Source organism: Bacillus sp. JJ1764, assembly GCF_036962145.1.
Classification (GTDB): domain Bacteria; phylum Bacillota; class Bacilli; order Bacillales; family Cytobacillaceae; genus Neobacillus.
The window spans coordinates 1-46,519 of the sequence record NZ_JBALNY010000053.1 but is presented as its reverse complement, the minus strand read 5'-3'; the positions used below and the strand labels follow the sequence as shown (position 1 = coordinate 46,519).

The following is a 46,519-nucleotide window of genomic DNA, read 5'->3' as shown; positions in this document are numbered from 1 at the left end:
TCTTTAGATTAAACTATTTTCTCTAAAAAAGACACTAATCCAACCAGATTACATGATTTTAACAAAAGGAAAAACAGTGTCGCTTTCGAAGTGCTTTGAAACACTCCTCTTTATGTAAAAACAGGCGAATTTATCCTAATGCCTAGCCCTACCATTCTCCCGCCTAAACAGCGGAATAACAGGAGTTGGTTCCAGTTGAAAATCAAAAAAATCCTTAACAACAATGCTGTTGTCATTATTGATCAAAACGAAGAAAAAATTGCTGTTGGTGCTGGCATTGCCTATCAAAAAAAGAAAAATGATATCATTAATCCTACTAAAATTGAAAAGCTCTTTGTAATGAAGGAAAAAGAGAGGTTTCAGCAGCTTCTTCAACAAATCCCCGAGGAACATTTCGAGCTATCAGAAGAGATTATTTCCTATGCTGAAGAAATACTGCAGACTAAATTAAACGAGCACATTCATATCGCGCTTACTGACCACTTGTCTTTCGCGATTGAACGGGTCAGCGATGGAATCCATGTTAAAAATAAGCTGTTCCACGAAATCAAAATGCTTTATAAGAAGGAGTTTGACATTGGGCTGTGGGCCATACAGCATATTGAACAAAAAACAAAGCTCAAATTGCCAGTCGACGAGGCTGCCTATATTGCCCTGCATCTTCATACAGCTAAGCTTCAAGGCGGTGATATTAAGCAAACACTGCGGCAAACAGCCATTCTTCGGGACATGATTCAAACTATTAAAGACTTCCTGGGGACTGATATTGACGAGAATGATCTGTCCTACCAACGCCTTATTAGCCATCTTCGCTTTACTTTAACAAGAGCCTACAATCACACGGCACCAACCATGGATGATGAAATGCTAAAAATGATCGTAGAAAAATTTCCAAATTCGTACAGTTGTGCCAAACGGATATCAATGAATCTTTCCAGTCAGCATAATATTCACCTTCCAGAATTTGAACTCGGGTTCGTTACCCTCCATATCGAAAGGCTACGAACGGCCTCTTAATTAAAAAAGCTTGGATGGTGGTGTACCGGCCAATCCAAGCTTTTTATTTAAATTTATTTCCTGCGGATTTTCTCTATTTCATCGGCTACAAATTGGACATTGGTACCAACAATGACTTGAATGCTATTGGGTCCAACCACTTTAATCCCCGGCACCCCAGTTGCTTTTATCTTCTTTTGATCTACAGCATTCATATCCTTAACTTCTATTCTTAAACGTGTGACGCAATTATCAACAGACATGACATTAGTATCCCCGCCCAAGCCTGCATAAATTTGTGCTGCCAATGCAGCAAATCTACCATCTCCTGATGTGCTAGCTTCAACAGTCTCCTCATCATCCTCTTCCCGTCCCGGAGTAGCTAAGTTAAATTTCACAATGATAAAGCGGAACAAGAAGTAGTAAATGACAGCAAACACCAAACCTTGAACCAGCAGCATATATGGCTGATGTGCCAGCGGCAATCTTGAACTTAAAATAAAGTCGACAAGTCCTGCACTGAACCCAAACCCAGCAGTCCAGTGGAAAGCTGCCGCAATCATCAAGGAAATACCGGTTAAAATGGCATGAACCAAATAAAGCATGGGTGCCAAGAACATGAAAGCAAATTCAATGGGCTCAGTTACACCGGTAAAGAAGGAAGCGAATCCAGCTGCCAACATTAAGGACGCCACCTGCTTTTTCTTTTTTGTCTTAGCAGTGTGGTACATGGCAAGACCTGCCGCTGGTAAACCAAACATCATAATCGGGAAGAAGCCGGCTTGATATCTGCCTGTAATACCAAGAGTTCCTTTACCGGACCAAAAGTTACCGATATCATTAATGCCTGCCACATCAAACCAGAATACGGAGTTCAAGGCATGGTGCAATCCAGTTGGTATCAATAACCGGTTAAAGAAACCATACAAGCCTGCACCTAATGCACCTAATTTTGCAATGGCTTCACCAAATGATACTAAACCTGTAAAAATCCATGGCCATACAAAAAATAATACTAACGAAACAACCAACATCGATACAGCCGTCATGATAGGAACCAGACGTTTTCCACTGAAGAACGCCAAGGCATCCGGCAATTTCACATGACTGAAGCGGTTATACATCATCGATGCAACAATACCAGAAAGAATTCCGACGAAAGCATTTCCGATTTTTGCAAAAGCAGGGTCAACCTTTGCCGCATCTATTCCCTGCAGCATGGCGACAGTTTCAGTTTTCAGCAAGGTGGTGACGACTAGGAAAGCTACCAAACCGCTCAGGGCAGCCGAACCATCCTTTTCTTTCGCCATCCCTAGCGCAACGCCGACTGCAAAAAGAATCGGGATATTGTCAATAATAGAGCCCCCTGCTTTAATCAAAAACGCAGCAATAGGACTTCCTGCCCCCCAGCCTGTCGGGTCAATCCAATATCCAATCCCCATTAAAATAGCAGCTGCAGGTAAAACAGCAACAGGCAACATCAACGAACGGCCAATTCTTTGTAAATACCCTTTCATTTCATTTCCCCCCAAAAAGTAATAATAAATAATTCCGGCAAATGATGCAGGTATTCAATAAACTGTCTGTCTGAAAGCTACCACCTCCTTTCCTGTTGAACTAGTATAATAACTGTTTTTCCGGCAATGGCTGTTTTTTCATTTGTTCTATTTATTTGTTTGTCACTACCATTGGTCATGACAATTGGTGTTACCGTGCTATCAGCATGCTCTTTGATAAATTCCCAATCCACTTCCATCAGTGGCTGGCCGACTGAAACTTGGTCTCCTTCCGCTACTAGAGCAGTAAAGCCCTCCCCCTTTAGAGACACCGTTTCCAAACCAATATGAATAAGGATCTCTGAACCATCCTCGGCAAGAATCCCTAGGGCGTGTTTCGACGGGGCCACCTGAATGATCTTCCCCTCAACAGGAGCTAGAATCTTTCCACCACTTGGATATATAGCAGCCCCTTCCCCAATCATTTTTTGACTGAAAACCGGATCCGGCACTTCCTCAAGAGGAATGATTTCTCCATCGACCGGTGCATAAATGCTTATTGGACTCACTTTTTTGAATAAGTTAAACTTCATATCCACACACACCCCTTAGGTTTTTGAAAAAACAAAAAAGGCATGGGGGTATAACAAAAGGACACAAAAATCCTTTTATTTTACCACCATGCCTGATCGAATCAGTAACATGTGATCACTATGTAATTAGCTTTTATTATAAAGTAGTTTTCAAGCATTGTAAACGGTTTCATACTAAAAATTTAACTCAATAAACTCCGGTCCACCGCAGCCCCTTAGGGTAATGGTTTTTCAAAAAGTGATCAGAACATTTCCCCCATCCGAGTGAATAGCCATCTACTTCAACCAGATACCAACCTTTTTCACCTTCTGCTTGGAGGGACTCCCCCCTTAAATAAGCCTGAATTTCCCGTGAATCCACGGCAAGATTCCATTTGTGCTTAACCTGATCCCCCTTTAATGAAAGGGCTAAGGCATGAGATGGTTCAAAGCGATTTCTCTTGATTGTGCCCAAATGCCAGCCGGGCCGAAGAACTTTAAGGTTGTCCAGTGATAGCATTTCCTGTGGCAAAATATATAATTGTTCGCCAAATAACAGGTAGTCACCTGTTGGTTTTTCGGTTAGCGATGTGTCCGCAAATTCCAAATAGCTCTTTAGAACTTTACGATCATTCAAGGTTTTAGCATATTGCCGCTTTGCTGGCTCTTCACCGTCTTTTTTTCGTAAAACAGCCATAAAATGTCCTTCACCACGGACTTGGTGTGGCCAGATCCTTATCGACTTATCCAGATGTGGTGCAGGATCGGATACCCAGTCGGCACGACCGTGAGCAAATCCTTCAAAAAAAATACTTTCTTCCAATTCGAAGTTAGGTTCCTTCTTTAAAAATTCACTGATCGTTCCTTCATTCTCCTCTGGTGAGAACGTGCAAGTGGAGTACACCAGCCTGCCACCTGGGCGAAGCATGGTTGCAGCATGACCTAGAATTTCCTGCTGCCTTCCCGCACATACCGCAACATTCTCGGGACTCCATTCGGCGCATGCGTCTGGATCTTTACGGAACATTCCTTCTCCAGAGCACGGAGCATCTACTAAAATTCGATCGAAATAAGCCGGAAATCTCTGGGCTAGTCGAGCAGGTGTTTCATTTGTGACCACCGCATTTGTAATCCCCATGCGCTCCACGTTTTGTGAAAGGATTTTAGCCCGAGCCGGGTGAATTTCGTTCGTCAGCAAAAAGCCTTGTTGTTTCATTTTAGAAGCTAGATGAGTGGTTTTACCACCCGGAGCAGCACAAAGATCTAGGACCCGTTCACCTGGTTTCGGGTCCAACAACTCACCTACAGCCATCGCACTTGGTTCCTGAATATAATATAATCCCGCCTCGTGGTAAGGATGCTTTCCGGGACGGTCCTCCTCTGAATAATAAAAGCCCTCCGTGACCCACGGAACCTTCTCCAAAGCAAACGGACTTACTGCCTTGAATTCCTCAATAGGAATTTTTAATGTATTCACTCGCAATCCCTGCGACCGGTGTAACTCATAACTATGTAAAAATTCCTCATATTCCTCTTGTAATAGTTCCTGCATTTTGAAAAGAAACTCTTTCGGTAACTCCATTTTCAACACCTCAAACAAACATCAAATTGTCCTCAATGTATAACGAAATTTGACGGTAGTCAAGTTATTGATTGGTGCCGGCTTTTTGATTACGGGACTTTTTTGCTATTTTGTTGAATTCAGCCACTTTGTTGTTGAATTTACGCCTATTTTTGTTGAATTCATTCCCTATTTTGTTGAATCCCAGCCTATTTTTGTTGAATCCCCATTCTTCATTTCTTTCGGACAGACAAAAAAACCAGCTCTACAGAACTGGTCTTTATTTTAAGCCCCGATTCAAAAACGCCTTCGTCCGTTGGTTGCTTGGGTTGGTAAATAGCTCACTCGGGTGACCTGTTTCAATGATTTCGCCATTGTCCATAAAAATGGCTTTGTTGGCAACCTCTTTGGCGAAACCCATTTCGTGTGTGACAACAATCATCGTCATGTGCTCTTCGGCAAGGTCTTTCATAACCTGAAGAACTTCACCTGTCAACTCAGGATCCAAAGCTGAAGTTGGTTCGTCAAATAACAAAATTTCAGGATTCATCATCAAGGCACGAGCGATGGCCACCCTTTGTTTTTGCCCGCCGGAAAGATTCGCCGGATAGGCCTCAGCTCGATCAGTCAACCCAATTTTCGCCAAAATTTCCTTACTTCGCTGCTGCACAGAACTCTTCGGCTCCTTTTTTACCATTTTCGGGGCGAGCTCCAGGTTCTCCTTTACGGTTAAATGTGGGAATAGATTAAAGTGCTGGAACACCATCCCCATTCTTGATGTAACCCGTTTAATCTCTTGTGGTGAGGAATAAATGCCGTCCTTTACCAGATAATCACCTGATACATTAATGCTTCCGCCCTCAATTTTTTCAAGATGCACGAGGCTACGGAGCATGGTGCTTTTTCCAGATCCAGATGGACCAATCACAGCAACGACGTCATTCTTATTTACATCAAAGGTAATTTGCTTCAGAACATCCAGATTTCCATACGACTTTTTGAGGTTGGTTACTTCGATGATAGCCACTTCCACCACTCCTTTCTATTCAAATTTGAATCGTCTTTCAATCCATTTAAAAAATACAGTTAAGATCAGCGTCATCAATAAGTAAATCAAACCAGCCACGACAAATGGGGCAATCGTAAAGTCCCTGTTTACGGCTGTTTCAGCAAAGTGCAATAACTCCGGTACAGCGACTGCATATAACAAAGCAGTGTCTTTTACCAACGTTACCGATTCATTGGCAACTGCCGGTAAAGCAATCCTGAACATTTGCGGTAAAATAATCCGAGTCGTCATTTGCCATTTGTTAAAACCAAGCACTTGCGCTGCTTCATATTGTCCTTTATCAATCGCCAGCAGCCCGCCGCGGAAAATCTCAGCAAAATAAGCTGCATAGTTTAATATAAACCCTAAGCATGCTGCCACAAAACGGTCAAGCACCAGATATTGTCCAATTCCAGGAATCATCGGCAATCCAAAACAAATAAATAACAGCTGCAGTAACAGCGGCGTCCCCCGCATCATATAAACATATCCCTGCGCCAGCCAAGACAGTGGTTTAAAGTTGCTTCTTACTGCCAATGTCAAAAAAAATCCAAGTGGAATGGACACAGCAATACACACGATAAATAACAGCACTGTCATTTGTGCGCCATCAAGCATCGGACCAAGGATCGAAATGAAATAATCTAACGACATAGTAGGCTTCCTCCAAAAACAAAACAGGGTTTCCCTTGGAAATCCTGCTTTGTACTAAATTCTTACTTTAATACTTTATCTTCTCCAAACCATTTTGTTGAAATATCAGCAGCAGTGCCGTCTTCGTTCATTTTATCAAGTGCATTTTGCAGCTTCTTCAGCAATGCATCATTGCCTTTTTTTACACCTACACCATATTCCTCAGGGGCAAGTGACTCATCAAGAACTTTAAACGCACCCTTTTCTTTTGTCATGTAATAATCAATGACCACTTCATCAATAACAACGGCATCTAAGCGGCCGCTCTTTAAGTCATTCAATGCCATAACATTATCGCCAAACTCGGTAACAGTCTTAATTTTAGACTTGATTGGGTTGGCATATAATGCATCTGATGCCGAAGAAAGAGATTGTAGACCGACAACCTTACCTTCCAAATCAGACAGCTTTGATAGTTTTGAATTAGAGAGTGTCACAACGACTTGAGCATTTTTCAAATAAGGTTTTGTAAATAGAACCTTCTTCTTACGATCATCCGTAATAGTATAACCGTTCCAAATTAGGTCAATCCGGCCACTGCTTAACTCAGACTCTTTTGTTTTCCAATCGATTGGCTGAAATTCAACTTTCATACCCATTTTTTTGGCGGCTGCCTTCGCATAGTCAATATCGAAGCCGACAATATTATTCTTCTCATCACGGAAGCCCATTGGCGCAAATTTATCGTCAATTCCAATTACCAATGTTTTATCATCGCTTTTAGAATCCGTTGAAGAACCAGAACACGCTGTTAGTACAGTGAACAATGCACCTATTAATAAAAATAAAGCTGCTAAACGCTTCATAATCTGTTAACCACCTTTAATAGAATATCAAAATCCTTTAGTACGTTACCATATTATCATACTACCACATTATAACACTATAATATTCCGAAATACAACACAAAAATGTCTATTTCAATTAGCAAAATAAGCTTTTCCAAGAAGTACCTGAATTTTTCCAACCGTATTTTGACTGTAACGGTTTAGACTCCATTGCTTTACTCCTCTAATAGCATAAATTCAATACATAATGCTTGTATCCATTTTGAAAAAAACTTCCATAAAAATACAGACATTTTTTCAAATTTTCCCTCGCTTTTTATAAATATAAGAAAAACGGGTTTCTTCTTTTTTAAAACATGGGTAAAATATCTTGTAGATTGAATAATTTTCTGGAGGAACCGGATGCTCAAGGAATTTATTGGCATAACATCACCAAAAACCAAAAGTTTAAAGCTTTTATATAGTTTAATTCGTAAACTGGGACCTGTAAGAATTAATACTCTTTCCGAGCTTACCGGGTATAAGCATTCAACTTGCGCACGGTTGCTGGATGAACTGGTTCAAGAGGGATTAATTTATGATAGTGGGATTGGGGAATCGAGCGGCGGTCGGAAGCCGTTAATGTATGTGATACATCCTCATAAGAACTATGTGATCGGTGTGGAACTTACTAGTTTATATACTACCATATTATTGCTTAATCTTAATTTAGAAATCGTAGGCATTGAAAAATTAAAGATGAGCTCAGAATGTACTGGCGAATATACACTGGACTATATCACTTCATGTATTGATTCATTACTGGCAAAACACCAAATTGCAAAAGAGCAATTATTAGGAATCGGCATTGGAGTTATTGATCCTATCGACCGTGAGCAGGGAACCCTTAAGAATCCCCATTTATTTACTGCTGGGGGATGGGAAAATCTTAATATTATTGAATACTTGCAGAAAAAAAACGAGATCTTGGTGTTGCTTGATAATGGAATTAACCTTGCTGCCTTAGCCGAATATCGAAAAAATCATTGGAAGGAGACTGATAATCTCACTTTTGTCTCTAATGATTTAGGTATTCGTTATGGAGCCATCTTTCAAGGCAGAATGGTCAGTTATAAAAATGATATTGATGATGCATTCGGGCATATGACTGTTGATATTCATGGTCGCCGCTGTACCTGCGGGTCTTTTGGCTGTCTGCAAGCCTACTCTAGTATACCGGCAATCCGAGATGAAGTCGTCCGAAAAATCAAAAGAGGAAAATATTCTATCTTGCAAGAAAGGGTAACAGATCCTGGAGAGATTGACTTCCATCATATCTTAGAAGCGATTGAGGAAAAGGATCCGCTTAGTCTCGAGGTTGTCCAAGATGCGGCCTATTATTATGGTGTTGGTCTTAGCAACCTGATTTTGCTACTGCGGCCTGATGTTGTGATTTGTGGTGGGGCCTTAATACCAAAACCGCTCTTTTTCGATGTAGTCTCACAAACGGCGCAAAAGCGATTACGTCACAATACCCAAATTCAAACTAGGATCATTAAATCCACTACCGCTTATGAAATCGTGGCACAAGGAGCCGGCTGCATGATCCTTGATTATTTTACTGAAGAATATTAAAAAGGAATTTGCCTTATAGCGGCAAATTCCTTTTTCAATTTATTTAATTACTGCATCCAATGCAATCTCAATCATATCATTAAAAGTGGTTTGACGTTCTTCTGCCGTCGTTTCCTCGCCGGTTAACAGGTGGTCACTTACTGTTAATACGCCAAGAGCATTGACTCCATAACGGGCCGCAATCGTGTACAGCGCGTTTGTTTCCATTTCAACCGCAAGCACTCCATGTTCGCCCAATTTTTTATAAAGATCCATGCTTTCCCGATAGAATACATCTGATGAGAAAACATTACCCACCCGAAGGTTTAAGCCTTTTTCAACACCCGCATCGTAGGTTTTCTTAAGAAGATCCCAGCTTGCACATGGTGCGAAATCAATTCCGGAAAACTCCAAGCGGTTAATTTGTGAATCAGTGCTCGAAGTCATGGCAATAATCACATCGCGAATTTTAACATCTTTATTTAAAGCTCCACAGGTTCCAACGCGAACTAAGTTCTTAACACCATAGAAGCGAATCAACTCATTTACATAAATCGAAATAGATGGATGCCCCATACCTGTTCCTTGAACCGATACTCGCTTGCCCTTATAGGTTCCAGTAAAACCAAGCATCCCACGGACGTTATTATAGCATTCCGCCCCTTCCAAAAATGTTTCGGCAATATATTTTGCACGTAAAGGATCTCCTGGAAGCAGAATGGATTCAGCAATATCTCCTTCTTTAGCACCAATATGAGTACTCAACAACAATTCCTCCTTATGTAAAAACAAAATTAGTAAATCTCTACTTTAATACTTTGTCGTTTAAAGTGTAATTTATTCCATTCGGAATGTAAATAGATAAAACCATAAGTGATAAAAAGTGGGCAACCTTTCTTATTTACACGTGATTCATTCCTTTGTATTTTTTGTACTTTTTATATTTATTAAAAAAAGAGCACAAAAAAAACCTACCTATCCTCTTGGCAGGTGGGAATTTTTATTCTGTATTCTTTGCAATAACCGTCTGATTTTTTCCATTGTGTTTGGCTTCATATAAACAGTCATCCGTCATCTTAAAAAAGTTTTCTTTCCCAAGCCCCCTATCATAAGAGGACAATCCAATACTTACTGTAACTGCCTTATGATCTAATTCCTCATGAATCATCTGGCTCACACTTTTCCGCAATTGTTCCGTCAATGCAAATGACTCAGCAATACTTTTTTCGGTAAAAATAACCGAAAATTCTTCACCGCCATATCTTGAGGCAAAATCGTTCAGTGTAATATGAGCCTTAATTTGGTCGCTTACGCGTTTTAAAACAATATCCCCCACCCAGTGTCCATAATTATCATTGACCTTTTTAAAATTATCAATATCAATAATGGCCAATTGGAGGGGCAATTGATTGTTTTCACTTTGTTCAATTAACCCTTCAAGATATTCATGAAACGTTTTATGATTATATAAATCGGTTAGAGGATCTATCTTACTGGCCCTGTCCATCAAAATATTTTTCACTAGCAATTCTTCTTGTTCTTTATTTGACTTTTCCAAGTGAATAAAAAATTGTTTCCCTCTACTAATAATACCTAATGAGATAATTGTAAAACAAATGTAGACACCAATATATAATAATAGGTCAGGTGCCGTTAAATCACGTGAGAAAGGTTTATGAAAGAAGAACATCCCTACAATGGAAATTAAGCATAATGCACTTGTAAAATAAACTTTTTCATATTCAAGGTATAATGCCGAAATAACGATTGCAATAAATAGAATAAAATGAATACCATTCACATATGGATAAAGCCAAATGTAAACCAATAATGATAATAATAATCCCAATAAACCGAAATATTCATTCCACCGTTTAAATAAACGGCATAAAATTTCGATCACAATCAACAAGGAGGTAATCATCATTGACTGCAGAAAAAGCAACTGCTTTACGTTCCTTATATAATTTTCAGTCCCTGAAGTCGTCAATAAGCCTATACATGTTAGAATCGATCCAACTAAAATTGACCACCAACTTATTTTCCGGATCAATTTATTTAACTTGGGTATCTCCATTAACGTATCTTTTTCGTTCATAATGGTTCCTCTCTATTTCTTGATAAAAGCGCGAAACTGTTTACCCTGCTGCATGATCCCATTGCGCACCCTTCACGACCATATCATGAAGCAATATCCCAAAGCTAAAAGAATCCAGAGGTTTTGAAAATAAATAGCCTTGTCCGTAGCTACAATTAAGCGCTGTTAATATTCTTGCCTGATGCTCGTGTTCAATTCCTTCTGCAACGACCTTTAAATTTAAGTTTACTCCTAAGTCAATGATTGTTTTCACCAATGATTCTCGCTCGGAATCAGCCATTACATCAATAAACGATTTATCAATTTTTAGCGTATTTATCGGTAATTCGCGTAAAATATATAAAGATGAATAGCCTGTCCCAAAATCATCAATCGCCGTTTTTACTCCCATGGTTTTTAACTCATTTAGGATCTCTGTCGATTCTTTTACGTTTTGCATGATGCTTTCGGTAATTTCCAATTCTAGATATTCCGGTTGTAGACCTGTATCACGTAGGATATTTTGTACGGTTTTGATAAACTCATAATGTTGAAATTGTCGAACAGAAACATTTACCGATAGATACACAGGCGATAATCCCGCATCTTGCCAAGCCTTATTCTGTTGGCAGGCATTTTTCAGTACCCACTCGCCAATCATGACAATTTGCCCAGTTTCCTCAGCAATCGGGATAAACTCGGCCGGTGAAATCCATCCCAAGTCTGGGTGCTTCCAACGTAATAGGGCTTCTACACCTTTTATTTTTCTCGATTTCATTTCAATAATTGGCTGATAATACACCTCAAGCTGTTTTTTATCAATGGCTTTTCTTAGTCCATTCTCAAGCTGTATTTTGCGGGAATTCTTTTGATTCAATTCTTCATTAATAAATTTATAATTGTTTCGCCCTCTTCCTTTTGCCAAATACATGGCTACATCAGCGTTTTTATGAATCTCTTCTGCAGTATTTCCATCTTCGGGATATAAACTAATCCCAATACTTGGAGTTATAGCTACCTCATGTTCACCTATAACAAAAGGCTCGGAAAATTGCCGAATAATGGTTTTAGCCTTATATTCACATTTATTCCTGTCCGCATCAGGAAGAATAATAATAAATTCATCCCCGCCCAACCGATAAATATGATCACGCTCTCCTAAAGTACCTTTTAGCTTTTCGGCAGATTTTTTTAAGACTTGATCTCCAAATAGATGCCCCAGGGAATCATTTATATTTTTAAAACGGTCCAAATCAATTAATAGAAATCCAACAATACGATTGTTTTCACTTGCCATCTCCATTATTTGGTCCAGATCCTCATTAAAGCTTGCCCGATTATTTAAGCCGGTTAATTGATCGAAATAGGCCAAAATTTGGTATTCACTCATGATGGTTTCACTTCTTTTAATAATAAAAATCTGCCTGGTCAGAATGATGGGAAAGATAATGGATAACCCAAAACTTAATAGGTTGACATGCCATTGATAGCTTTGAAGCTCCAAAATAATTAGAAATAGAACACTGACCATTGGAAAAAGAGACTCTTTGGCTTCAGGAGGTTTTTCAAGCTCCCATTTAAGTTCGGAGGATTGATCCTCCGCATATAGTCCAACCAGACCGATGACCATTATTGCTAGTAAATATAAAACATCAACCACGTTTCCTGGAATATATGTATGGTGTGATAATTGAAATACATAAATGGTATCGGCAATAATTTGAATAAAAAATCCAATCGTAAGTGGGAAGATGGGAAATTTCTCATTATGATGCTGCGATAGTTGAAATAGTAATATGGTAATAAACAAAATCGTTAAATCAGTTAACGGTAAAGCCACAGCGAGAAAAGTCGCTAGGAAAGATTGACTAACAGCCCCCAATATAGGCTTAATTAAGTAATGAATACTAATCACCGTGGCACTTATCATGAAAATAAAAATATTAAATAAATGTGGATTTTTCAAAAAAGGGCCACTCCACAATTTCGTTTTATACATTAATGCAATGGAGTAAAAGATATAGCCCGCTTGCCATATAAACGAAGTGAATAAAGGAAAGTCGGTTTTTCCGGTAGTTACCTGGACAAAGAGGTAAACAAAATTGGACACTACAATCAGGAAGGATCCGATACAAAGTAGCATCCAAAAATATTTGCTTTTATCTGATATTTTCCGATAGGCTTTAAAGAGCCAAATACCGCTTAGGATTCCTCCAAATATAGGAAAAACTGCTACACCTATCGCCCTCAACGATTCAATATCTTTAAAAATCAGCGTCCAGCAAAAGTATAAAAAATTGGTCAGTAATAAGGCGATTAATGCTGCTCGTCCAGATGTAATCATCGTAATCCCTCACGTTATAAGTATGTACGTACGTTCACAATCATTTTTTCAAAAACAAAAAGAGCTATTTCCACTTTGGAAATATCTCTTCGGTTTGCAAAAGTTAACCCTTCGGTAACTCAGCCACCATAGGTTATCCCGTAGGTCTGCAGTTTTGCGTCCTCATCTTTCAATGAGTTTGCCCTGATCAAATATATTTTATTTTAACATTGATATATAGAATAATATAGTGTTTTTTAGTATACAAGTATGGTATTTATTAGTTCATAATACCTAATTTCCGCCACATGTACTAATGGTAAATACAACCATATAACCTTTGAAGTTTATATTAAAAAAACTTGTCACCCGCTTCTTTACGAGCAGGTGACAAGCCTTTATTTCTAATCATTTTGTTGCTGTTTCACTTTATTCCTCTTCAAAGGAATCACAATTCTAGTCAGCAGTTCGCTTTCTTCTACTTCGCCGGGAGAATTATAATAATATTCATAGTAGACATCGCTTCTTTCATATCCATGGTCTGCAATCCAATTGATGATTTCCTGATAGGCGGACTCCATTTCGGAATAGGGCCCCTTATACATGTAGGAAGCTACCTTACCGGGAGGAATCAGACCTGCCCTTATTTTGTCACGGTCTGGGAACAAACCAGCTACCGGGAAACCTACCTCTACCTCAACATTCTGGATATCCATGTTATAGTATGCTGCATAAGGAGCACCAATCGGACCTTCTCCAAGCTCATTCAAATATGAGGTAATTTGCATGAAGCTTTCACCAATCAATTTTGGCAGCAGATCCATTGTCGTTTTTACCCTAATCGTTAATACAGGCTGAATCATTTGTTCAAGCAGCTCAATATTGGCCATTATTATTTCCCCCTTTTTCAAAAAACTTTGCTCATTTCTGAACAAGTTGGATTACCAAAATCTACTTTTTTGAAAAATCTATGGGAGCAAGGGATAAAAATACTTTTTGCGAGTAATATTTTACCAGTCACTTATATTTATAGTATAAAACAAAAAAAGGCACATGAAAAGGGCAACACCTAATCTTGGTAGTTGCCCCCTTCCTAATGCTCTTGTACCTGTACATCGATCCATTTCCGTACACTATTAATAAAACACACCCGCGTGCATTTTTTCAAATCGGCTTTGGTGAGAATTTTTTCATGGATTTTCCCAGATTTAATTAGCCTATTCCGATAGGTTCCTGCAAGAAGGCCACTCTCCACTGGAGGTGTCCAATACTGACCATCCATTTCTATGACAATATTCCCATTAGTGAATTCAGTCAGCTCCCCGCTCTCATTCCACAGCAACACATCAAAAACATCTTTCGGCTTATTCTGCTGAAAGTCAGAATAAATCATTCGGTTCGTTGTTTTATGATATAAAAAAGGAGAATTTTTATCGATAGGGTGTTTAGCCACCATTACCTGCAACGGTTCATCCATTGGCATAATAGACTGGCCTTCCATTATTAGTGAACCGTCACGTGATAAAAGCAAGCGAACCTTATAGCAGCCTAGTTGATTTTGCATGGCAAACTGCTGCAAAGATTCTTCCACGTTCCCTTTTTTATAAATGAAACCGAAATACTGTGCAGAATCTTCCAATCGTTTCAGATGTTCTGCCAGTAAAAAATACGTTCCATTCTCTAGTAAAATGCTTTCCAGCAATTGAAATGGCGGACGATTCTCACTCAACAATTTCGCTTTTGCCAAGATTTCTTGGTACTCTCCTTCGGCAGTAGAATCCCAAGTAACACCTCCGCCCACCCCATAGGTGGCTTCGCCGGAGTGCTGATCAATGATGACCGTTCTGATTGGAACATTAAAAACAGCTTCCTTCTGAGGAGTAATAAAACCTATTGCACCGCAATACACTTCACGTGGTGCTGTTTCTAACTCAGCAATAATGTTCATCGTACTAACCTTGGGAGCACCGGTAATGGAGCCACACGGAAACAGTGCCTTAAAGACATCAAAAATGGTGACCTGCTCGGAAACCTGCGCTGAAATGGTCGAAGTCATTTGATGCACCGTTGGGTATTGTTCAATATCAAAAAGGCTTTCCACTTCAACCGTTCCCGGTTCGGCGATCATCCCTAGATCATTGCGCAATAAATCGACAATCATTACATTTTCAGCACGGTTTTTTTCGGAGTGATAGAGCCAATTGGCATTGGTGATATCCTCATTTAAGGTCTTTCCCCGTTTTACCGTTCCTTTCATTGGCCTGGTGACGATTTTGTCCCCTTTCAAATGAAAAAATAATTCAGGTGAAGCGGATAAAATGCTGTGGTCCCCTGCATGCAGATAGGCACAATAGTTTGAGGTTTGCCCCCTTTTTAGATTTTCAAAAAAGGCCATTTCATCTCCCTGAAATTGCGAGGTTAACCGGATTGTATAGTTAATTTGATAAGTGACGCCATCCTCAATCGATTGTTTTATCGAATCAATAGCAGCGTTATACTCTTCTATTTCGATAGAAGGCTTCCATTCTGACAAAGTGTACGTACCTGAACTGTTTAACGGCAGATGGTCGGGTTCTTGAAAAATGCCAAACCAAAGTAATGGCAATTTGTTCCCTTTGTGGACCATGTACGCAGGATCAAAGGCAGGGGCACTTTCATAAGAAAGAAACCCAGCAGCATAGAATCCCTGTTCAACAGCGTCCTCCACCAACCGAAGGCAAGGCTCAACCTCTTCAATCGTGTAGGCTGTAATCACACGATGAGGATTTTGAAACGTATAGGGTATTATTTTTCCATCAGAATGCGAGAATTCAAATGAGAGAATAGGTTCTGTTTTCATCAGTTTCTTCCTTATATTGCTTTGTATGTTTAAAGAAATTCTTTAGCATCTCTAAGCCATATTCTGTGAGAATAGCCTCTGGGTGAAATTGAACGGCTTCGATTGGGTATTGGTGATGGCGAATTGCCATGATCTCGTCATCCTCACTTCGGGCGGAAATTTCCAAGCACGATGGCAATACGTCCTCGTCCACGACTAATGAATGATAACGGGTGACCCGCATGGGAGATGGCAGGCCGTTGAATAACCCTTTTTTGTCATGGATGATGCTTGAGGTTTTTCCATGCATAGGCTTGCTTGATTTTTTCACCAACCCTCCAAAGGCCTGAGCAATAATTTGCTGACCCAGGCATACACCCAATATTGGAATCTCTTGATAAAAGGTTCTGACTACCTCTAAGCAAATTCCTGAAGAATCCGGGTTGCCTGGTCCTGGTGAAATGAGGATCTGGTCTGGTTTCAACTGACGGATTTCCTCCAGTGTAATGGCGTCATTCCGTTTGACAATCACCTGTTCACCAATTTTTCGAATATATTGCACTAAATTAAATGTAAATGAATCATAATTATCAATCACGAGTATCATAAGATATTTCTGTCTCCATTTCTCGTAGTATTGGAGTTATTATAATGCAGTAAGCTTATGAATCGTTTCTGGGTCTTTGATAAATTGGGATGGATACTCATATACTAATGGATTTCGTTCGCATAACCTCTCCCATGCCATCACACACTGTGGATCAAAATGAGTGCCACTATTTTCTTTAATGTATTCCATGGCTTTTTGGTGCGGCCATGGTTTCCGGTATGCTCGCTCAGAAGTTAAAGCATCATAAACATCTGCCACTGCAACAATTCTTGCAAAGTATGGAATCTTTTGACCTTTTAATTGGTCGGGATATCCAGTCCCATCCCATTTTTCATGATGGAATCGGATGATTTCCAATTCATCCTTCATGAATCCAAGATCTCTACACATATCATACCCATCAATCGGATGTCTTTCAATTCTAACCCGTTCCTCTGCAGTTAATTTGCCTGGTTTATTTAAAATCGTATCCGGGACTCTTATTTTTCCAACATCATGGACGAGCCCTCCCTGAACAATAATTCGAAGCTGTTCCGGCTTTAAGTGAAGTTCTTCTGCCAGTTTAAGAGCATACATGGTTACACGCAATGTATGCCCTGCTGTGTAGGTATCTTTCTTTTCTGTAGCTGTAACAAGAGCTTTAACACTTGGAATAATACTATGGGTAACCCGTTCAAACGGATCATTTGTAAAAAGGGAGCGAACGGAATTGACAAGCGTCCCCTTTACCGAATATTGCTTATACAAACCTATTATCATCACAATCATCGATGCTAGTAATAAAAAGTGATAAATCCACCAACTAGAGGCCCATAAAACCCCTCTTACCATGATAATTTGAGAGACAGTAATCCAGCCGGAACTGTACACTATGGCAATTTGCAATGGAAAGCGCGAATAACGATATGAATAATAATAGCGATAAATCGTAAAACCATTTAATAGAAAAACCACTGCTGTAATGAGGATATTAAGTGGTTTTACATTTAATGGGATCAAATTTGCCAAGTTTGGATACATCATTCCTACTGTTCCAAATATACACAACATAACAGTCCAAACCGAATGAAGGTAACGCTGATGCTTTGAGAAAAATTCAATAACACGATTGTCAGAAGGCAGAGCCGATAAGGACATCCAACTAGCAGCCAATAACATGCTTAATTGCGCCGATATACCTGGCAAGCGGGTACTTCCAAGTAAAAAATGCGGCGTAGATAATCCATGAATCGAAAATAGGATAGCTAAGGATAAAAAGGATAGAGATAGAAAGCTGACCTTAATATTCCGAATTCTGACTCCGACAACCCCGATGGCAATTGAAATCATACTCGCTAAAATCGATACCACGCTGACAATATAAAAATGCCCATTGGGAAACATATACATCGTGTCTTTTAGAACACCAGAATACAAAACTTCAAATACAAGATAGGGAATGATCACTGCTGCTAATGGCCCAAGATAGCTGTGTCTTTTCATAAAAACCCTCCATAAAACCTAGTCCATTAGTCTATAGTAGCATAGCGTGTTAGTAGTGAATAGAAAACTTTATCTTGAAATAGTTTTTTCCAACATTTATAGAAGGGAGCTAATTATTCACCCATTTAATACCTGATCATTTAGATCGTATATCTTAGCCATTTTTGCGCGTTTTAAGGGGCTGATTGGATGGAATCAAATCGGTATTTGATTCGGTATCGACAAGAATATTCGATATATCAACATAAATTCACCTGTTATCAACAAAAATTACCAGGTATTCAACACAAATGACCAACCTATCAACAACTGCCAATTTCTAGACACAACTTGTCCACCCACCGTGGACAAATACCCCTCATTTGTCCACGAGCGGTGCCTGTCACCAACTGGCCCTTTTCCACATACTCTAGTGAGCTTGCTCATAGTATTAAAATAATAGTCAAAATTTTTAAAAAATATTATAGAATAGAAGTATATGATTATGTGGGGGGAATTTATTTGAGGAAGAAGATAGTATGGATTTTGCTTGGTCTCATCCTTCTATTCATCATTGTAACGGGATACAACACCATTACCATTAAATCAAAACAACCATCGCCTCATCCTACTAATACCACTCTTAATCAAGAAGAAGCGGTAGAGCATTTATCGAAAGCTATTACCTTTAAGACCGTTTCCTACCAGGACCACAGTCAGTTTGATTTCAAGGAATTTGACAAGTTTATCGCATTTTTGCATACAAGTTATCCGACTGTTTTTCAGAAGCTTGATTTTGAAAAGATAAATGGCTACGGCTTAGTTTTCAAATGGAAAGGGTCGGATTCTAGTAAAAATCCAGTCGGCCTGACAAGCCATTATGATGTGGTTCCCGTGTTAAAAGATACGGAATCGAAGTGGGATCAGGATCCATTTAGCGGAGCAGTGGTTGACGGAAAGATCTGGGGTCGAGGAACGCTTGATGATAAAATCGGGGTAATCGGTATTCTCCAAGCTGTGGATTACTTATTGGCAAATGACTTTACACCCAATCGGGATCTTTATTTCATGTTTGGTTTTGACGAAGAAATCGGGGGAAATGAAGGGGCGAACAAAATCGTTTCTACCTTAAAAAAGCGGAGGATCATGTTTGATTACGTCTTAGATGAAGGCGGAGCAATCGTGGAAAATATGGTTCCGGGCGTGAAGCAACCGGTCGGTGTTGTCGGCATTTCTGAAAAAGGCTCGGCAACTGCCGAATTGACCATTGAAGGCAGTGGTGGCCATTCCTCCCAGCCAAAGGATCACACCAATATTGGCCGTATAGCAAGTGCCATTGCCAAACTTGAAGATACCCAATTCAAAGGTGAGCTCCGAGGACCGGGAAAAGATCTATTTGAATATGTGGCTCCTGAAATGAGCTTCGGTATGAAATATGTGTTTGCCAATAAAATGATTTTCAAGCCGATCATTGAAAAAATCTTATTGCAAAAACCTGCGTCAGCAGCATTAATTCGTACTACAATTGCTCCGACTATTTTTCAAGCCGGAGAACAATATAATGCCTTACCTGAAAAGGCAACGGCTATTATTAATCTGCGCTTAATGCCTGGGGATTCTTTGCAGGATGTTAAAAAATTTATTGTCGACACGATCGATGATGATGATATTAAGGTGACAGTCACCGGCAGTGAAGCCTCAAAAGTTTCCTCCATTGACGGCTGGCCATTTAAATCGATCCAGCAGGCTGCCCGAAATGTTTATACAGATGCGGTCGTAGCCCCTTACCTCATGTTTGCCGGTTCTGATGCCAAACATTATGACCAGATTGCCAAAAATACGTATCGCTTCCTGCCGGTTCAGATTACCTCCGAAGACCTGAATCGAATGCATGGAACCAATGAACATATCAGTATAGAAAACTATTTAAACGCCATTAAATTTTATGTCGAAATACTGAAGGAAGCCAGTAGGATGGAAACGGTTGATTAATTTATGTAGCTTGCAAATATACAAATAGGCTGTTACTACTGCAGAGTAATTCAAATTTGAATTAGCTCTGCTTTTTAATGTGTAAACTGTACGAAGACTCCCTACTGAAGAAGCTATCTACATTTTTTTAACAAATTTTTGCATATAGCAATCAACTTTTCTATAAAAAGATTAATACTTTCGTGATATACTATCAATGTTTATAAAGATACCCTTCCTTGTTGAAAGGGAAGAAGCTATATTTAGATTGAAAAAGATCCTAATCTATGAATTTAAATATTTTCAACTATAAACAACGATTTATTCTGTAGAGAAAAAGTAGGTGTTAAATTGCGTTTAGTATCTATAGGGAACTGCCACCCCGGAATGGTAGTCGGAAAGCCCATTTATACAGAACGTGGAAATGTTCTTATCGCAGCAGGCGTTACCCTGACAAATAGGATCATCCATCGTTTACAACAAAGAAATGTATCAGTTTTATATATTCATGATGGCTTAACCGATGATTTAGAAATTGAAGATGGTATACCAATTGAACTTCGGGCAGAAGCGAATATTCGAATTAAAGAAACATTTGATGAACTAGTTAAAGGAAATAGTCGTGATGGAAAGAAAATCAAACATTTCAACGTTGATAGATTGCTGAATGTTCTTGACAGTTTGCTTAATGAAGTGCAAAGAACGAAAAAGGTGTCTAAATTATTGTCTGATGTGTACATTCACGATGATTATACCTTTGCTCATTGTACGAATGTTACCATTTACACATTTGCGATGGCAATGGAATTAAAATTGACGAGAGGAGAAATGAAGGCCATCGGCATGGGAGCCATGTTGCACGACATTGGAAAATTACATGTTCCTCGAGAAATTCTTAATAAAAAAGGGAGATTGACAGCAGAAGAATTTGATTTGATTAAAAAACATACTGACTTTGGTTGGGAAATTCTCCGCAATGAGCCATCTATTTTTACTTCATCTGCTATTTGTGCCTATCAGCATCACGAGAAATTAGACGGAACAGGATATCCAAAAGGATTGAAAGGGGAAGAAATCTCCCGTTTCGCTAGACATTTAGCCGTAGCAGATGTATTCGATGCATTAACTTCAAATCGAAGTTACCGAAAAGCGATGCTCCCACATGAAGCGATGGAAATCCTTTATGCAGGAACACACTCCCAATTTGATCCCTTTTATCTTAAAGCATTCCAAAAAGCTGTGGCTACCTATCCTGTTGGTGTAACTGTCACCTTGAGTACTGGAGAAACGGCTGTTGTATCGGAATATAAATTTAACGTTCCTGATCGTCCAACTGTTCGTGTGATTAAAGATCCTTACGGAAACATATTGGATCAACCATATGAGATCGCTTTATCGGATCAATTGAATATTACAATTACAGGGTGCGATGCCATTCTCTAATAAATAAAAGGTTCCTTTTTTCAAGGAACCTTTTATTTATGAAAACGGTAGAGCCAATAAAAAAGCCGTTCAACAACTTTTTCTAGGCTCTGGAGTTTATTACAATCTCAACACGAACTTTAGGCGTTGACCGCATCGTAAACAGCAGAAACATAATCCCACCTACAATTGGAATAATGTAGGCAGAAAAGTGGTTTAAGAGCAAGCCTGCGGTGATCATCGCTAAAGGTAACATCGTTTTCGCTATGCTAATGCCGATACTAAGCACTCGCCCCCTAAATTCATCAGGAATTTCCTTTTGCATAAAATAAGCCAACGGTACATCGATCAAGGCAATAACGGCACCTATCAGTAACATCACGATGCAGTAATAGATGACATAAAAGACCGGATGTAATAAATAACTTTCCAGTAATACCGGAAATCCTATTAGGATCATACATACTGCCAATGTAATACTCAAATACTTTAGAAAAATCCCATAAGAAATCTTGTTGGTTAATTTTTTTACCATTAACGCCCCAAGGATGATCCCCACGGGCAAAGCGCCCTCGATGATGCCAAATTCTTTTGGACTCAGTCCCAGCACCGTATTCAAAATATAAGGCAAAGGTACCATAACCGCAAAGCCCATAAAGAAATTAAGCGAAATGAGCAAAATAAAAAGGTTGATTAGATTCTTTTTTTCCTTCAAATATTGAAACCCTTCTTTGATATCTTTGATAAATTGGACCTTTTCCGTAGCCTGCTCACCCACTTGAAAAAGTTTAAAATTAATCAACATCAACGATAATCCTGAAAGAATGAAGGAGATTCCATTAAAGATAATAAAGGTTCTTATATCAAAAAGGGCAAACACAATTCCTCCAATCATTGGCCCCATGATGGAAGAGACGGAATCAATGATTTTACTGATCGAATTAATACTCATCAGCTTTTGTTCAGATACCATATTCGGCTTTGCTGCCTCCATTCCCACCCCAAAAAATGTTGTGAACACCGTCAACAAAAAGGTTGTTACATAAATGGTGATCAGATTTAAACCAACTATACTACTAAACCAAAACACCGCTACTAATAGGAGCCCATTTAACAAATCCATTGAAACAACCAGCCGTTTTTTGTTCCATTTATCGGCAATCACACCCGCAAATGGATTGATTAACACCATCGGAATAATTCCCAAAATCAAGGTGACTGCAAAGCTTAAAGCAGATCCTGTTAATTTTAAAACATATAAACCCAATGCAAATTGGTAAATCGATGTGCCAAATAAGGAAATCGTCTTCGCTGACGAATAAATGTAAAGATTTTTCCATTCTGTTCGATTTATGAAATTCATAACATCCACCTCACCTTTTCTTTAATAAAAGTGTAAGATGTCGGGTAAACCCAGCCGCAATAGGTGGATTTCATACTTTTTTAGCTAAAAAACAAAAAAAGATAGGGTTAACCCCACCTTTTTCCGAAAAATAAATAAGAATAGATTTCTTCTCCCTGGACAAAAAAGTCTTCGAATCGTCCGCCACGGTCAATCGGTTCAGAAAGCCTTTCATCCAGTGTTTCATATCCCAATTCAGCAATTTTTTTTCTGATTTTGTTCACCATGAAATGATCCCGGTATTCGGAAGCAATTTTACTTTTTGGACTGAAATTTTTAAAAGTCAAATACGATCCTAATAGATACCCCTCCCGCTTGATGAGGTGATCTACCTCCCGAAGCAGAAACGCTTCATGTTTAAAGCTGTAATTGCTCGTTCCCGAGGAATCAATCAAAATATCGACGGTTTGGTTGGGGATAGGAATTTCCAGAAAGTCTGCACAAATAAAAAGGATTTTTCGCTTGAAATCACTTCTCTCCAGCAGGCTTTTTAAAAACTGATGCCGCTCCAGATTATGATCCACAGCAATGTAGAGACAATCCTCCGGTAATTCCTGAAGAATATTTCGAAGGAAAAAACCAACCCCTGTTCCCAGCTCAAGCAAGACCTTCTTGTGCAAATCAATTTGATGAAGCTTCCGTTTCGATACATGCAAGCTAATATTGAGATTTTCCAGAAATGTCGGGTCCGTTTCCTGAATATATTCATGGACACTGTTTGCTAGTGCACTTTCACTTTCGGGCCTTACCGGATTTCCTACTATTAATATCCCGGATTCTATGAGGTAGACCTCGCCACACTCACAGGAAAGCTTGCCATCCATGATCTGATTTCGACTAATGGTCCCGTCCAGAAGTGTGAGAGGCTCATGGCATTTATGACAGCAAAGCAGATTTAAAACACTTAGATCAATGCCCGTTGAATGGCGTTCCCTTAAAGATTTAGCGGCAAGCTGATCTATTTTTCCCTTTAGCTTATGGCTAATATTTTGTAGATCCTTAATTTCCTGTTCCACTTTTTCTACTTTATTTAAAAACAACGATTGGTAGTAAAGCTCCGTTTCATAATCTGTCAGGTTTCCAAAGCTTTTATAATGAAATATTGTTTTGATTTCATTTAGACTAAATCCCATCCCCTTAAATTCCAAAATAAGCTCCAGGTCCTTTTGACAGTTCTCGTCAAATTCGTATTGGCCGCCCTTCTTTTCTGGAACAATTAACCCCAAATCCATGTAATGCCGGATTGTATCGATACTCAAGTTATTTTCCTTACCAAATTTCCCGATTCTCATCATTCATCACCAGTGATTTTTTATTCTTACCATACAATTCTCGGTAAATCTTGAAAAGTCCTACCATTTTTATCTTGAAATTTTAGAATTATGTGTATACTCTAGTAACACAAAGGGGGAGTTGACATGATTAGAAAACTTACTGAGCAGGATCATCAACAGATAATGGCTTTTTTAAGTGAGGAGCCTTCTATTAATCTTTTTATCATCGGTGATATTGAAGCCTTCGGTTATTCTTCAGAATTTCAGGAGCTTTGGGCAGAGTTGGATGCTGAAAACAATATAAAAGCGGTGATGCTCAGATTTCATCAATCCTTTATTCCTTATGCTAAGGGGGAATTCGATATCAACGGGTTTGCTGCCATTATGAAACAATACAGCCAACCTATTTCACTTTCAGGCAAGTCCGATATCGTGGAAAAATTTGAAGGCTACGAAGGTTTGAAATTGGGTGCAAAAAGGATTACTTTCTTTGCTGAATGCCGTTCCGACGAAAATCTTAGTACTACTGATGTCGAGGTAAAAAAGGCTACCATTGCGGACGTTGATCAAATCATTGAGCTTCGCAGTTTAATAGAAGAATTCCATATAAATAAAGATGCACGCAAAATGTTAGTTCAGGTGATGGAGTCTAACTCTGGCAGAACCTATTATACGGAGGACAAAGGCATGATGTCTGCATGCGTTTCTACAACTGCGGAAAATTCCATGTCAGCGATGATTGTCGGAGTTTGTACCCGGAAGGAATATCGCCGTAAGGGCTTGGCAACGGCTATCATGCAAAAGTTATTTAAGGAAGTCTTGAGTGAAGGAAAAATCCTGTGCCTTTTTTATGATAATCCCGAAGCAGGGCGCATTTACAAAAGACTTGGCTTTAAAGATATTGGGATGTGGACGATGCATCAGTAAAAATTTAAGGGATACCGTTTTTTACGTTATCCCTTGATTTTGATTAATATGATTAAAATTGAATTGGACACCGTATTCAAAGAATTGATTGTCCAAACTCCGTTTTCTAATAACCTTTCCGTAAAAAACTAACTCTCTGCCATTTAAGGTTAGCAAGATTTTATACATATTTAAGTAATTCACCGGGAATTCCACTTGGCTGGCACATCTCATTCCACCCGCACTCAAATCAATAACATAAACGACTTCCTCGTTTTCTGATATCATTTTTTGATCAAACGAAGTACTGACAAGTTCGATCGAGGCTTTCATGGGAATGTTGAATTTTACTCGGTCATATACTCTTCGACTTATCTTAGTTTTCATCGAATCACCTGGTGAGTTTTTTGTAGAAATTACATATATGGAATTATAATCTATTTCTCTCTAAAAAAATAGGTTTGCATTTTAATCTGTTCTTCTTATTTGTGAAAAAGGGAAAAAGACAAATTCTGATTGCCCAATAATTTCTGCTTTTTGGATAAAGCCTAAACCGTTCCTGCTATCCATGCTGTATAGTCTGTTGTCCCCCATCACGAAATATTGGTCCTTTGGAACTTTAATTGGTCCAAAGTCACCTGTTAATAGATTGCTCACTCTCTTTGCTAATTTCCGATTTTCCGATAGATATGGTTCGTCAAATAATACCCCATTTATAACTAATTGATCGTTTTCCATTTCAATGGTATCTCCAGGTAGACCGATTAGTCTTTTTACGTAGTTTTCATCTTCCCCCTTTATAATAATGATTTCCCCTCTTTTGAGGTCACCCCATTTATTCACAAAAACCCTTTCTTGGTTATGTAGTGTTGGTTCCATTGATGCCCCTTCCACTTCATAGGGGGAGAATAAGAATGTCCTCACTACAGCAGCGATTCCAATCGCAATGATCATCGATTTCCCCCAGCTTTTCAACTCACGTTTTGTATGTGATTTCACCAGTAATCGCCTCCTTTCATGAATAAATGTCTGCTTTAAGAAGTCCGTAAAGCTCTATATCAACAATTCCTTTACCTGACCACAATGTTGCTTGCCTTAGTAGTCCTTCTTTACTAAAACCATTTTTTAAAAGGACTCTTTTTGAATTCTCATTTTGCGGCATGACTTCAGCCTGAATTCGGTTAATATCTGCTTTTTCGAATAAAAATTGTATTAATACTCTTACGGCTTCCGTGGCAATCCCCTTGCCCCAATAGGATTCATTAACTAGATAGCCTACCGTGACCATATTGACTTTTTGATTGAAATCAAGCGCCTCAATGATCCCAACCAACTCATGTTGCTGAAAGATTCCCCATTTGACCCTAGTTCTTTTTAGGAAATCCCGCTCAAAATGGCCAATCATCTTTCTAACAGTTTCTTTATTGTGCTTAGGAATGATGCCGCAAAAATCAAATATCCGTTCATTGTCGTAAATGGAAAATACTGCATCGAGGTCCTGTTCAGTGATTTTTTTGAGAGTGAGAGATTCAGAGGATAAGGTCGGCATCTCTTGAAAAATAGCTTCCATGTTCATTTTAATTGGTTCACCTCATTGATATGTATGTCGTCATTTCCAGTATAAACCAATTTTGTAATTTGCTCTACTTTTTGTTGCGGGAAGGTAGCTATCGGAATTCTCTCATCACTTTTTACGGCTACCTCCCCTTGAGAGTCCTGCTACCAAACCACTTTTTCCGCTTTCTGCCAAAACAGGTACGTAAGCCCTCTCTTCATACCACTACCTCATCAATTTAAGTATCCGGCAAACATTTTCTACAGCAAATGCCAAATTAGCTTCCCCAAACTTTAAAGCTTCATCTAAAGAAGTTACTCCTTTTAAAATTCCAAAAATCCCGGTGATCCCATGTTCATATAGAGCCTCAGCACCGTCGCCCACCTTGCCGGCAAAGGCAATGACAGGGACAGAATGTTTTTTCGCAATGGCGGCTACCCCTGATGGTGTCTTGCCGAACAGGGTTTGACTATCCATGCTACCTTCTCCAGTAAAAACATAGTCTGATCCTATGATTCGCTCCTCTAGCCTGCTATACTCAATGACCAGGTCAATTCCTTTTTTCAATTTTGCATGTAAGAACGCCATAAGACCAGCTCCAAGTCCGCCAGCGGCCCCTGCTCCTGGCATCCACGCAATATCATGATTTAATTGTTGCTTTATCATGTTGGCATAGTGGGTGAGATTTTGATCCAACTCCTTCACCATCTCAGGAGTTGCACCTTTTTGCGGTCCAAAAATGACTGAGGCCCCGGTTTCACCGATCAGGGGACTAGTGACATCGCAGGCGACATCGATTTGAGCGTTTTTTAACCTCTCATCCAAGCCGCTTATATCAATCGTATGTAAGCGGTGTAGGGCCCCGCCGCCAAACTCTAATTCACCACCATTTTCATCCTTAAAGGAAACACCTAAAGCCTGGAGCATTCCGACTCCTCCATCATTGGTCGCACTGCCGCCGATTCCTATTAAAAATCGACGGACTCCTTGATCCAGGGCATGTTTGATTAGTTCTCCGGTACCATAACTAGTCGTGATAAGCGGATTTCGCTCCTCCGATGTCAGTAATTCCAAACCACTTGCTCTGGCCATTTCAATGACAGCCGTTTGCCCCTCTGACAAAAGACCATATTCCGCAAATATCTGTTTTCCTAGTGGACCGATTACTTCTGTTTGAATAAGTTCCCCATTAAACAGGTTTACTAGAGATTCCAACGTCCCTTCTCCACCATCAGCCATCGGAACCAACACACATTCCGCATCAGGAAAGACCTTTTTTATACCTTTTTCCATAGCAAGAGCAGCCTTTTTCGCTGTCATACTTTCTTTAAATGAATCAGGTGCCAGCACAAACTTCATAACCATCTATCCTTTACTTACCATTTTAAGACTAATAGAATTGTTCCAGCAGTGATGACAATTCCGCCAATAATCGTATGCTTTTGCGGCTTTTCTTTTAAAAAAATAAAACTTAACAGCATGGTAAGAACAACACTAAATTTATCAATCGGAGCCACAATAGAGACTTTTCCGATCGCAATAGCGGCAAAATAACATAACCAGGATAGCCCTGTTCCAACTCCCGAGAGGATTAGAAACAAATAACCTTTTTTCGAAATTTCTTTCATTTCCTTATGAGTTCCTTGGAAAAAGACAATCGCCCAGGCAAACACCAAAATCACAATGGTCCGTAGAAAGGTCGCCACATTGGAATCTACCTCAATCATCCCCAGCTTTGCTAATATAGACGTTAGAGCCGCAAATAAAGCAGATATAATCGCGTACACAATATAGATTTGTGAACCGGTAAATCGTCTCTTTTCTTCATTTTTTCCAATCAAAATAAATGTTCCTACGGCAATGATTGCCCCTCCTGCCATTACAAGGGGGTTGGCCGGCTCTCTTAAAACAAGAACGGAGAAAGCAATGGTTAGGACAACGCTGGATTTATCAATAGGAACAACTTTAGAGACATCCCCTATTGCCAATGCCTTAAAGAAAAATAGCCAGGAGAACCCCGTTGCCAAGCCAGACATGACTATAAACCCAAGTTCTTTTCTGGAGATCAGCACGATCTCTCCAAAATGGCCGGTAACCATCACGACCAGGAAAGACATCAGTAAAACAACAATGGTCCGGATTGCGGTGGCTAAGTTAGAGTTCACATTCTCTATTCCAATTTTAGCTAGAATTGCTGTAAGCGCCGCAAATATGGCTGCTAATAATGCTAAAAAAATACTCATTGTTTTCTCCTTTTTCTTGTTCCGTTATAGAGTTTAACAAAAAAAGGCCAGGTTATTTGGCCAAAAACGAAGAGCAATTCTTTATTTCAAAAACCGTCGTACTAATTTTAAATTCTTATCATTGTATGGCGGGAATAACAAGGGTAAATCAATTTTCGTGCTTTTCTTGAGAATGCTTTTGGCATGTGAAAAGGTCGTAAAGCTATAATGCCCGTGGTAGGCTCCAATCCCAGAGTTGCCTACACCGCCAAAAGGCAATTCAGGGTTTGCCAGGTGTGTGACTGTTTCATTAATGCTTACCCCGCCAGAAGATACTTCCGTCAACACCTTTTCTTCAACTTGTCTATCCGATGTAAAAAGATATAAGGCCAATGGTTTCGGAAGTTGGTTAATAGAGATTATGGCATCATCTAATTCCTTGTACGGTAAAATGGGCAGCAGCGGCCCAAATATTTCATCCTCCATTGATGGTGAATTCCAAGTGGCTTCAATCAAAGTTGGTTCAAAAAAGCGGGTTTCGGAATTGGTAGCTCCTCCAAAAATGATGTGATCCCTTTCTTTTTCAAGAATGTTTTTTAATCGGGCAAAATGTTTATCACTAACAATTCTCCCAAAATCGGGACTCTTTTCAATATTGGTTCCGTAAAACTTAGTAAGCGCTCGCTTCATTTCATCAATCAATGCATCTTTAACACTTTCGTGTACCAATAGATAATCCGGAGCAACACAGGTTTGCCCTGAGTTTAACGTTTTTCCCCAAACGATTCGATTAGCCGCCACTTTAATATCAGCACTTTGATCAACAATAACAGGACTCTTCCCGCCCAATTCAAGGGTGACAGGCACCAATTTTTTCGCAGCTGCTTCCATGACGATTCTTCCAACAGGAACACTTCCGGTAAAGAAAATATAATCAAAGGATGCATGGATTAATGATGTGGTCGTTTCGACTCCGCCTTGGATAGAACGTATATAGGCTCTATCAAAAATGGTATCAACCATTTCCGTTATGACAGCTGAAACATTAGGAACAACTTCTGAAGGCTTTAAAACAACACAGTTTCCGGCTGCAATCGCACCAATAAGGGGTTCAATCAACAGCTGAAAGGGGTAATTGAAGGGTCCAATAATAAGAACTGTCCCATAAGGCTCGTACCTGATCATGCTTTTTGATGGAAATAAAGCAACCGGTGTCTTCACCTTTTTAGGTTTTGCCCATTTTTTTAATCTCTTCATGGTATGGGTAATGCTATTTAACACAAATCCGACCTCGGAAGCGTACGACTCGAAAGGATGCTTTCCAAGATCTTTCCTTAGCGCTTCGTTAATTTTGGACTCGTACTGAATAATCCCCTTTTTTAATCTCTCTAGCTGCTGCAAACGAAAATCAATATTTTTTGTTTCTTGGGAATGGAAGTATTGATGATGCTCTTGAAGAATATCACTTACATTTTCTGGGGTTAATTCAGGGAAAATCATGACATTCACCACCTTCATTACTATTTTTGGCGAATCTTTACCATTTATTATAAACGTTAGAACTTCGTCTATCTATGTTTTGGTCACCTTTTAAGATAAAAAAAAGACACATTAAGTGCCTCCTTATAACTGAAAACCATTTATTCTATTTTTCCGTCACCGCAAAGTAATTCTCTTCATAATCAGCAAAATTAAATACTCTGCCTGTAGGCATGGTTACAATATCGCCGACTTTAATATTTTTACTAGACAAATCACTATGGAACTGATCAAGATTTTGTGTAAAGAACATTAAAGATGGAGTGCCAAGGTTTAATTCAGGTGCCATTTTGGCAACGAATTCCTTATTGTGCAGAATGAGCGTAGTTTCTGCGTTCTCTGTTGGGGCAATTTCAATCCATCTCATCTGACCATTATCCACCTCAGAAATCACCTTGAAGCCAACTGCTTCGGTCCAAAACTTCACTGCTTCATCTTGATTGTTCACATACAACATAATCTGTCCAACTTGATTAATCAAATCCTTCACTCCCTTTTTTATATTCCCTATTTATTGGCTAAACCAACCAAATATAAACCCCTAGTGCCAGTAAAGCCAAAAAAATAAATACGACATAGATCAAAGTTAAGTTAGTAGTATTCTGCTTGGACGATCCACTGTAATTTTCATCCGGCTTTTTCGTAACTACCAGGGTTAAAATCAATGAAATAATTAGGATTAGCACAACTAAGCCCATTATAAGTTTCATGGCTACACCTCTTATTCATTCCTCTGATTGCTAACATCCTATAAAAAGTCAAGGCAACCAGTAAAAGCCCTATACCAAAAAGGATACCTCCAGCCACTAAAAAGCTATGAATACAGGTATTTACGATAATTTGGTAATAACCAATATCCGCCCCACCCTGATCTACTAACAAAACTTCTGCAACTGATGTTCCAAAATGAACATTTAAAAAATCAGGATTAGTCCTCTCAAGACCTTTAAGGAACCTATGGACATTAAAATCGTAATATTTTGCTTTGTTACTCTATCCCCTCCCTTTATATGGCTTTCCTCCTTGCTGTATTCCAAAAAAATTTCACCATTTACACAGAGCCAATAGTTTATAATTCGCCAATAGACCGGAAATCCCCTCCAGAAAGATTCATAGTTTAAATTCGTTTCCATTCAGAAGACAAGCTTAATTCCAATGGAAAGCTGTATGAATCCAAGCTTTAATCTTGAATCCTCTGCCTAATATGATATGTTATAAATAAACTTAACTGGAACATTTTTCAAAAAGGGGGATTTCTTTTGAGAAAAATAACTATTATTTACATACTATTAATAGTTTTATTATTATCGGCATGTGGTTCAGCAAAAGTACCCATGCACACAAATGGACATCAAATGATGGATATGAAACCGGCTAGCGGAGAGGATACGTTATCAGAATGGATCACACCCGAGAGTATGAATCCCAATCAACCAGTACCTATTTCGATCCTTATAAAAGACAAAAATAACAAGCTGATAAAAAATTTTGAAACGGTTAGTACGAAGAAAATGCACTTAGTGGTCGTAAGTAAAGACCTTTCTTACTTCGCTCATATCCACCCAGCTTTAAAGGAAGATGGAAGGTTCGAAATCACGACGAAATTCCCATCAAGCGGGGATTACAAGCTTATTGCAGAAATGACACCGGTCGGGGCTAGTGATTACAGTATTGAAAATCATTGGGTAACGGTACAGGGAACTCCGCCAGAGCCAGTAACACTGGAACCAGACAAAACGCTAACAAAAGTGATCGACGGAACCAAGGTTACACTATCTTTTGATGAGAAACTTACGGCAAAAAAAAATATCGATATGAACTTTACTTTACATGATGCCGCATCAAATAAACCAATAAATAATTTACAACCCTATCTAGGAACGGTCGGTCATGCAGTAGCTATTGATCAGGAGGTAAAACAGTTCATGCACATTCACCCCTTATATCCAAAAGGTAAAGGCCCTAAAGTGGTCTTCATGACCTATTTCCCGACCAAGGGTGTTTATAAAGTCTGGGGGCAATTTAATGTAAATGGCCATATTTTGACTGTTCCATTTGTCATCAACGTAGAATAGCTAAGGAGGCGGCCATCCAATCAAATCGGAAGTGGCCCCTTTTTTTTACAACATAACAGCAGACAAACACCCACTCTTTAAATAAAGAGGTTTACGACTTTTTCATTCTCTTAAATAATTTAACTAGAAAAAAACCGATTGCCACAATACAAAGTAATATAAAAAAAGGAATAATTATATTATTAATCATGAAGAATCCTTCCTTTCTCATCTTTTCATCTCAACATTTTTATACAATTTTAACTTAAACTATCATTTACCAAAAATGATAAAAGGGCATGTGATTACCCACATTAATGAAAAAACGGCGCAATAACCAGCATTATTACTGACAAGGAGACCAAGGTTACGCTAACCTTTCTCGGCAGCTTTTTTCTTCCTCCACCATTGTAAAAACCGGAAAACTGCAGCTTATTTCGATAAAAAACCAAAAGTAAAATCAGGATAGATATACCGACTAGCCACCCCCCACTTGTTTGATCTACATGTAATCCTAGGCTCTTATAGATTAACTCAGCGATTCCCCCCATTACTCCACCAAGAATGACAAGGATTATTGTTACCCGGATTAACTCCAAAATGACTCTCAACAGGATTCATTCCTTTCAAAACACATAAAAACTTCCTTACTAGTATTTAGTATACTACATTTCCAATTTTATCCTGTATAATTTATTCAGGCATACATTGATATAGTTTTATTATTAAAGGGGTTGTTCATTTGACGAATACGAATCAACACGGGGGTAAGAAAACTTTCCTTGGGGTAATAAGTACAATCGCAGTGTTATTACTTGGTAAATTAAAATTTGTGTTAGCTATCCTTAAATTTCTAAAACTTCATACGCTTATCAGCCTGGTTATTTCTCTAGGAACCTATGCACTTTTTTTTGGTTGGAAATTTGCAGCAGCTCTGATTTATCTGTTGTTTGTACATGAAATGGGCCATGCCTATGCTGCTAGAAAAATTAAGTTACCAGTTAGTCCTGCCATATTTATTCCATTTATGGGTGCGGTCATCGGCCTAAAGGAAATGCCGAAAAACGCAAAAGATGAGGGATTCGTTGCCTATATGGGACCTTTATTTGGATTATTGTCCTTTTTGCCGGCCTTTCTGTTATATGATCTTACACACGAACCTTTCTGGGCTTTATTGATTATTTTGGGCGGGACAATTAATCTATTTAATTTAATTCCGATAACCCCATTAGATGGCGGGAGAATTGCTGCCGGGATCAGTACTAAGCTGTGGGCACTAGGTATCATCTTATTGTTGGCCTATTCGATAAAGACTCTAAGTGTCTTAGGTTTTTTTATTGCCTTTTTGGGAGCCTCCGAATGGTACAAAATTTATAAAAAACAAAAAAGCCTGCAAAATGATAAAAAGGAAGTTCAAGAGCTGGATCTTATGCTCATTATGTTAAAGCAGCAATCAATTGATTTGGATTCAATTCAAGGAGCGATTGATCAAGCAAAAGGAAGACTGTTCAACAAGGAAATGATTGAACAAATAAATATACTAGATTCAGAAATTAAAAAAATGAAAAGAGAACTTTTGCTTCAACATTTATCAGGCATCCATATATTAAGTGATGAAGAAGAAAATAACAACCAGCAAACGATTGAAACAATCCGTAGAACTCTGGAGGAAAAAATCTCTGCTTATAAACAAGAAGTTGAAATTACGGAAAACTATTATCAAACCAGTAAAAAAACAAAATGGCAGTTGTTTTCCATTTATATAGGTTTAGTTCTTGCTCTGACGTTTAGTTATTATTATGGGAATAACCTTCTCTTGAACCATCCAGAGATTCAAGAAGCTATGAATAGATAAACACTAAATATACTCTTATAAACGTTGTACTTTTGCTGTACAAACATTAAAACATAGGAATTAAAGAAACAGGGTAATCACATATGAATTTACCCTGTTTTTCTTTTAGGGATACCATCATAATTTTTGAAAGTTGATAAAACGATTTGATTATCAATAGTTTTACTTAAGGATAAATGTAAAAACAATTTGACATTTGGATACACAATAATTAAAATTTAAATGTAAAAAGTTTTTTACATTTATTCGATTTTAGGTGATTTGATTGAAAAATAGCATTAGAAATGTACGAAAAGAATTAAGACTCTCGCAAGAAGAACTAGCCAATAAGTGTGGAGTTACAAGACAAACCATAAATGCCATTGAAAATAATAAATACGACCCCACTTTAACATTAGCATTTAAGCTATCTATGAATTTAAATACAAAAATTGAAAAATTATTCCACTTTGAGGAGGAGAAAAAATGAGATTACGCAAAGCAGATGAAATGGAAAAATATCAAAGTGATCAATCCGCAAAATATGGATTTATTTTTTATACCCTATCCCTATTGATTTGGTCTTTATATGAACTATTTAGCAAAGGAAATTCTGGATGGCAATTTACCATTTTATTGATAGGTTCTGCAGTTTATTTTTGGTCAAGAGTGGTTTATAGCAAAAAAATGAATTCATAACGAAAAATAATTCCAAGAAAATAGGGTAAGAATTCATTAAGATTTCTCACCCTATTAACCATCATTTGCTTTTTTCATTCTGAAAGGAACAAGTTAAAGAAAAAATAAATATAATAGAAGGTTTAGGGATTGATTATCTGTTTATTGTTCATTTTACAGAGGAATTTGCCGGTTTGCTGCCTCAGGAGTTTATTGATCAATTTATTATCAGTCTTCATGTAAGACATGTGGTGGCGGGGTTTGATTTTACCTATGGGAGAATGGGGAAGGGGAATATGGAAACCTTACCCTTTCATTCAAGAGATCAATTTACTTTTACAATTGTACCAAAACTGACCGAAGCTCATGAAAAAGTAAGTTCCACCAGAATACGCAATCTGTTAATGGAAGGAAAAACTAATGAGCTCCCCGCATTACTTGGTAGATTTTATACCACGACTGGTGTTGTAGTCCACGGGGATAAACGTGGCAGAACGATAGGCTTCCCTACAGCAAATGTGGATTTAAAGGATCTTTATCTCCTTCCACCGCTGGGTGTTTATGCAGTTAGAATGAAGGTTAGAAATTGCTGGTACAATGGAGTTTGCAACGTGGGCTACAAACCAACCTTTAATAAAGAAGCAGTAAAGCTTTCTATTGAAGTTCATCTTTTTGATTTAAACGAGGATATTTACGGAGAAGTAGTAATAATTGAATGGCACTTATATATAAGAAATGAAAAAAAATTCTCCGGTATCGAAGAACTCGTAAAACAAATTGAATCAGATAAAGAAACAGCCATTGAATACTTTGCAGGTAATCGACAAAATACTAAAAGTTCATGGTAAATATAAGTTTTTCCTACAATATAATCTGTTTTTAACTTGCTTTTTATAAAAAAACATTGTATTCTTAATTACGTATTAAAAATAACCTTTGCTTGGCAAGTCGAGTCACCGACGCTTGCTCGGTAACAGGGGATTGTATATTAGGAGGTGAATATGGATGGCAATCACTCAAGAACGTAAAAACGAACTAATCAATGAGTATAAAACTCATGAGAGCGACACTGGATCTGCAGAAGTTCAAATCGCTGTCCTTACTGAACAAATCAACAACTTGAACGATCACTTACGCGTTCACAAGAAGGACCACCACTCACGTCGCGGTCTTTTGAAAATGGTTGGTAAACGTCGTAATCTTTTGACTTACCTACGTAACAAAGATGTTCAACGTTACCGCGTGTTAATCAATAAGCTTGGTCTACGTCGTTAGTTTACGGAAGCGGGAATTTTCCCGCTTTTTTATTAGCTTTTAAAAAGAAAAAAGAATATTTTATACATATTTTTTAATACAAGATTTTTTGTCCATACTATAAGTATTATGGATATCTATAAATTTCTATGTGATATCATCCTACACTTTTTTATAGCTAAAGTGAAATTTTAAATTGTTTGGAAAGATCCTCCTAAGGGATTTAGATAGAGAGGGGTAAAAGTATGGAACAATTGAAACATGAATACTCCATGGATTGGGCTGGCCGCAAATTAACGGTTGAAATCGGCCAATTAGCCAAACAGGCTAGCGGAGCGGCATTGGTACGCTATGGAGATACGGCAGTCCTAAGTACTGCAACAGCATCAAAGGAACCTAAAAACTTAGACTTTTTTCCATTGACAGTCAACTATGAAGAACGTTTATATGCTGTAGGTAAAATACCGGGCGGTTTTATTAAACGTGAAGGCCGACCAAGTGAAAAAGCTATTTTGGCTAGCCGTTTAATTGACCGTCCCATCCGTCCGTTATTTGCAGATGGATTCCGTAATGACGTACAAGTTATTAGTATTGTCATGAGTGTGGATCAGGATTGTTCTACCGAAATGGCTGCGATGTTTGGCTCATCTTTAGCTTTGTGTGTTTCAGATATCCCATTTGAGGGTCCAATCGCTGGGGTAGTTGTTGGCCGTATTAATGGAGAGTTTGTTATTAACCCAACGGTTGAACAGGCTGAAATGAGTGATATTCATTTAACGGTTGCCGGTACGAAAGACGCGATCAACATGGTTGAAGCTGGAGCTAATGAGGTTCCGGAAGAAGTAATGCTTGAAGCCATTATGTTTGGTCATGAAGAGATTAAACGTTTGATTGAGTTCCAAGAGAAAATTGCTTCTGAAATTGGCAAAGAAAAAAGACAGATTGCTTTATATGAAATTGACAAAGAGCTTGAAGCTGAAGTTAGAGAAATGTGTGAAGCAGATATGGTGAAAGCCATTCAAGTTCAAGAAAAGCATGCCCGTGAGGATGCCATTTCTCAAGTGAAAGAGCAGGTATTGGCAAAATATACTGAGCAAGAAGCTACAGATGAAGATTTAAAACAAGTTAAACAAATTTTAGATAAAATGGTTAAAGGTGAAGTTCGCCGCTTAATCACGGTTGAAAAGATTCGCCCGGATGGACGTAAAATTGATGAAATCCGTCCTTTATCGTCTCAAGTAGGAATTTTACCACGGACCCATGGATCAGGATTATTTACCCGTGGACAAACTCAGGCTTTAAGCATTTGTACACTTGGTGCAATGGGTGATGTTCAAATTCTTGATGGATTAGGCATTGAAGAAGAAAAACGTTTCATGCACCATTATAACTTCCCATCCTTTAGTGTGGGTGAAACGGGCCCAATCAGAGGACCAGGCCGTCGTGAAATTGGACATGGAGCACTAGGTGAGCGTGCCTTAGAACCGGTAGTTCCTTCTGAGGTTGATTTCCCTTATACCATCCGTCTGGTATCTGAGGTTTTGGAATCAAATGGTTCTACTTCACAAGCCAGCATTTGTGCCAGCACTTTGGCGATGATGGATGCGGGTGTACCAATTAAAGCTCCAGTTGCCGGTATTGCCATGGGATTGGTAAAATCTGGTGAACACTATACTGTCTTAACAGATATTCAAGGCATGGAAGACCACCTTGGGGATATGGACTTTAAGGTTGCCGGAACATCCAAAGGGGTAACAGCCTTGCAAATGGATATCAAAATTGAAGGTCTTTCCCGTGACATTTTAGAAGAAGCCCTACAACAGGCAAAAGTAGGCAGAATGCAAATTTTGAATTCGATGTTAGCTACATTGGCGCAGCCAAGGGAAGAGCTGTCTCCATTTGCACCGAAGATTCTAACCATGAACATTAATCCGGATAAGATCCGCGACGTAATTGGACCGAGCGGAAAACAAATTAATAAAATCATCGAAGAAACCGGCGTTAAGATTGATATTGAACAAGACGGTACCATTTTTATTGCCTCGGCAGATCAGGAAATGAACCAAAAAGCGAAGAGAATTATCGAAGATATTGTTCGTGAAGTAGAAGTAGGACAAATGTATCTTGGTAAGGTTAAACGGATTGAGAAATTTGGAGCTTTTGTAGAAATCTTTGCTGGCAAAGATGGATTGGTTCACATTTCCGAGCTTGCTGAAGAACGTGTAGGAAAAGTGGAAGATGTTGTTAAAATCGGTGATGAATTATTAGTAAAAGTTACCGAAATTGATAAGCAAGGCCGCGTTAATTTATCACGCAAAGCAGTCTTAAAAGAAGAGCGTGAAAAAGCAGAGCAAAATCAATAATATAAACCAACACCATTGTAGTCAGGGTTTTCCCTGACTTTTTGCATGGTTTAGGCCATACATACACGTTCTACCTTGTCCGCATTTTACATACTCTTTATAGAAGAGGGGGAAAGGTAGAATGAAAAAGGCGTCCATTATTTTTATGATTTTATTTGCTTGGCTAGTAGTAAATAACCCGGTGGTTAATAAATATGTCGGTTCGATAAAGAATCAAGCAATTCCTACCATTAAAAATTCAGACCCACTTTATCAAAGTATTGTAAAAAATGCTTCTACATATGAAATACCGCCTTCGGATGCAAAAATTGATCCAGTATGGAAGGCGATCCCTGGCTATAATGGTCTTAAAGTGGATCTTGCTGCTTCTTATAAAAATATGAAACATAAGGGTACCTTCGATGAAAAGAAATTAGTACTAAAACAGGTAAAACCTAAAGTGCAATTGGATGATTTACCACCTTCACCAATATATAAAGGACATCCAGACAAACCGATGGTTACGTTCATCATTAATGTTGCTTGGGGAAATGAATTCTTATCTGACATGCTGTCGACATTGAAAAAACATCATGTATCGGTTAGTTTTTTTCTAGAAGGAAATTGGGTAAAAAAGAATCCTGAATTGGCAAAAATGATTGTAAGCGCCGGACATGAAGTGGGGAACCATTCCTATTCGCATCCAGATATGGCTAAATTAACAGCAGAACAGGCAAGAGAACAGATTAAACGAACCAATGAAATCATCGAGGCTGCAACTGGGGTCAAGTGTTCTTGGTTTGCACCCCCAAGCGGAAGCTATCGAGATGAAACAGTCCGTGTAGCTAATGAATTTAACATGAAAACCGTCATGTGGACGGTAGATACTGTTGATTGGAAAAAGCCGGCACCCGATGTGTTAATCAATCGAGTTATTTCAAAAATCGATAATGGTTCAATGGTCCTGATGCATCCAACAGAATCAACCGCAAAATCGCTTGACCGTCTAATCACTTTAATTGAAAAAAAGAATCTAAAAATCGGTACCGTCTCTGAATTAATGGAAGAAGAACGTATAATGAAATAATCGGAGTAAAAAATACCTAAAAGTTGGAGAAATTAGCCATAATAGGTATAATGGACAATGGAATACTAGCATCTGCTGTTTAAAGACAGGAGGAAGTCGATGATAAATAAATACACTTGCCAAAATGGAGTAAGAATCGTTTTAGAACAAATTCCTACCGTCAGGTCTGTAGCAATTGGGATCTGGATTGGAACAGGATCAAGAAACGAAGATCCACAAACAAATGGAATATCTCATTTTCTTGAACATATGTTTTTTAAAGGAACCACGACTAAAACAGCAAAAGAAATTGCGGAATCCTTTGACAGTATTGGTGGTCAAGTAAATGCGTTTACCTCAAAGGAATATACTTGCTATTATGCGAAGGTTCTTGATACACATTCTAAATTTGCTTTGGATGTTCTAGCTGATATGTTTTTTAATTCAACTTTTGTTGAAGAGGAATTAAAGAAGGAAAAAAATGTTGTCTTAGAAGAAATAAAAATGTATGAAGATACACCTGATGATATTGTCCATGATTTACTAAGTAGGGCAGTCTATGGTGAACATCCACTTGGATATCCAATCCTTGGAACAGAAGATACCTTAAATACATTTACAGGTGATTCGCTAAAAGAATACATCCACGAGCGTTACACCCCAGAAAATGTCGTCATTTCCATTGCGGGCAATATATCAGAGTCCTTTATTTCAGAAGTGGAACAATATTTTGGGTCTTATCAAGGCGGAAATAACGAGCCTACTGAGAACATTCCAGAATTTCATTCGAATCGAATTTCTCGTAAAAAAGAAACGGAGCAGGCCCATTTATGCATCGGGTTTAATGGATTAAAAGTTGGCCACGATGATATATACAGTTTAATTACTTTAAATAATATTTTAGGCGGAAGCATGAGCTCAAGATTATTCCAAGAGGTACGTGAGCAGCGGGGTTTAGCTTATTCTGTCTTTTCCTATCATTCCGCATACCAGGATAGCGGGATTGTTACTGTTTACGGGGGGACTGGAGCAAAGCAGCTTAATGTGCTTTATGAAACCATCCAGGATACGCTTGAAAAATTAAAACAAAATGGAATTACGGAAAAAGAATTAACTAATAGCAAAGAACAATTAAAAGGTGGCCTAATGCTCAGTTTAGAAAGCACCAATAGCCGGATGAGCCGAAATGGCAAAAACGAACTATTGTTGAAGCGTCACCGTACCCTAGATGAAATTATTACTGAAATTGACTTGGTAACAAAGAAGAGTGTAGACGACATGGCAAGATCGATCTTTACAGACGAATTTTCTGTATCCTTGATCAGTCCAGACGGTGAATTTCCAGCAAATTTATAAAAAGAAATGAGGTAGTCATATATCTGGCTGCCTCTTTTTCTTTAGTCTATTTTTGTCCGTCTCATTATACACTAATAAAAAAGGTAGAGGAGTGTCAAAGGGAATGCGACTTAGTGAATTAAGCGGAAAAGAAATAGTTGACGTTAAAAAAGCAGAACGACTGGGTGTTCTCGGACAGACGGATTTAGAAATTAATGAAAATACCGGACAAATTCAGGCATTGCTAATCCCATCATTAAAATGGTTTGGTTTTAGAAAGCAAGGGGAAGAATTGCGAGTACCTTGGACCCACATTAAAAAAATTGGATCCGATATGATCATTATCGATGTACCGGAAGAAGAATAATGGTAAAAAGCTCAAGCAATTTAATAGTTGCTTGGGCTTTTTTTATATATATGCGTATGGAAAACTCACAGATTGAATCCATCATACATAAGATGTTGAAGTGATAATAAGCAAAGGATTCTTCTTAGGATTTTTAAATAAAGAAGGTGAATGTTTTCATGCTGACAGGGTTACAAATAGCCGTTATTGGTGGAGATGCCAGACAGCTGGAAATTATCCGGAAGTTAACTGAATTAGATGCGAGACTTTCGCTCATTGGTTTCGAACAACTTGACCACGCCTTCACGGGTGCTGTTAAGGAAAAATTAGATGAAGTTGACTTCACGAATATAGATGCCATTATTTTACCGGTAGCGGGAACAAATTTAGAAGGCCAAGTAGAAACAATTTTTTCAAATGAAAAAGTAGTATTAACGACAGATATACTTTCCAAGACACCAGAGCATTGCCGGATTTATTCCGGGATTACAAATCCCTATCTAAATGAGATTGTCAAGGAGTCTAACAGACCGCTGGTTCAGTTATTTTCAAGGGATGATGTAGCTATTTACAATTCCATTCCTACAGTGGAAGGGACTATTATGATGGCCATCCAGCACACTGACTTTACAATCCATGGTTCAAATGTGACCGTTCTTGGTCTCGGGAGATGTGGCATGAGCATTGCAAGAGCTTTCCATGCTCTTGGTGCTAAAGTCAAAGTCGGAGCAAGGAAAAGCGAACATCTCGCTAGGATAACGGAAATGGGAGTTACTCCTTTTCATTTAAATCAAATCGAAAATGAGGTATCCGACACTGATATATTAATTAATACTATACCATTGCAAATTGTAAGTGCAGCCGTGATATCCAAACTACCGACCCATACGCTTGTAATCGATATTGCTTCGAAACCGGGGGGCACTGATTTCCGTTACGCCGAGAAACGGGGAATAAAAGCTCTACTGGCACCCAGTTTACCTGGGATTGTGGCACCCAAAACAGCCGGCCAAATTCTTGCAGATGTACTCTCACAGCTGTTGCAGGATGACCTCAATAATCGAAAGGGGAAAGGATAATGAATTTACAAGGTAAAAGAATTGGTTTTGGGCTCACTGGCTCACATTGTACTTATGATGCCGTGTTTCCTGAAATAGAGAAGCTCGTTCAAGCTGGAGTTGAGGTAATTCCCGTGGTGTCCTTTACTGTGAAAAATACCGATACACGATTTGGTAAAGGCGATGATTGGGTTGAAAGAATTGAAGATTTAACAGGTAATAAAGTGATTGATTCAATTGTGAAGGCAGAGCCTTTGGGACCCAAACTGCCGCTTGATTGCATGGTCATTGCCCCATTAACAGGTGTATCAATGAGTAAATTTGCCAATGCGATTAATGACAGTCCAGTATTAATGGCTGCTAAGGCAACATTAAGAAATTTAAAACCGGTAGTCTTAGGGATATCTACTAATGATGCCCTAGGGTTAAATGGAGTAAACTTAATGAGATTAATGGCCACCAAAAATATTTATTTTATTCCCTATGGGCAGGATGATCCGATTAAAAAACCGAACTCGATGGTTGCTAGAATGCCATTGTTAGTTGATACAGTAGTTGCAGCTCTTGAAGGCACACAAATTCAGCCAGTATTAGTAGAGAGATACAAAGATACGGATTAATTTTCGACCCTTTCCTCAAAAAAGGTTATTTCTTTTCGAGAATATGATAAAATAAATTAATCATTCATCAGTGGGCTATATCTTTAGCCCCCTGATAAGATTTACAATAAACATATAAGTAGAATACTGGCAGCAAAATGAGTAAAATAACCAGCCAGTGATTGATGAAAGGGGAACAAAAATGAGTCAGCAAAATGGATTTAATGTAGCCGTTGTTGGGGCAACGGGTGCAGTTGGACAGCAGATGATAGAAACATTAGTAAAACAAAATTTTCCAATTAAAAACTTATTATTGCTTTCTTCAGCGCGTTCCGCTGGAAAGAAAATAAATGTTAGTGGTCAAGAATACACTGTACAAGAAGCCAAGCCTGAAAGCTTTGAAGGAATTGACATTGCCCTTTTCAGTGCTGGCGGAAGTGTTTCAAAAGAATTAGCACCAGAGGCTGTAAAGCGAGGGGCAATTGTAGTGGACAACACTAGTGCCTTCCGAATGGACCAAAATACACCTTTAGTTGTGCCTGAAGTAAATGAGGCAGACCTGCATAACCATAATGGAATCATTGCTAATCCTAACTGTTCCACTATCCAAATGGTTGTGGCGTTACAACCAATTAGAGAAAAGTTTGGATTAAAGAAAGTCATCGTTTCCACTTATCAAGCAGTTTCCGGGGCAGGTGCTGCAGCCATTTCTGAATTAATAGATCAAACAAAGGCGATTTTGAATAATGAATCCTATGAACCAAAGATTTTACCAGTAAAATCTGATAATAATCATTATCAAATAGCTTTTAATGCCATTCCGCAAATTGACAAATTTCAAGATAATGGCTATACATTTGAAGAAATGAAAATGATTAACGAAACAAAGAAAATCATGAATTTATCAGATCTTCCTGTTTCAGCGACATGTGTTCGCTTACCGGTTGCTGTTGGGCATTCAGAATCTGTTTATTTTGAAATTGAAGCAGAAGGCGTAACTGCCAATGATATTAAGGCGTTATTACAAGATGCACCGGGTGTTGTCCTCCAGGATGATCCTGAGAATCAAATTTACCCAATGCCAGCAAACTGTGTAGGGAAAAATGATGTATTTGTAGGAAGAATTCGTAAAGATATTGATGAATCCCGCGGTTTCCATATGTGGGTTGTTTCGGATAATCTTCTAAAGGGTGCTGCATGGAACTCAGTGCAAATAGCAGAAAGCTTAATAAAATTAGGGCTAGTAAAATAAGAAAAGTTCCATCTAAAAGGTAGGTTTTTGTGTCATTATGAAAATTATTGTGCAGAAATTCGGCGGAACATCTGTTAAGGATGAAGAGAGCAGAAAACATGCTCAAGGACATATTGAGAAAGCTATAGCCGAAGGATATAAAGTGGTTGTTGTTGTTTCAGCAATGGGAAGAAAAGGAGACCCATATGCAACGGATACGTTACTATCTTTAATCGGTGGAAGTGTTAGTAAGCTTTCTAAGCGTGAAAATGATTTATTAATGTCATGTGGTGAAACCATTTCAAGTATTGTGTTTACTAATATGCTAGTCGAAAGCGGCATTAATGCGGTTGCTTTAACAGGGGCACAAGCCGGTTTTAGAACGAATAGTGATTTTACAAATGCAAAAATAATCGAAATGAAATGTGACCGACTGTTAAGAGAGTTGGAAGAGAATGATGTGGTGGTAGTTGCCGGATTCCAAGGTGCTGCCAAAAATGGCGATATTACCACGATTGGACGTGGCGGCAGTGATACATCTGCGGCCGCACTAGGATCTGCCCTCAATGCAGAGTGGATTGATATTTTTACAGATGTAGAAGGTATTATGACAGCTGATCCACGAATCGCTGAGAATGCCCGTCCACTTTCAGTTGTTACTTATACAGAGGTATGTAATATGGCTTATCAAGGGGCAAAAGTAATTCATCCTAGAGCTGTTGAAATTGCCATGCAAGCAAAAGTGCCGATTCGAATTCGTTCAACTTATTCTGATAACCTAGGAACATTGGTTACCTCCATTAATAAAAATAATCGTGGCAGTGACATTAGAGAGCGACTTGTTACCGGGATCGCTCATGTTTCGAATGTCACCCAAATTAAGGTTTATGCCAAAAAAGACCAATATTATTTGCAAGCTGAAGTTTTCAAGGCAATGGCCAATGAAAAAATCAGTGTCGATTTTATCAATATTTCTCCTAATGGTGTTGTCTATACCGTAACAGATGAAATGACTGACAAAGCGATAAATGTCTTGAAGGAATTAGGCCACGACCCAGAGATTGAGCGTCATTGTGCAAAAGTATCTGTTGTTGGTGCGGGAATTGCCGGAGTTCCGGGAGTCACCTCTAAAATTGTTACAGCACTTTCAAATCAGGGAATTCGTATTTTACAATCTGCAGACAGCCACACTACAATTTGGGTACTTGTGAAACAAGATGATTTGGTGAAATCTGTGAATGCTTTGCATGATGCATTTCAACTAGAGGAAGAATCTCTTGAGTTTAATGGTTTAGAATTTTAGAGTGGCTTATCTAAAATATTAGGAATATGTATTCTTGCGAGAAGGATTTGAAAGGAGCAGGAACATGGTTTATTTAGGTCGAATATCCACGGCTATGGTTACCCCTTTCGATAATAAAGGACATATTGATTTTGCCAAAACAACGAAATTAGTGAATTATTTAATTGAAAGTGGAACAGAGTCTTTAGTGATCGCCGGAACAACAGGTGAATCTCCAACATTATCAAAGGAAGAAAAACTGGCGTTATTTGATCATGTGGTCAAAGTGGTAAATAAAAGAATTCCAGTCATTGCTGGTACTGGGGGCAACAACACCTATGCATCAATCGAACTGACGAAAAAAGCTGAACAGTTGGATGTTGACGGTATAATGGTTGTTGGTCCCTATTACAATAAACCTAATCAAGAAGGCCTTTATCAACATTTCAAAGCAATTGCTGAGTCAACAACGCTTCCGGTAATGGTTTATAATATTCCTGGGAGATCAGCAGTTAATATTCATCCCGATACGATTATTCGTTTAGCTAAAATACCGAATATTTTTGCCGTAAAAGAGGCTAGCGGTGACCTGAATGCAATGGCAAAGATTATTGCTAATACAGATGATGACTTTAAGCTGTATAGTGGTGATGATAGCATGACAATTCCAGTGCTGGCCATTGGGGGTACTGGGGTTATATCAGTCTCTTCTCATGTCATTGGGAAAGAAATGCAGGAAATGGTTTATTCATTTTTTGAAGGGGATATTAAGAAAGCAGCTAAGTTACACCAGCATTTGCTTCCGCTAATGCAAGGATTGTTTGCTGCACCGAGCCCAGCACCGGTTAAAACTGCATTGCAACTAAAAGGTCTTGATGTTGGATCTGTTAGGTTACCACTTGTAGGTCTATCTGAGCAAGAACGAAAAATTTTAACTTCATTGTTGGAACAATACGAGTAGCACAAAAAAGTCAACCGACTCTCGGTTGACTTTTTTGCTTTAATATGAGATTTGTCACTTTTTTCATTTTTTGTTGTAATTATTTTTATATTTCAAGTATAATAATCATAACTGAATTTCTGTCGATTTAAAAATATGGCTATGTTAAAGAA

General features: G+C 38.6%; 43 protein-coding genes, 1 pseudogene and 1 riboswitch. Of the genes and pseudogenes, 20 read left to right on the top strand and 24 right to left on the bottom strand.

Annotation, left to right across the window (positions count from 1 at the left end; translation table 11 throughout):
- The first annotated feature begins 195 nt into the window (after positions 1-195).
- Positions 196-1,017 (top strand): PRD domain-containing protein, encoded by an 822-nt coding sequence (locus tag V7083_RS08855; RefSeq protein ID WP_335477153.1) that lies wholly within the window; start codon positions 196-198, stop codon positions 1,015-1,017.
- Between the two features lie 53 nt (positions 1,018-1,070).
- Here V7083_RS08855 and nagE read toward each other — a convergent pair whose 3' ends face one another.
- The 6 genes from nagE to V7083_RS08825 all read right to left on the bottom strand — a co-directional run bounded on the left by nagE (position 1,071) and on the right by V7083_RS08825 (position 7,172).
- On the bottom strand, positions 1,071-2,513 hold the full coding sequence (nagE, locus tag V7083_RS08850; RefSeq protein ID WP_335477152.1) for an N-acetylglucosamine-specific PTS transporter subunit IIBC: 1,443 nt from the start codon (positions 2,511-2,513) through the stop codon (positions 1,071-1,073).
- A 77-nt stretch (positions 2,514-2,590) separates the two neighbouring features.
- A complete protein-coding gene (locus V7083_RS08845; RefSeq protein ID WP_335477151.1) occupies positions 2,591-3,085 on the bottom strand; it encodes a PTS sugar transporter subunit IIA in 495 nt (164 codons plus the stop codon).
- Positions 3,086-3,272: 187 nt separating this feature from the next.
- The gene (locus V7083_RS08840) at positions 3,273-4,646 is read right to left on the bottom strand and encodes an RsmB/NOP family class I SAM-dependent RNA methyltransferase (protein WP_335477150.1); all 1,374 of its coding nucleotides are present in this window, start codon (positions 4,644-4,646) and stop codon (positions 3,273-3,275) included.
- 259 nt (positions 4,647-4,905) lie between these two features.
- On the bottom strand, positions 4,906-5,652 hold the full coding sequence (locus V7083_RS08835) for an amino acid ABC transporter ATP-binding protein (protein WP_335477149.1): 747 nt from the start codon (positions 5,650-5,652) through the stop codon (positions 4,906-4,908).
- A 15-nt stretch (positions 5,653-5,667) separates the two neighbouring features.
- Entirely contained in the window at positions 5,668-6,327 is a 660-nt protein-coding gene (locus tag V7083_RS08830) for an amino acid ABC transporter permease (RefSeq protein ID WP_335477148.1), read from the bottom strand.
- Positions 6,328-6,389: 62 nt separating this feature from the next.
- Positions 6,390-7,172 (bottom strand): amino acid ABC transporter substrate-binding protein, encoded by a 783-nt coding sequence (locus V7083_RS08825; protein ID WP_335477147.1) that lies wholly within the window; start codon positions 7,170-7,172, stop codon positions 6,390-6,392.
- Positions 7,173-7,556: 384 nt separating this feature from the next.
- Here V7083_RS08825 and V7083_RS08820 point away from each other — a divergent pair, with 384 nt between their 5' ends.
- Positions 7,557-8,768: an ROK family protein gene (locus tag V7083_RS08820; protein WP_335477146.1), complete on the top strand. Its 1,212-nt coding sequence runs from the start codon at positions 7,557-7,559 to the stop codon at positions 8,766-8,768.
- Positions 8,769-8,807: 39 nt separating this feature from the next.
- Here the strand turns inward: V7083_RS08820 and deoD are convergent, their stop codons facing one another.
- The 7 genes from deoD to V7083_RS08785 form a co-directional block, all read right to left on the bottom strand.
- Entirely contained in the window at positions 8,808-9,512 is a 705-nt protein-coding gene (gene deoD / locus V7083_RS08815) for a purine-nucleoside phosphorylase (protein ID WP_335477145.1), read from the bottom strand.
- 235 nt (positions 9,513-9,747) lie between these two features.
- Positions 9,748-10,845 (bottom strand): GGDEF domain-containing protein, encoded by a 1,098-nt coding sequence (locus V7083_RS08810; RefSeq protein WP_335477144.1) that lies wholly within the window; start codon positions 10,843-10,845, stop codon positions 9,748-9,750.
- Positions 10,846-10,885: 40 nt separating this feature from the next.
- Positions 10,886-13,168, bottom strand: a complete 2,283-nt coding sequence (locus V7083_RS08805) for an EAL domain-containing protein (protein WP_335477143.1) — start codon at positions 13,166-13,168, stop codon at positions 10,886-10,888.
- A 110-nt stretch (positions 13,169-13,278) separates the two neighbouring features.
- Positions 13,279-13,361, bottom strand: a riboswitch (cyclic di-GMP riboswitch).
- Between the two features lie 190 nt (positions 13,362-13,551).
- Positions 13,552-14,037, bottom strand: coding sequence for a GyrI-like domain-containing protein (locus tag V7083_RS08800; RefSeq protein ID WP_335477142.1), 486 nt, complete (start codon positions 14,035-14,037; stop codon positions 13,552-13,554).
- Between the two features lie 203 nt (positions 14,038-14,240).
- Positions 14,241-15,986 carry an aminodeoxychorismate synthase component I gene (gene pabB, locus V7083_RS08795; protein ID WP_335477141.1) on the bottom strand — a complete coding sequence of 582 codons (1,746 nt, stop codon included), beginning with the start codon at positions 15,984-15,986 and terminating at the stop codon, positions 14,241-14,243.
- Positions 15,958-16,572, bottom strand: a complete 615-nt coding sequence (locus V7083_RS08790) for an anthranilate synthase component II (RefSeq protein ID WP_335477140.1) — start codon at positions 16,570-16,572, stop codon at positions 15,958-15,960. The genes pabB and V7083_RS08790 overlap by 29 nt, the downstream gene beginning before the upstream one ends.
- Before the next feature lie 39 nt (positions 16,573-16,611).
- Positions 16,612-18,057, bottom strand: a complete 1,446-nt coding sequence (locus tag V7083_RS08785) for an HD-GYP domain-containing protein (RefSeq protein ID WP_335477139.1) — start codon at positions 18,055-18,057, stop codon at positions 16,612-16,614.
- A 501-nt stretch (positions 18,058-18,558) separates the two neighbouring features.
- On the opposite strand from V7083_RS08785, the gene V7083_RS08780 reads away from it, so the two are divergent.
- On the top strand, positions 18,559-20,028 hold the full coding sequence (locus V7083_RS08780; protein ID WP_335477138.1) for a M20 family peptidase: 1,470 nt from the start codon (positions 18,559-18,561) through the stop codon (positions 20,026-20,028).
- Positions 20,029-20,358: 330 nt separating this feature from the next.
- Positions 20,359-21,450: an HD-GYP domain-containing protein gene (locus V7083_RS08775; protein ID WP_335477137.1), complete on the top strand. Its 1,092-nt coding sequence runs from the start codon at positions 20,359-20,361 to the stop codon at positions 21,448-21,450.
- A gap of 82 nt (positions 21,451-21,532) precedes the next feature.
- Here V7083_RS08775 and V7083_RS08770 read toward each other — a convergent pair whose 3' ends face one another.
- Both V7083_RS08770 and V7083_RS08765 read right to left on the bottom strand, forming a co-directional pair.
- On the bottom strand, positions 21,533-22,792 hold the full coding sequence (locus tag V7083_RS08770; RefSeq protein ID WP_335477136.1) for an MFS transporter: 1,260 nt from the start codon (positions 22,790-22,792) through the stop codon (positions 21,533-21,535).
- Positions 22,793-22,899: 107 nt separating this feature from the next.
- The gene (locus V7083_RS08765; protein WP_335477135.1) at positions 22,900-24,123 is read right to left on the bottom strand and encodes a MerR family transcriptional regulator; all 1,224 of its coding nucleotides are present in this window, start codon (positions 24,121-24,123) and stop codon (positions 22,900-22,902) included.
- 126 nt (positions 24,124-24,249) lie between these two features.
- Between V7083_RS08765 and V7083_RS08760 the strand changes: the two genes are divergently transcribed.
- Positions 24,250-25,032: a GNAT family N-acetyltransferase gene (locus V7083_RS08760; RefSeq protein WP_335477134.1), complete on the top strand. Its 783-nt coding sequence runs from the start codon at positions 24,250-24,252 to the stop codon at positions 25,030-25,032.
- Positions 25,033-25,053: 21 nt separating this feature from the next.
- On the opposite strand, the gene V7083_RS08755 is transcribed toward V7083_RS08760, so the two are convergent.
- From V7083_RS08755 to V7083_RS08720, 8 genes are all read right to left on the bottom strand, one after another.
- Positions 25,054-25,398, bottom strand: coding sequence for a PilZ domain-containing protein (locus tag V7083_RS08755; RefSeq protein WP_335477133.1), 345 nt, complete (start codon positions 25,396-25,398; stop codon positions 25,054-25,056).
- An 81-nt stretch (positions 25,399-25,479) separates the two neighbouring features.
- Complete coding sequence (gene lepB, locus V7083_RS08750; protein ID WP_335477197.1) at positions 25,480-26,013, bottom strand: signal peptidase I; 534 nt, start codon at positions 26,011-26,013, stop codon at positions 25,480-25,482.
- Between the two features lie 13 nt (positions 26,014-26,026).
- Positions 26,027-26,587, bottom strand: a complete 561-nt coding sequence (locus tag V7083_RS08745; RefSeq protein ID WP_335477132.1) for a GNAT family N-acetyltransferase — start codon at positions 26,585-26,587, stop codon at positions 26,027-26,029.
- A 204-nt stretch (positions 26,588-26,791) separates the two neighbouring features.
- Positions 26,792-27,925, bottom strand: a complete 1,134-nt coding sequence (locus V7083_RS08740; protein ID WP_335477131.1) for a glycerate kinase family protein — start codon at positions 27,923-27,925, stop codon at positions 26,792-26,794.
- A gap of 17 nt (positions 27,926-27,942) precedes the next feature.
- Positions 27,943-28,809 (bottom strand): EamA family transporter, encoded by an 867-nt coding sequence (locus V7083_RS08735; RefSeq protein WP_335477130.1) that lies wholly within the window; start codon positions 28,807-28,809, stop codon positions 27,943-27,945.
- 81 nt (positions 28,810-28,890) lie between these two features.
- Positions 28,891-30,288 (bottom strand): aldehyde dehydrogenase, encoded by a 1,398-nt coding sequence (locus tag V7083_RS08730; protein ID WP_335477129.1) that lies wholly within the window; start codon positions 30,286-30,288, stop codon positions 28,891-28,893.
- A 145-nt stretch (positions 30,289-30,433) separates the two neighbouring features.
- Positions 30,434-30,808 (bottom strand): VOC family protein, encoded by a 375-nt coding sequence (locus V7083_RS08725; protein ID WP_335477128.1) that lies wholly within the window; start codon positions 30,806-30,808, stop codon positions 30,434-30,436.
- A 37-nt stretch (positions 30,809-30,845) separates the two neighbouring features.
- Entirely contained in the window at positions 30,846-31,037 is a 192-nt protein-coding gene (locus V7083_RS08720) for a hypothetical protein (protein ID WP_335477127.1), read from the bottom strand.
- A 549-nt stretch (positions 31,038-31,586) separates the two neighbouring features.
- Here V7083_RS08720 and V7083_RS08715 point away from each other — a divergent pair.
- On the top strand, positions 31,587-32,402 hold the full coding sequence (locus tag V7083_RS08715; protein WP_335477126.1) for a hypothetical protein: 816 nt from the start codon (positions 31,587-31,589) through the stop codon (positions 32,400-32,402).
- 293 nt (positions 32,403-32,695) lie between these two features.
- Here the strand turns inward: V7083_RS08715 and V7083_RS08710 are convergent, their stop codons facing one another.
- Positions 32,696-32,992: a hypothetical protein gene (locus tag V7083_RS08710; protein WP_335477125.1), complete on the bottom strand. Its 297-nt coding sequence runs from the start codon at positions 32,990-32,992 to the stop codon at positions 32,696-32,698.
- 131 nt (positions 32,993-33,123) lie between these two features.
- On the opposite strand from V7083_RS08710, the gene V7083_RS08705 reads away from it, so the two are divergent.
- From V7083_RS08705 to dapA, 14 genes and pseudogenes are all read left to right on the top strand, one after another.
- Complete coding sequence (locus V7083_RS08705) at positions 33,124-34,236, top strand: site-2 protease family protein (protein ID WP_335477124.1); 1,113 nt, start codon at positions 33,124-33,126, stop codon at positions 34,234-34,236.
- Between the two features lie 265 nt (positions 34,237-34,501).
- Entirely contained in the window at positions 34,502-34,705 is a 204-nt protein-coding gene (locus V7083_RS08700; protein ID WP_335477123.1) for a helix-turn-helix transcriptional regulator, read from the top strand.
- Positions 34,702-34,914 (top strand): hypothetical protein, encoded by a 213-nt coding sequence (locus tag V7083_RS08695; RefSeq protein WP_335477122.1) that lies wholly within the window; start codon positions 34,702-34,704, stop codon positions 34,912-34,914. Before V7083_RS08700 ends, V7083_RS08695 begins: the two co-directional genes overlap by 4 nt.
- A gap of 101 nt (positions 34,915-35,015) precedes the next feature.
- Positions 35,016-35,741 (top strand): annotated as a pseudogene (gene ribF / locus V7083_RS08690) (riboflavin biosynthesis protein RibF); the annotation flags it as partial.
- Positions 35,742-35,898: 157 nt separating this feature from the next.
- Complete coding sequence (gene rpsO / locus V7083_RS08685; RefSeq protein WP_335477121.1) at positions 35,899-36,168, top strand: 30S ribosomal protein S15; 270 nt, start codon at positions 35,899-35,901, stop codon at positions 36,166-36,168.
- Positions 36,169-36,392: 224 nt separating this feature from the next.
- Positions 36,393-38,510, top strand: coding sequence for a polyribonucleotide nucleotidyltransferase (gene pnp, locus V7083_RS08680; protein WP_335477120.1), 2,118 nt, complete (start codon positions 36,393-36,395; stop codon positions 38,508-38,510).
- Between the two features lie 121 nt (positions 38,511-38,631).
- Positions 38,632-39,576, top strand: a complete 945-nt coding sequence (locus V7083_RS08675) for a polysaccharide deacetylase family protein (RefSeq protein ID WP_335477119.1) — start codon at positions 38,632-38,634, stop codon at positions 39,574-39,576.
- A gap of 99 nt (positions 39,577-39,675) precedes the next feature.
- Positions 39,676-40,911, top strand: coding sequence for a M16 family metallopeptidase (locus V7083_RS08670; protein WP_335477118.1), 1,236 nt, complete (start codon positions 39,676-39,678; stop codon positions 40,909-40,911).
- A 103-nt stretch (positions 40,912-41,014) separates the two neighbouring features.
- The gene (locus tag V7083_RS08665) at positions 41,015-41,257 is read left to right on the top strand and encodes a YlmC/YmxH family sporulation protein (protein ID WP_335477117.1); all 243 of its coding nucleotides are present in this window, start codon (positions 41,015-41,017) and stop codon (positions 41,255-41,257) included.
- Positions 41,258-41,415: 158 nt separating this feature from the next.
- On the top strand, positions 41,416-42,315 hold the full coding sequence (dpaA, locus tag V7083_RS08660; protein WP_335477116.1) for a dipicolinic acid synthetase subunit A: 900 nt from the start codon (positions 41,416-41,418) through the stop codon (positions 42,313-42,315).
- Positions 42,312-42,914 (top strand): dipicolinate synthase subunit B, encoded by a 603-nt coding sequence (gene dpaB / locus V7083_RS08655; protein ID WP_335477196.1) that lies wholly within the window; start codon positions 42,312-42,314, stop codon positions 42,912-42,914. Before dpaA ends, dpaB begins: the two co-directional genes overlap by 4 nt.
- 181 nt (positions 42,915-43,095) lie before the next feature.
- Positions 43,096-44,145, top strand: a complete 1,050-nt coding sequence (gene asd, locus V7083_RS08650) for an aspartate-semialdehyde dehydrogenase (protein ID WP_335477115.1) — start codon at positions 43,096-43,098, stop codon at positions 44,143-44,145.
- Between the two features lie 37 nt (positions 44,146-44,182).
- On the top strand, positions 44,183-45,427 hold the full coding sequence (dapG, locus tag V7083_RS08645) for an aspartate kinase (RefSeq protein WP_335477114.1): 1,245 nt from the start codon (positions 44,183-44,185) through the stop codon (positions 45,425-45,427).
- Positions 45,428-45,491: 64 nt separating this feature from the next.
- Complete coding sequence (dapA, locus tag V7083_RS08640) at positions 45,492-46,367, top strand: 4-hydroxy-tetrahydrodipicolinate synthase (protein ID WP_335477113.1); 876 nt, start codon at positions 45,492-45,494, stop codon at positions 46,365-46,367.
- Positions 46,368-46,519 lie beyond the last annotated feature (152 nt).

Bases quoted from the DNA above. Each gene is read 5' to 3' on its own strand.
- nagE (WP_335477152.1), bottom strand. From the start codon at position 2,513: ATGAAAGGGTATTTACAAAGAATTGGCCGTTCGTTGATGTTGCCTGTT.
- V7083_RS08845 (WP_335477151.1), bottom strand. From the start codon at position 3,085: ATGAAGTTTAACTTATTCAAAAAAGTGAGTCCAATAAGCATTTATGCA.
- V7083_RS08840 (WP_335477150.1), bottom strand. From the start codon at position 4,646: ATGGAGTTACCGAAAGAGTTTCTTTTCAAAATGCAGGAACTATTACAA.
- V7083_RS08830 (WP_335477148.1), bottom strand. From the start codon at position 6,327: ATGTCGTTAGATTATTTCATTTCGATCCTTGGTCCGATGCTTGATGGC.
- V7083_RS08825 (WP_335477147.1), bottom strand. From the start codon at position 7,172: ATGAAGCGTTTAGCAGCTTTATTTTTATTAATAGGTGCATTGTTCACT.
- V7083_RS08820 (WP_335477146.1), top strand. From the start codon at position 7,557: ATGCTCAAGGAATTTATTGGCATAACATCACCAAAAACCAAAAGTTTA.
- V7083_RS08810 (WP_335477144.1), bottom strand. From the start codon at position 10,845: ATGAACGAAAAAGATACGTTAATGGAGATACCCAAGTTAAATAAATTG.
- V7083_RS08805 (WP_335477143.1), bottom strand. From the start codon at position 13,168: ATGATTACATCTGGACGAGCAGCATTAATCGCCTTATTACTGACCAAT.
- V7083_RS08800 (WP_335477142.1), bottom strand. From the start codon at position 14,037: ATGGCCAATATTGAGCTGCTTGAACAAATGATTCAGCCTGTATTAACG.
- pabB (WP_335477141.1), bottom strand. From the start codon at position 15,986: ATGAAAACAGAACCTATTCTCTCATTTGAATTCTCGCATTCTGATGGA.
- V7083_RS08790 (WP_335477140.1), bottom strand. From the start codon at position 16,572: ATGATACTCGTGATTGATAATTATGATTCATTTACATTTAATTTAGTG.
- V7083_RS08785 (WP_335477139.1), bottom strand. From the start codon at position 18,057: ATGAAAAGACACAGCTATCTTGGGCCATTAGCAGCAGTGATCATTCCC.
- V7083_RS08770 (WP_335477136.1), bottom strand. From the start codon at position 22,792: ATGAATTTCATAAATCGAACAGAATGGAAAAATCTTTACATTTATTCG.
- V7083_RS08765 (WP_335477135.1), bottom strand. From the start codon at position 24,123: ATGAGAATCGGGAAATTTGGTAAGGAAAATAACTTGAGTATCGATACA.
- V7083_RS08760 (WP_335477134.1), top strand. From the start codon at position 24,250: ATGATTAGAAAACTTACTGAGCAGGATCATCAACAGATAATGGCTTTT.
- V7083_RS08755 (WP_335477133.1), bottom strand. From the start codon at position 25,398: ATGAAAACTAAGATAAGTCGAAGAGTATATGACCGAGTAAAATTCAAC.
- V7083_RS08745 (WP_335477132.1), bottom strand. From the start codon at position 26,587: ATGAACATGGAAGCTATTTTTCAAGAGATGCCGACCTTATCCTCTGAA.
- V7083_RS08740 (WP_335477131.1), bottom strand. From the start codon at position 27,925: ATGAAGTTTGTGCTGGCACCTGATTCATTTAAAGAAAGTATGACAGCG.
- V7083_RS08735 (WP_335477130.1), bottom strand. From the start codon at position 28,809: ATGAGTATTTTTTTAGCATTATTAGCAGCCATATTTGCGGCGCTTACA.
- V7083_RS08730 (WP_335477129.1), bottom strand. From the start codon at position 30,288: ATGATTTTCCCTGAATTAACCCCAGAAAATGTAAGTGATATTCTTCAA.
- V7083_RS08720 (WP_335477127.1), bottom strand. From the start codon at position 31,037: ATGAAACTTATAATGGGCTTAGTTGTGCTAATCCTAATTATTTCATTG.
- V7083_RS08695 (WP_335477122.1), top strand. From the start codon at position 34,702: ATGAGATTACGCAAAGCAGATGAAATGGAAAAATATCAAAGTGATCAA.
- rpsO (WP_335477121.1), top strand. From the start codon at position 35,899: ATGGCAATCACTCAAGAACGTAAAAACGAACTAATCAATGAGTATAAA.
- pnp (WP_335477120.1), top strand. From the start codon at position 36,393: ATGGAACAATTGAAACATGAATACTCCATGGATTGGGCTGGCCGCAAA.
- V7083_RS08675 (WP_335477119.1), top strand. From the start codon at position 38,632: ATGAAAAAGGCGTCCATTATTTTTATGATTTTATTTGCTTGGCTAGTA.
- V7083_RS08670 (WP_335477118.1), top strand. From the start codon at position 39,676: ATGATAAATAAATACACTTGCCAAAATGGAGTAAGAATCGTTTTAGAA.
- V7083_RS08665 (WP_335477117.1), top strand. From the start codon at position 41,015: ATGCGACTTAGTGAATTAAGCGGAAAAGAAATAGTTGACGTTAAAAAA.
- dpaA (WP_335477116.1), top strand. From the start codon at position 41,416: ATGCTGACAGGGTTACAAATAGCCGTTATTGGTGGAGATGCCAGACAG.
- asd (WP_335477115.1), top strand. From the start codon at position 43,096: ATGAGTCAGCAAAATGGATTTAATGTAGCCGTTGTTGGGGCAACGGGT.
- dapG (WP_335477114.1), top strand. From the start codon at position 44,183: ATGAAAATTATTGTGCAGAAATTCGGCGGAACATCTGTTAAGGATGAA.
- dapA (WP_335477113.1), top strand. From the start codon at position 45,492: ATGGTTTATTTAGGTCGAATATCCACGGCTATGGTTACCCCTTTCGAT.